Origin of the sequence: Collinsella sp. TF12-2AT, from assembly GCF_003436735.1 — a bacterium.
Classification (GTDB): domain Bacteria; phylum Actinomycetota; class Coriobacteriia; order Coriobacteriales; family Coriobacteriaceae; genus Collinsella.
In genome coordinates this window covers 344,172-401,842 of the sequence record NZ_QSQK01000001.1, presented here as the reverse complement: position 1 = coordinate 401,842, position 57,671 = coordinate 344,172, and the positions used below count along the sequence as shown (strand labels likewise).

The following is a 57,671-nucleotide window of genomic DNA, read 5'->3' as shown; positions in this document are numbered from 1 at the left end:
ACGAGACGTTTGTGAGCGAGGACGATTTTCGCCGCATGGCGCAGATTGGCCTCAATGCCGTGCGTCTGCCGGTGCCCTGGTATGCCTTTGGCTCACAGGGGTCCGATGCGTCCTACATCTCGGTTGTCGACTACATTGACCGTGCAATTGAGTGGGCTGCCAAGTACGACATCCGCGTGCTGCTCGATCTGGCAACCGTGCCCGGTGGCCAGGGCGATTCCAACGATTCGCCCACCACGCCGGAGGCTGTCGCCGAGTGGCATTCGTCCACCAACGGCCGTCATGTCGCACTCGACGTGCTCGAGCGCTTGGCCGATCGCTATGGCGAGGCCGAGAGCCTGCTGGGCATTGAGCTGCTGGACACGCCGCAGATGAGCGTTCGCAAGAGCCTCTTCACCATGACGGATGGCATTCCGGCCCACTACCTGCGCAATTTCTATCGCGATGCCTACGAGCTCGTTCGTTCGTATATGCCCGAGGATAAGATCGTCGTCTTCTCGTCGTCGGGGCATCCCAGCGAGTGGAAGCATTTTATGCGCGGCGCCAAGTACAAGAACGTCTACATGGACCTTCACCTGTACCATTACCGCGACGAGTATGCGCTCGACATCACGAGCCCTCGCGGGCTGACGACGGCGATTTCGCGTAACAAGCGCGAGCTTAAAGAAGCGATTTCGACTGGGTTCCCCGTGCTGGTGGGCGAATGGTCGGGCGCGGCGATCTTTGCCAACTCGTCGGTTACGCCCGAGGGCCGCAATGCCTACGAGCGCGTGTTTATCGCCAACCAGCTGGCTTCGTTTGCGCCGGCTGCCGGTTGGTTCTTCCAAACGTGGAAGACCGAAAAGCGCATTGCAGCATGGGACGCCCGCGCGGCGCTCGGTACGCTCGAGCGCGGCATGATTGAATAGGTTGATATGACGCAAAACAGCGCCCATACGGGCAAACTCTATGTGGTCGGCACGCCCATCGGCAACCTGGGTGACCTGTCCCCGCGCGTTGGCGAGGCCTTTGCCGCTGCCGATGTCATCTGCTGCGAAGACACGCGTGTGACGTCAAAGCTGCTGATGCACCTGGGCATTTCCAAGCCGCTTGTCCGTTGCGACGAGAATGTGATCGCTAGCCGCGCTGCCGGCCTGGTCGACCGTCTGCTGGCGGGGGAGACCCTCGCCTTTGCCTCGGACGCCGGCATGCCGAGCGTGTCCGATCCCGGCCAGGCGCTGATCGAGGCGGCGCGTGAGGCCGATGTGCCCGTCGAAGTTATTCCTGGGCCCTCTGCTTGCGTCACGGCGCTTGTTTCGTCCGGCATTCCCTGCGAGCATTTTTTCTTCGAGGGCTTTTTGGGCCGAAAGCACGGCGACCGTGTGCGCCGTTTGCAGCGCCTTGCCGTGGTGCCCGGCGCACTCATCTTCTACGAGTCTCCACATCGCATCGTGGCGACGCTCGAGGCCGTGGCGGAGGTCTTTCCCCAGCGTGAGGTTGCCGTCTGCCGCGAGCTCACCAAGCTGCACGAGGAGGTCTTGCGCGGGCCCGCTGACCAGCTTGCCGAGGAGCTGCGTGCTCGCGGCGAGGTAAAGGGCGAGATTGCGCTGGTCATCGCGCCACCGAGCGAGGATGAGGAGGCCGGTATCGCGCCGGTTGGCGCCGCGGTAGCGGATCCCGACGAGGCCCTGCGCGAGGATATCCGCGCCGCGCTCGAGGAGGGGGAGCCCGCGTCTGCGGTGGCCAAGCGCCTGTCTCAGAAGTATTCGCGCCGCAAGCGCGATGTCTATGCCATGGTGCTCGATATGCAATAGATGGAGGATATCCAGCCCTTGCGCTAGAATCATCCTCTGTATGCAACGTTTTTCTGGAGGACAAACCCCATGGATCAAAGCAAGCCTTCGTTCTTTATCACGACGCCCATCTACTACGTCAACGCCGATCCGCACCTGGGCACGGCTTATTCCACCATCATCGCCGACGTTCAGGCTCGCTATCGCCGTTCCGCCGGCTATAACGTCAAGTTCCTGACCGGCATGGACGAGCACGGCGAGAAGGTCGCCGAGGCCGCAGCCAAGCATGGCATGACGCCGCAGGAGTGGACCGATAGCCAGGCCCCGCACTTCAAGGAGCTTTGGAGCAAGCTCGAGATTTCCAACGACGACTTCATCCGCACCACCGAGCCGCGCCAGCATCATGCCGTGCAGTATCTGTGGGAGCGCATGAAGGAGTCCGGTTACCTGTATAAGGGCAGCTACGACGGTTGGTATTGCGTGCCTGACGAGACCTACTTCACTGATACGCAGGTCCAGAAGGGCGACGAGGAGTACGGCAGCGTCGGCCAGCATCTATGCCCCGACTGCCACCGTCCGCTTGAGCGCGTGCAGGAGGAGTCCTACTTCTTTAAGCTTTCCGCCTTCCAGGACAAGCTTCTCAAGCTCTATGACGAGCACCCCGACTTTGTCGAGCCTGCGTTCCGCATGAACGAGGTACGTAGCTTTGTCGAGGGCGGCCTTAACGACCTTTCCGTGAGCCGCACGAGCTTTGACTGGGGCATTCAGGTCCCGTTTGACGAGGGTCACGTGACCTACGTGTGGTTCGATGCGCTGCTCAACTATATGACGGCCGTCGGCTACGGTGTCGACACCGACGAGGCGCGTGCCGAGCTGGCCTATCGCTGGCCCGCGCAGTTCCACATCGTGGGTAAGGACATCATCCGCTTCCACTGCGTCATTTGGCCCGCCATGCTCATGGCCATCGGCGAGGCCCTGCCCGAGCACGTCTTTGCCCACGGCTTCCTGACCGTGCGCAATGCCGAGACCGGCAAGGCCGAGAAGATGTCCAAGAGCCGCGGTAACGCCATCGCTCCGCAGGACGTTATCGACATGCTGGGCGTTGAGGGCTATCGCTATTACTTTATGACCGACGTGGTCCCCGGCACCGACGGCGCCATCAGCTTCGATCGCATGGAGCAGGTCTACAACGCCGATCTGGCCAACAGCTGGGGCAACCTCATTTCGCGCTCGCTCAACATGAGCGCAAAGTACTTTGACGGCTGCGCCCCGGCTAAACCGGCGTCTGCCGACGCGTTCGATAACCCGCTGGCAAAGATTGCCGACGGTTTGGTCGAGCGCTACATGGCCAAGATGGACATGCTCGATTACGGCGGAGCCAAGGATGAGGTCATGGAGCTCATCCATGCCGCCAACCACTACATCGAGGACTCCGAGCCCTGGGCGCTTGCCAAGGACGAGGCCAAGGCTGACGAGCTGGCATTTGTGATTTACAACCTGCTCGAGGCCATCCGCATCGCCGCCCACCTGCTGATGCCGCTCATGCCTCAGACTTCTGTCGAGGCTCTGCGCCGCCTGTCCTGTGAGGGCGAGGCCGCGAGCGACGACCTCAAGGGCATTTGCGCTTGGGGCCTGCTTGCTGGTGGTCAGCCCGTCGAGAAGGGCGATCCGCTGTTCCCGCGTCTGGCGTAGAGACCGCGCGAGCGCCATATCGGCAATTTGCTGTTTAGCTGTAAGGGCATGGCCGCCACGGTCCATGCCCTTTTGTTTCAAGACGCCGCCATCATGCTAAGGAGGCAACCATGACAACTTCGCCTTTGGCAAACCCCACGGCCACCAGGGAGCTGCTGGAGGAGTTTGGCCTTGCGACCAAGCATCGCCTGGGCCAGAACTTTCTAATCGACAATCATGTGATCGAGCGTATCTGCGAGCTTGCCGAGCTTGCAGGTGACGAGCGCGTACTCGAGGTGGGTCCGGGTTGTGGAACGTTGACACTTGCGTTACTGCAGGAAGCGGCGTGCGTTACGTCCATTGAGGCCGATCCCGAGCTTGAGCCGGTGCTCGATGCCCACGCCGCCGACTATGCCAACTTCCGCTTTATCATGGGCGATGCGCTCAAGGTGACGCCGGAGCAGATTGAGCAGGCCGCCGGTGGTGAACCCACGGTGTTTGTCGCGAATCTGCCCTATAACGTGGCGGCGACGATCATTCTTCAGTTCTTCCAGACGATGCCCGCGCTTAAGCGCGCTGTCGTCATGGTGCAAAAGGAGGTTGCCGATCGCATTGCCGCAGTGCCGGGCAACAAGACCTATGGCGGCTATACGGCAAAGCTCGGCCTGTATGCGCAGGTGACGGGTCGCTTTGAGGTGCCGCCGCGTTGCTTTATGCCGGCGCCGCACGTGGACTCGGCCGTCGTGCGTATCGACCGTGTTGACGGTGTGGTGCCCGAAGAACTCGATCGCGAATTTGTGGCCTGCGTGATTGACGCTGCATTTGCTCAGCGTCGCAAGACCATCCGCAATTCCATGAGCGCCAACGGTTTTGCCAAGGACGTGCTCGATGCCGCCTTTGAGGCTTGCGGTATCGCACCAACCACGCGCGCCGAGACGCTTGATGTTGCCGACTTTGTCCGTCTGGCCCAGGAGCTAATCCATGATGCCTAATGCCGAACGCGTGACGTTTACCAAGAAAAAGAAGACAGTTGCTTGTCCCGTGCCCTTGGCACCGCTTGCTGACACGCATGCGCATCTGCTTTCGTTTTGGGGCAAAGAAGTGCCCGAGACACTCGTGCGCGCCAAAGCCGCGGGCATCGACCTGTTGGTGACGGTCTTCGATCCCATTGCCGATAAGCGCAGCGTGACGGACTATAGCGACTGGCTGACGCGCGAGATTCTGCCGATGCAGGATATCCCGCAGATCAAGTATCTTGCCGGCGTGCATCCGTATGGCGCGCCGGACTATACCGACGACGTTCACGCACAGGTCGTTGCCGCACTCGATGACCCCTTATGCGCCGGTATTGGCGAAATCGGCCTGGACTACCACATGGACTATGATGACGATATCGCGCCGGCACCTCATAACGTGCAGATTGACTGCATGGCGCGCCAGCTCGAGCTTGCCGCGTGCCGTAACGTGCCGGTGGAGTTGCACCTGCGGCACGAGGACTCGGATGGGGAGCGCACCTCGCATATGGATGCGTACAACGTGCTTCGTGAGGTGGGCGTGCCCCAGGCCGGTTGTGTGCTGCACTGCTTTGGCGAGGACCGCGCCACGATGGAGCGCTTTGTGAAGCTGGGCTGCTATATCGCCTATGGTGGTGCGGCCACCTTTAAGCGCAACGACGACGTGCGCGAGGCATTTGCGGCGACCCCGCTCGACCGCATTTTGTTCGAGACGGATTGCCCGTATATGGCTCCGGAGCCCATCCGCGGTCTTGAATGCGAGCCCGCAATGATCTCCATTACGGCAAACGCGCTGGTTAACGACCGTGTCGATCGCACTGGTGAGGACGCCGAAACAATCGCGCAAGCCGCTTGGGAAAATGCCTGCAAACTTTTTCAAAAATAGTTCTTGCGTTCGCGATGGCGCTCCGTTATTCTAATTCCTGCACGCGGGCGTGGCGGAATTGGCAGACGCGTACGGTTCAGGTCCGTATGGGGGCAACCCCATGAAGGTTCAAGTCCTTTCGCCCGCACCATTGATTGAAAGAGCTCCCAGCAATGGGGGCTTTTTTTGTTATGTGCCCATCGCAGGGACTTGAACCTGTGAAGGAGCGAGCGTCAAGAAAACGCGGAGCGTTTTTAGCGAGCTGGCGAGTCCGCCGGCAGGCGGGCGAAGCCGGTGCGGATCCGCGCAGCGGATAGGCGGACGTCCTTTCGCCCGCACCATGGATTGAAAGAGCTCCCAGCAATGGGAGCTCTTTTTGTTGTGCACGATCTCCTTGGACGGGTATCCTAGTACCAACGTGTGCCTATCAGAGGAGAGACCATGCTGTTTTCCGGTATCATCGCCGCCCTTACCAGCCTTTTGATTCCCATCATCATCCTGTTGCTGCTGCTCCCCAACGCCTGTTATGTCGTTGAACAGCAGCACGCCGTAATCATCGAGCGCTTGGGTAAGTTCAACCGTATCGTCAACGCGGGCTTCCACGTGAAGGTGCCCGTGATCGACCGCAAGGCCGCCACGGTGAGCCTGCGCACCATGAAAAACGGTTTTGGCATCGACGTTAAGACCCAGGACAACGTGACCATCGGTCTTGAGGTCTCCGCTCAGTACCACGTGAGCTACGACATGGGCGCCGGCCCGGCAGATTCGGGCATCTACAAGAGCTACTACATGCTGCAGGAGCCCGTCGACCAGATGCGCGACTTCATCACCGACGCCCTGCGCTCCTCCATCCCCGTCTACACACTCGATGAGGTCTTTGCCAAGAAGGATGACATCGCCAAGGATGTCAACGCTACCGTTTCCGAGCAGATGGCCGCCTACGGCTTCACCCTCGTGTCGACGCTCATCACCAAAATCGCACTGCCGACCGAGGTTGAGAACTCCATGAACGACATCAACGCTGCCCAGCGCAAGCGCGCTGCCGCGCAGGAGCTCGCCGAGGCCGACCGCATCAAGCGCGTCACCGAGGCGACCGCCGAGGCCGAGGCTATGGAAAAGGCGGGCGAGGGCATCGCCAACCAGCGCAAGGCCATCGCGCTGGGTATCAAAGATTCGCTCGAGATCATCCAGGAGACGGGTGTCGGCAATGACGAGGCCAACCAACTGTTCATGTTTACGCAGTGGTCCGAGATGATGACGGAGTTCGCTCGCACGGGTAAAACCTCGACGGTCGTGCTGCCGAGCGACTTTTCGCAGTCGGCCTCGATGTTCGAGCAGATGCTGGCCGCCGGCAAAGTTCAAAACGATTCGAAGGAGTAGACGCGCGTGAAATACACCGTCGTTTGCGTCGGTAAGCTCAAGGAGCGCTTTTGGAAGGACGCGTGCGCTGAGTACACCAAGCGCCTAGGTGCCTATGCCAAGGTGGATATCCGCGAGGTGGCCGATATCGACCCGGCTAAGGCGGGCGGCGTGGATGCCGCGCGCGACAAGGAGGGGGCGGCGATTCTTGCCGCCTTGCCATCTCGAGCGCATGTGATCCTGCTGGCTATCGAGGGCAAGGAGCGCTCGAGCGAGGAGTTTTCGGCGAGGCTCGACGATCTTATGCTGCGAGGCAGCAGCGACATTGCCTTTGTAATCGGCGGTTCGGACGGCGTGAGCGATGACGTGCGCGCACGAGCCGACGAGATGCTCAGCTTTGGACGCATTACCTTGCCGCATAACCTGGCGCGTGTGGTGCTGCTGGAGCAGATTTACCGTGCCTGCAAGATCAGTCGTGGCGAGCCGTATCACAAATAGGTCGGCAATACGAAACAATGGCGTGGGACAATACCTTTCGTTTTGAGGAATGTGTCTGAAAGGACTATGCGATATGAAGATTGGATTTGTCGGTTTTGGCAATATGGCGAGCGCTATGGCCGATGGCTGGATCGCTGCCGGTGTAGCTGCGAGCGACATGTGCGCCTGCGCGGGTCGCTACGACGCACTGGTTGAGCGCTGCGAGGCGCGCGGCATGGTCGCCTGCCACGATGCCGCCGAGGTTGTCGCCGCATCCGATATCGTGGTCGCTGCGGTCAAACCGTACATGATCGAGAAGGTATTCGCCCCGCTCAAGGATGCTCTTGCCAAAAAGGTCGTTCTGTCGGTTGCCTGGACCTGGGACAGTGCCAAGTGGGAGCAGGTCCTGCCGGGCGTCGCGCATATCTCGACGGTGCCCAACACGCCGGTTTCGGTGGGCGAGGGCGTCATCGCCTGCGAGAAGGCTTCGACGCTTAACGACGAGCAGCGTGCTGTGGTGCTCGACCTGCTCGGTAAGCTTGGCGCTGTCGTCGAGCTCGACACAAGCCTGCTGTTTGTGGGCGGCACGGTGGGTGGTTGCGCTCCGGCGTTTGTCGCCATGGCAATCGAGGCCCTGGGCGATGCGGCGGTCAAGCACGGTATCCCGCGTGCGGATGCTTATCGCATTGTGAGCCAGATGGTGCTGGGTACGGCAAAGCTGCAGCTTGCAACTGGCCAGCATCCTGCGGCGATGAAGGATGCCGTATGCTCGCCCGGTGGTGCCACCATCAAGGGCGTCGTTGCGCTCGAGGACGCCGGCATGCGCAGCGCCCTGGTCAAGGCAATCGACGCAACCCTCCAGTAAAACCGACCAAAAAAGGGACAGGTTTATGTTGGCAGGTTTTTCCTGCGGTTTTGTCCTTTTAGCGAAAAGTGCCCCGCAACTGGCTCAATTCCAGTTGCGAGGCACTTGCGTTTGCCCAGATAAAACCGACCAAAATAAACCTGTCCCTTTTTGGCAGGTTAGTCCCAGAAGCTGTCTTCTTCGTCCTCGGACTTGGGGCCGCGGTCGACATACATCTTATGGGTGCGCTTCTCCATTACAAAGGCAATAATCGCAAACAGCAGGATGCCGCCGGCGAAAAGGATGGCAAAACCGGTGCGGGTGCCAAACAAAAAGGAAAAAACTGCGTCCATTGGGTGCCTTCTTGCGTAGTTGAGTTGGGTCGTAAACGCTCATAAGTATATACTTGCCCATACATGTACAAGGTTGCAACCTAAATGGAATGTATATCGCCGGAGGATCTAATGCTTGATATCAAGTTTGTTCGCGAGAACCCCGATGCCATCGATGTCGCCATGGCTAACCGCCAGACGTCTTGGGATCGCGAGAAGTTCTTTGAGCTCGACGACGAGCGTCGTGCCGTCATCACCGAGGTCGAGGAACTTCAAGCCACGCGCAATGCCGAGTCCAAGAAGATCGGCGCCCTGATGAAGGAGGGCAAGAAGGACGAGGCCGAGGCCGCCAAAGAGGCCGTGCGCGCCGTCAACGAGAAAATTGACGGTCTGGCCGAGCGCCGCACCGCCCTCGAGCAGGAGCAGTACGACTTCATGGCTCACCTGCCCAACATTCCTTGCGAGGCCACGCCGTACGGCAAGGACGAGGACGAGAACATCGAACGCCGTCGTTGGGGCACCCCGCGCGAGTTCGACTTCGACTTTAAGCCGCACTGGGATCTGGGCACCGATCTCGACATCCTTGACTTCGAGCGCGGCAACAAGCTCTCCGGCAGCCGCTTCACCGTTCTCGGTGGCGCCGGCGCCCGTCTTGAGCGCGCCCTCATCAACTTCTTCCTCGATACGCACACCAGCCGTGGTTTTAAGGAGTGGTGGCCGCCCATCGTCGTCAAGCGTCAGACCATGTTCGGCACGGGCCAGCTGCCCAAGTTCGAGGACGACGCCTATCACGTCTCGGGCGACAACTTCCTGATCCCCACCGCCGAGGTCGTGCTCACCAACCTGCACGCCGGTGAGGTCCTCGACGCCGATACCCTGCCGCGCCGCTACACCGCCTTCACCCCCTGCTTCCGCGAGGAGGCCGGCTCCGCTGGTCGCGATACCCGCGGCATCATTCGCCAGCACGAGTTCGACAAGGTCGAGATGGTCAAGTTTGCCAAGCCGGAGGAGTCCGACAAGGAGCTCGAGAGCATGACCGCCGAGGCCGAGTTCCTGCTGCAGCAGCTGGGTCTTCCGTATCGCGTGATTAGCCTGTGCACCGGCGACCTGGGCTTCTCTGCCCGTCAGACCTACGACGTCGAGGTCTGGCTGCCGAGCTACAACGCCTACAAGGAGATCAGCTCCTGCTCCAACTGCGGTGACTTCCAGGCCCGTCGCGCCAACATCAAGTATCGCGACCCCGAGAACTTCAAGGGTTCGCGCTATCTGCACACCCTCAACGGTTCCGGTCTGCCGGCTGGCCGTACCATGGCAGCCATTCTGGAGAACTACCAGAACGCTGACGGCACCATCACGATCCCCGAGGTTCTGCGTCCCTACATGGGCGGCCTCGAGAAGATCGAGCCGGTCGCGTAGATTGGCTGCATAAGCGATTTGCTAGGGCACTCCTTTTTGGGGTGCCCTTTTTGTGTGCGGCCATACCATGCTGTGCGGACAGCTCAATAGAAAACACACGAACAACTGTTCTGTATACAGCCATCTACCTGCTATGCTTTTGCTAAATAAGAGCGAGAGAAAGGGGACGCGATGGAGCTGTTTGATGATCGGGTGGTTTTGTTTGAGAGCGACGAGGGCGGGGAGTACCTGCTTGTGACGTGTGAGCCGTCTGGCATGGGTGGCCTGGTGGTTCGACAGACGAGCGAGGGGCCGTTGACGCAATGGTGCTACGAGGAGTCGCCTCATGTGGTTGAGACGTTTGTGGCGCACGAGGGACTTGTGGCCCTAGAGCATTTCTATGGGGTCCAGACATCTAATCAGGTTGCTCGCATGTTGAGCATCTCGTTTGCCGATTATGATTGTGCCCAGCGGGTGAGATCGCTCCTGAGGGAACTTGATGCTAAGTTTGACGTGATCGAAAAGCCAATCGATCGTACGGGGAATGGCGGTATATGCGGAGCAGCATGACAAGACTGCGTTCCACAAAAAAGTTTGAAATTGTGCTTGACTCCAATAAGCTAAAGTGGTTTTATATGTCTTGCGCTGCGGCGTTACCTCAGCTGGATAGAGGGTCTGACTACGAATCAGAACGTCATAGGTTCGAATCCTATACGCCGCACCAATTGAAATTGAAAGCCTCCGGCAACGGGGGCTTTTCTTTTATGCCGCCACCGCATGGATTCGAACCTCGGTCGAGGCGCGAGCGTCAAGAAAACGCGGAGCGTTTTTAGCGAGCGGGCGAGTCCGCCGGCAGGCGGGCGAAGCCGGTGCGGATCCGCGCAGCGGATGCGCGGAATCCTATACGCCGCACCAACCGAAATTGAAAGCCTCCGGCAACGGGGGCTTTTCTTTTAGGTGGACGCCGCATGGATTCGAACCTCGGTCGAGGCACGAACAACTTAATTATCACTCCATAAAATTTTTTCTAATTGTCGCTTGACCCATCGGGGGCTCGCGTGCATAATAATCCGTGCGTTGCGGCGTTACCTCAGCTGGATAGAGGGTCTGACTACGAATCAGAACGTCATAGGTTCGAATCCTATACGCCGCACCAATTGAAATTGAAAGCCTCCGGCAACGGGGGCTTTTCTTTTATGCCGCCACCGCATGGATTCGAACCTCGGTCGAGGCGCGAGCGTCAAGAAAACGCGGAGCGTTTTTAGCGAGCGGGCGAGTCCGCCGGCAGGCGGGCGAAGCCGGTGCGGATCCGCGCAGCGGATGCGCGGAATCCTATACGCCGCACCAACCGAAATTGAAAGCCTCCGGCAACGGGGGCTTTTCTTTTAGGTGGACGCCGCATGGATTCGAACCTCGGTCGAGGCACGAACAACTTAATTATCACTCCATAAAATTTTTTCTAATTGTCGCTTGACCCATCGGGGGCTCGCGTGCATAATAATCCGTGCGTTGCGGCGTTACCTCAGCTGGATAGAGGGTCTGACTACGAATCAGAACGTCATAGGTTCGAATCCTATACGCCGCACCAACTGAACTTTAAAGCCTCCGGTAACGGAGGCTTTTCTTATATGTCGACATACTTGAGGAGTTGCTTTCGCCGTGTTTGAAAGTATCGAGTCGATCGACTGCATCAAATGAGTAAAAATCAAATTCGATAACTTTTTTTGAAAAAATGCTTGACCATTATTCAGTCCCTGTGCATAATAATCAACAAGTCGCGGCGTTACCTCAGCTGGATAGAGGGTCTGACTACGAATCAGAACGTCATAGGTTCGAATCCTATACGCCGCACCATTTGAGATTAAAGCTCCCGGCAACGGGGGCTTTTCTTTTACGTAAACACCGCATGGATTCGAACCTCGGTCGAGGCGCGGGCGTAAAGAAAACGCGGAGCGTTTTTAGCCCGCGGGCGAGCACGCCGGCAGGCGGGCGAAGCCGGTGCGGATCCGCGCAGCGGATGCGCGGAATCCTATACGCCGCACCATTTGAGATTAAAGCTCCCGGCAACGGGGGCTTTTCTTTTGCGCCAGCTTGAGTGCTTTCGTCCAAAGGGACGATTTCCTGTCGACTCGTGTAAGATTCCGAGTAGATGTCGCGACTTATTCGCGACCACTCCTTCTTCAAGCGACCGATCAGGGTGATATTCCGTGGCAGAGCGTCCGACATACAAGCTCAGGTTTCTCGATCCCAAGAAGCGCTTTCCGGCGATGCCCGAGCAGCCTGCGGGACGCTCATATGGCGTGGTCTGGAAACTCTTTGGCGAGGATCAGCATGAATCTTGTTATGTCGTCGAATTCGTTGGCAAAAGCCATGTGTCGCTTTTGGGCTACGTAAGCGTTTCGGGTGAGGTGTACAAGGTGGACCGCCCCGTCAGCGAGGCTCCGCTGCCCAACGATCCCGACATGGAACTGGTCCTTGACGAGTCGGACTCCGGTATTGGTGAGATTATGGTGAGGGGAGCAAACGGCACGATGCGCGCGTGCGCGCGAACCGTCGGCTCTCCCGAAGGTCCCATGCGCGAACAGTCCGATCACGAGACATGGAATTCGACCCGCTCCCTTCCTTACGGTGAGTTCATGGCATCGATGTTCCTGCGCTACGTGATATTCGCTGACTCCGAAAATACCATTGCGAGCACGGCGGACGCCGACGGACTCGACGAGGGTATGCAAAACGTTGTCGACAAGATCAAGCTCGTAAAGTTGCCCGAGCCGGTCGAGGTGTTTTTGGGCTTTAACACGACACCGCTACCTGACGCTATCGAGACGCTGCTCTACCGCGTTGACCATGCCGAGAATCCGAGCGGTATCGAGCGCTATGCCGCCGCCCTTATGAGTGAAATTGACTTGCCTCGCTTGCGCACCATCGCCGCTAAGTCCGAGATGAGCCTGGCTCGCATCGATCGCTCAAAGCTTTTCTATCTCAATTTTGATCGCAGCCTGCTGGACCGGGACGAGATTGACATGCTGCTTGCCATCGAGTGCCGTCTTAACCGTCTCTCCGGCATCCTTGAGCACATCGGGGCCGGATTGGTCCCTGCGGCATCCTCGCCGAGCCTTGAGGGCTGCGCGCTCTTTGATGCGTGGCATATCGCCAAGACGACCAACGATGTTCCCCGACTGCTTGATACGGCCTCGAGCGATAACCCGTGGGGCAAACCGGGTACGGTGGCTTGCCAGCCGGGCGGTGAGTGGGATGTGCGTACCCGCTTCGCGCGTATTGTCGAGGCACTTAACGTGGTCACGCGGCTCGACTATACCTATCGGGCCAACGTTGCCGAAGGGATCATGCTCGTTCGGTTTGGGCAGTCTGTCGTTGATGCCATGCCGCAACGTGAATACGACGCTCAAGATGACGCCTGGCGCGAGTTGGACGAGGACGCGCGTGCGATCTGGGCCGCGGAGCACGATGCGCGCGTGGCACTCACGCTTGCGGCAGCGTGTTTTGCCGCGGGCACCTGCATCACGCGCTGCTATGTGCAGATTGCTGCTCCCGACAGTGAGCAGGGCGAGCGCGTTGTTGCAACGTATTTCTTTGGGCGCGCGGCCTATCTGGCCGATTGCGTGCCTGTCGCCAAGGATCTTGAGAGCATGGACATGGACGATATGCCGTGCAAGCGTGTGCTTGAGGCATATGAGTCAACCGCTCCGGAGACGATTGAACCTGCGGAGGTTCATGCTCGTCCGCGTGATGACCATCGCATGCTGCCGCCGGCGCTGCGCGATCTGCTGCTTGCCGATACGGCTGACGAGCTGGAGGTCATGGAAGAGGACGACGACCCATACGTGGCCCGTGTTGTTGAATTGCGCGAGCAGGCAAAAGTCGACCGTACAGGTGCTTTTGAAGGCTTTTCCCGTCTTGTTGAGGAGTTGGAGGCTAAGTGCGCCGTCGCCGAGCTTTTGGCGACAGGTCCGGTTCAAACGCAGTTTTGCGATAACCAGCTGGTGCGCATGGTGCTACCGGTGTTGGAAGAAGACCGCTCTGTGCGAATCCTTCGTGCGCCCGATGCGCTGTACTTTGCCCAGCACGAGATCTGCAGCTTTTACGCCGAGCAAGAGGACTTTGAACGAGCACTGCCCGAGGTGCGCCATCTTTACGATCTGGCGCGCTCGTCCATGCAGTCGCACTTTGCGCTCATCAACGTGCTTGCGCGTCTGGAGCGCTTTGACGAGATTATCGAGGTGGCGCGCCACGGCCTACGTATTGCCAGCGATCGTTCTGCAATCGGCTACCTGTTCTATCGCTTGGCGTTTGCCTATTGGAATTGCGATCAGCTCGACCTGGCGCTGGCTTGTTACCGTCTGGTGCCGCGCGGCGAGGAGTCGGGCAGCAGCGCGCTGGAAGAAATGCAGGGCCTTATGAACGAGATGGGCGTCAGCGGGCCTCCGACGTTCGAGGAAGCGGTCGAGACCATCCACAAGGCTGGACTAGAGCTGCCGCCAGTGTCCGCCGTGACGAATCAGCTGGCAGATGCCGCTGTGCAACTGGTCGACAACGGTTTCTTTTTCCTGGCGCGCGGTTGTATCTTCCAAATGTGGCGCACCATGGGCAACGACGAGCTCGGCTCCCTCAACCGCTCGCTGGGGTAGGCGAAGCTTTCAAGAAGGAAAGGCTGCTAGGCAATTAGAAAATTTCCTCTTGCTCATCCTTGGCTGTTTGGTTACTATAGAACGGCTGTTACGGAGAGCTGACCGAGAGGCCGAAGGTGCTCGCCTGCTAAGCGAGTATGCCCCAAAAGGGCATCTGGGGTTCGAATCCCCAGCTCTCCGCCAGTACGAATTTGAAGAAGGGTCCCATTTGGGGCCCTTTTTATTATCAAGAATGGCGGCTGGGGATTCGAACCCTCAAAAAAGGAGGCATCCTTTCGGACGCCTCCTTTCAGTGGACTTATTATTCTTGCGCCCTACACCTCGGGCGCCTTGGCGACGGTCTCGCTTTCTGCCGTGAGTGGGCGGTTGTCGATGCGACGGCCCAAGCGATCGAGCTTCACGAGCAGCCATTCAATGGGATTCGGCCCTGCGCCTTCCTCGTCGGCAACCAGGTCCATGACGGCGATCTTGGTGCCATCCTGCTTGAGCGTAACGCTGCCCACCTTGTCGCCCACATGCACCGTGCCCGAAAGATCGTCGTAGCTAACCTTTTCGGTCACCTCGCCGGCAAGGGAAAACACGGTCGCTTGCGCCGTAGGATCGGCGAGCGTGGCGTCGATCGTCTTATCCGTCCAGTCGGTTTGGCCAATGCGCGCCATAAGCGGGTTGCCGTTGGCGGTCTTTTCCTGCGTGTTGGCGATTGCGACCGTCACCTTGTGACCGTAGTACCAATTGGCAAGGGTTGCGGTATCGGTAAAGCGCTGGTCGGTGGTGGTGGAGTTCAAAACGACGGTGTAGATCTCGTCGCCATCGCGGTTGTAGGCACCCGTAAAGCAATAGCCTGCATCATCGGTGGTGCCGGTCTTGCCACCGATGTTGCCATCTTGGCCTAGCAAATAGTTATGCGTGTCCATGGAATGCGAATGGTCGGTGCCGTCGGCGCCCGTGACCTCGATCCAGGAATCCTCGCTCGCTACGACCTCGCGGATCGTGTCGTTTTTCATGGCATCTTGCATCATCAGCGCTACGTCGTGTGCGGTTGAGTGCATATCGCCAGCCCACTCATCAAAGTCCAGACCATGCGGGTTTTCAAAAAGCGTGCCGGTGCAACCGAGCTTCTTAGCGCGCTCGTTCATGGCTTTCACAAATGTTGCCTCGGCGTCTTTGGTCTTAGGGTCGATCTTCTTGCCCACATATTCGGCGAGCACGATGGCGGCGTCGTTGCCCGAGGGAATCATCAGGCCGCGCAGTGCCTGCTCCACGGTGAGCTCGTCGCCTTCGAGTAGGCCGGCTGTTGAATTGCCCACGGTGGCTGCGGCGTTGCTCACCGTGACCTTCTCGTCCATCTTGCAATTCTCGACGGTTAGGATTGCGGTCATGACCTTGGTGATCGAGGCAATCTTGACCTGCTCATCGGCGCCGCGGGCATAGTAGACGGTGCCGTCTTTGCCCATGACGAGGGCATTGGTCGCATCGATATCGGGCAGGTTTTCGGCCGTGATGCCGCGCGCATCGGCGGTTTTGCCGCAAACATTGTCGGTCGTGAGCACTTGGGCGCCGGCGACGGTGGGCGCGCCAGCGGCAAGGGCGATAGCGCAGACAAAGCCGGCGGCAAGCTGGGCTGAGCGCTTTGCAAAAGAGGTGAGGGACTTCACGGATTTCGCTTTCGACGGGATGGTCTCTTCTGGAACTAGAGTATATCGTTTGCCGGCGTCGGCGATCATCGCGTGCGTGCGTGGCCCACATCCGCGCCCGAACGGGCACAAGGGTGCTTAAGGCCGACTTAATCACCCACGCTTGTTGTGTGTGGCGTGCGTCGCCTCGGGCATAATGGAGCGCGAGAGGAGCACGCATGAACGAGCGCATTTTGGTAGTTGATGACGAGAAGGCCATCGCCGACTTGGTTGGTATCTACCTTACAAAAGAGGGCTTTGATGTCCAGATTGCCTATAGCGGGGCCGATGCTGCCAAGGCAATCCTGGAGCAGGAGTTCGATCTGGCACTGTTGGATGTCATGCTGCCCGATATCGATGGCTTTGAGCTACTGCGTACGATCCGTTCCAGCCATACCTATCCCGTGATCATGCTGACGGCGCGCGATGCCCAGCAAGACAAGATCGAGGGCCTTTCGCTTGGCGCGGACGATTACGTGGTTAAGCCGTTCCGTCCGCTGGAGCTCATCGCGCGCGTGCATGCTCAGCTTCGTCGCTACACCAGCTACGGTAGCCGCGCGCAGGTGGCCGAGTCGCCGACCATCCAGCTCGACGGCCTGGAGATCAACCGCGATGCTCGTTCCGTAATGGTGGACGGTGCGCCGGTGCGCCTCACGCCCATCGAGTATTCCATCTTGCTGTATCTGGTCGAGCATCGCGGCAGTGTGGTGGCCGTGGAGGATCTGTTCCGCGCGGTGTGGAACGAGGATTTTATGCCCGGCTCCAACAATACGGTGATGGTGCACATTCGCCACCTGCGCGAAAAGATCGGTGACGACGCTCAAAAGCCGCGCTTTATCAAAAACGTCTGGGGCGTCGGCTACATAATCGAATAACGCCTTTAATGGTGGGGAAGTGGATATGACAAAAGACGATAGGCAGGCATTCGAGGTGCCCGATCGACTCTTTGAATACGTGAGGTCGGTCGTCGACAACCGCGCGCTTGCAACGGTGCTGCTCTTTTTGCTGAGCCTGCTGCTGATTGGCATCGATAACATCGCTGGAATCTTGGCGGTGCTGCTTGTCGGCTTTTTGCTGATCGATCGATTCGAAATCGTGCGCCGTTGCGTGGTGATTGGCGGTGCCGCGTGGGCCATGACGTTGGCGATTGGCGCCATGGCGCTCGGCGGCATCGAAGGGCCGGTGCTGTTCGATGCCGGCTTTGTATTCAACATGCTTGGCTTTGTGCTGGCGCTTGCCGTGTGCGTGCTGTTCTTTTGCGGCCGCGCCCTGTACTACCATGGCTACGAGCAGGGCGAGCAGCATGCCGATTGTGTGCTGGCCGCTCGTATTCAAGATCGCCTGATCGATCACCCCGACACCTGGGATAACATCGACGGCGACTTCTTGGAGGTCGAGGGCGCCCTTAACCGCGTGCGTGACCGTGAGCGCAAGGTGCAGCAAGCTCTGCGTGACGAGTCGCATCGCAAGGACGATTTGGTCACGTACTTGGCACATGACCTACGCACCCCGCTTGCCAGTGTGGTGGGCTATCTTTCGCTGCTGCAAGAGGCTCCTGAGCTGCCGGTTGAGCAGCGCACACGTTTTACGGGCGTGGCGCTCGACAAGGCGCACCGGCTCGATGCGCTCATCGAAGAGTTCTTCGATATCACGCGCTTTGACTTCCACGATATCGTGCTCACGCGCGGCTATGTTGATCTGGGGTTGCTGCTGGCTCAGGTGGCTGACGAGTTCTATCCCATCCTCAACGAGCAGCATAAGGAAGCCCAAGTTGATATTCGCGAGGACCTGACGGTGCTCGTGGATGGCGACAAGATGGCCCGCGTGTTCAACAACATCATGAAAAACGCCGTCGCCTATAGCTATGAGGGTTCGACTATCACGATTGAGGCCAGGCGCCAAGACGATGGCGGCGTGCGCGTGCGCTTTATCAATCAGGGCGATCCTATCCCTGCGGCTAAGCTCAAGGTGATCTTTGAGAAGTTCTATCGCCTGGATGCGGCGCGTGCGACCAATCGCGGTGGTGCCGGTTTGGGCCTTGCTATTGCCAAGGAGATCATCGCGGCACACGGCGGTACCGTTGCATGTGAATCGACGCCCGAACACACGATATTCACCATCGGGCTGCCCGCCGCATAGCCTGCGTGCCCTTACAAACACTTGACAATGTGCTCACGTGCGTATGAGCCGCGATTCCTACTATCGATACTGCTGAATTGATATCGATATGGAGGTGTGCGGTATGAAGGCTGCTGCGGCTGTGGAGCCCACGGAGCTTGAAGAACTCATGGAAGCGCAGGCCGAGGCCGCGCATGAGCGCGAGGTTGGGGATGCGACTCGCCCCACGGCAGAGGATCTTGCCGCCTCGCCGACGCGCATCGATGTCGAGGGCCTCGACCTGTTCTATGGCGACCACCATGCGCTCAAGGACGTGAATATCAAGATCCGCGACAAGCAGATCACCTCGTTCATCGGGCCTTCGGGCTGCGGAAAGTCCACGTTGCTGCGCTGCTTTAACCGCATGAACGACGGCATCAAGGATTGCCGCATCGAGGGCAAGATCGCGCTCGATGGTCAAGATATCCTGGGCGATTACGACATCTGCCGTTTGCGCCAGCGCGTGGGCATGGTGTTCCAGCGCCCCAACCCGTTTCCCATGAGCATCTACGACAACGTCGCCTACGGTCCGCGCGGTATGGGTGTGCGCGACCGCGTCATGCTCGATGAGCTGGTCGAGGACTCCCTTCGTCGCGCTGCGCTATGGGATGAGGTCAAGGACAAGCTCATGGAGTCGGGCCTGGGTCTTTCGGGTGGACAGCAGCAGCGCCTGTGCATCGCCCGCGCACTTGCCGTGCAGCCCGACATTCTGCTGATGGACGAGCCGACCTCGGCACTCGACCCTGTGTCGACGTTGGTGGTGGAGCAGCTGGCCTGCGAGCTCAAGGAGACCTGCACGCTGGTGGTCGTGACGCACAACATGCAGCAGGCCGCGCGTATTTCCGATTCGGTTGCGTTCTTTTTGCTGGGTGAGCTGGTGGAGCACGCGCCCACCGCGCAACTCTTCAAGAATCCGTCCGATCCGCGCACCGCGGATTATTTGACGGGGCGTTTTGGCTGACGCTGTCTTTTGCAGGTGCCTTTAGGGTTAAGATGCGGTCATATCGGCCGCAAAGGGGTTCAACATGATCTATTACGTCGAGGACGATGACAACATCAGGGATTTGACAGTCTACGCGCTGCGCAAGCAGGGAATCGAGGCCGAGGGCTTTTCGTGCGATGGCGAGTTTAAAGCTGCCGTGGCGCGACGGGTGCCCGATGCTGTGCTGCTCGATATCATGCTGCCCGACACCGATGGCTTGGCGATTATGCGTCGCCTGCGTGCCGATCGCCTGACGGCGACGGTGCCCATCATGATGCTTACCGCCAAGGACACCGAACTCGACAAGGTGATGGCGCTCGATGGCGGTGCCGACGATTACCTGACTAAGCCGTTTTCGCTCATGGAGCTTGCGAGCCGTTGCCGCGCACTGCTGCGTCGCGGCGGCATGGTCAAGCAGGCGAGCGATGTGCTCAGCGTGGGCGATATCGTACTTTCGCCCAGCCACCGCGAAGTGACCGTTGCCGGTGAACCGCTCAAGCTCACGCTGCGCGAATTCGACCTGCTCGAGTACCTCATGCGCAAACCTGGCGTGGTCTTTACCCGCGAGTCGCTGCTGCAGAGCGTATGGGGCTGGGACTTCGACGGCGGTTCGCGCACCGTCGACGTACATGTGCAGACGCTCCGCCAAAAGCTCGGCGAGCATGCGAGCGCCATCGAGACCGTGCGCGGCGTGGGCTATCGTCTGGCCGAGCCTTCGGCCGGTGATGGTGCCGAAGGTGACGACACCGCGTCCACTGCATCGGAGGAGTAACCCGTGGTCTTCGCCCCCCAGGGAAAACAAACGTTGTCGCACCGCGTTTTTGTGACGATCTTTGTTTGCGCCATGGCGGTTATCGTGGCGTTTACGGTGCTGGGTGCGTTCTTTGTGCAAAACACCTTGGCGGATGCCACGAGTGCCAATCTGGCGCAGGAAACCGAGCTCATTGCTGCCGCCCTCGACGAGCAGCAGGAGCCCATCCCGTTCTTGCGTAGCCTCGATCGCGAGGACTTACGCATCACGCTGATTAACAAGGATGGATCGGTTGCCTACGACAACGAGGCGTCGCCTTCCGCACTGCCCAACCATGGTGATCGCCCCGAGGTCATCGAGGCCTTTGAGAGTGGTTTGGGTTCCGCGGAGCGCGCAAGCTCTACGCTCGACGAGATTATGCTGTATCGCGCCGTCACCCTTGATAACGGCCAGGTCGTTCGCTTGGCGCAGGCCCAGCCTGGCGTTGCGGCGATTTTGCTGTCGATGCTGGCGCCGATGCTGCTTATCGCAGCAGCGGGTGCAGTACTCTCGTTTTTTATGGCGCGCCGTGAGTCCCGTGCCATCATCGCGCCGTTACAAGAGGTGGATTTGGATCACCCACGCCGTAGCTATGAGCACGCCTATGCCGAGATGGTTCCCATGCTTGAGCGCATCGAGTCGCAGCGCCAGGAACTCAAGCGCCAAATGGCGGTGCTAGCGGACAACGACCGTATGCGCCGCGAGTTCACGGCGAATATCACCCATGAGCTCAAGACGCCGCTTACGGCGATTTCGGGCTATGCCGAGCTCATCGCAAATGGCATGGTCGAGGGCGAGGACGACCTGCGCAACTTTGGCGGTCGCATCTATCGTGAGGCGGGCCGCTTGGCAGCGCTTGTCAACGACATCCTTACGCTGTCTAACTTGGACGAGGCCGAACGTGCGACTGAAGGCGAGACAGTGCCCATTGGTTCCACGGAGCCTATTGAGCTCTCGCGTGCGATCTACGCGGTTGAGCAGCGTCTTGAACAGGTCGCCCGTCAGGCGAATGTGACGATAAGTCATGAGACCAAGCCTGTGGTCATCGAAGGCGTGTCGCGCTTGATCGACGAGCTCATCTATAATCTGGCAAGCAACGCCATCCGCTACAATCGACCCGGCGGTACGGTTACGTTGCAGTGCGGCACCAACGACGAAGACCATCCGTTCCTCGCTGTCGCCGACACGGGAATCGGTATCGCGCCTGAAGAACAGGGCAAGGTATTTGAGCGGTTCTATCGCGTGGACAAGAGTAGGTCCAAGGCACGCGGCGGAACCGGCCTGGGGCTTGCCATTGTCAAGCATGCGGCCCTGTATCATCACGCCACGCTCGATCTGTCGAGTGAGTTGGGCGTGGGAACCACCATTACGGTGACGTTTCCCATACAGCAGGACGAGCCATTCGCATAGCGATACAACATAGATATTGATGTAGACGCCGCATTTGACTTTCGGGTGCGGCGTTGTTGCGCAATTTTACGATTGCTTCCGACATTTTTACAGGAGAGCCTGTTTCTTATGTATAGAGTTTGGTCTCGGTAAAAAGATGCGATAACATACGGACAGTTTTGTCAATCCGAACTGGGGAAATGAAAGGCAAGCTGCATGACCCTTCTCGAACTGTTCCAGCTGCTGAAGAAGCACCTCAAGCTGGTCATCACCCTTCCGGTGGTCTGCGCGATCGCCATGGGCATCGTGTCCTTCGTTGCGATGGACAACACCTATACCGCGACGACGAGCATGTACATTCTCGCCAAGACCGACGATAGCGGTCAGATGAGCTACAACGATCTCTCGGCGAGCCAGATGCTTTCCAACGATATCGCCACGCTGCTGGATAGCGATAGCGTTAAGAGCGGCGCCGCCAAAGAACTGGGCCTTACCGATCTGGATGACTACAAGGTGTCTGTTTCCTCCGAGACCACCACGCGTGTCATTACGCTTTCGGTTACCGGCACCGATGCCAAGGAGACGGCTGAGGTCGCAAAGGCCATTGCCAGCTCGGTGAGTACGGTCGCTCAGAACGTCGGCGCTGCCCAGAGCATCAACGTTATCGACGAGGCTAAGACCCCCGAAGCCCCCAGCGGCCCCAAGCGCACGCTGTATATTGCCGTCGCGTTCCTCGCCGGTATCTTTATCGCAGTTGCCTATGTCGTTTTGGCAGACATGCTCAATACCCGCATCCGCGGTGCCGAAGAGGCAGAAGAGCTCCTGGGTATTCCCGTTGTTGGCCGAATTCCGGCTATGAAAGGTGGTAAATAGGCATGGCTAAGGCAAAGAACACCGATAAGCTCGTTGTGCAGAATGCCGCCAAGACCCTTCTGGCCAACATCCGCTTTGCGAGCGTGGATGACCCCATTCGCACCATCACCGTTACCTCCTCGATTCCCAACGAGGGCAAGTCTACGGTTTCCATTAACCTTGCTCAGGCAATCGCCACGAGCGGCAAGAGTGTCCTGCTGGTCGAGGCTGATATGCGTCGCAGGTCCCTTGCCGATATGCTCGGCGTCCGCTCCCGCGGCGGACTCTATGCAGTCCTGTCCGAGCAGGTTTCTATCGACCAGGCGATTGTCGAGACGGGTCAGAAGAACTTCTACTTCCTCGATGCCGAGCCGCACATTCCCAATCCTGCCGACATCATCGTCTCCCATCGCTTTGCCAAGCTGGTAAAGGCACTGTCCGCCAAGTTCCAGTACGTCATCTTCGATGCTCCCCCGGTCGGCACCTTCATCGATGCTGCCGAGATTGCCAGCCTGACCGACGGCGCGCTGTTCGTGGTGCGCGAGAACTTTACCAAGCGCGAAGAGGCGCTCAACGCCATCGGTCAGCTTAAGAAGTCCGAGAAGGTCAAGCTCATCGGTACCGTCATGAATTACTGTGAGACCGAGACCAGCGAGTACTACTATTCTTACTACACCAAGGACGGTAAGAAGGTTAAGAAGGGCTCCGACAATCAGGGGACTTCCAAAAAGGGCATCTTCACCAACCGAGCAAACGTTTAGTTGATTAAGGCTGACCTATGCGTGACATTCATTGCCATATCTTGCCGGGTGTAGACGACGGCGCCGCCGATCTCGATGAGAGCTTGGCGATGCTCGAGGCTGCCAAGCGGGCCGGTGTAACCAGAATCGTTTGCACTCCTCACTGCCGTGATCCCTATTTTGATTACGACAAGATGTGGGATGCCTTTGAGCTGCTGCGTGATAACGCTGACGGTTTTCCGCTCCAGATGGGCTTCGAGGTCAACCATCGAAAGCTCGTTGAGCTTGGTATCGATGCCGCGGAGCACCTGCATTTCGATGGGACCAACGAGTTTCTGCTCGAGCTTTCGACGCATGCCGATGCGTATGCGTTTAGAGAGTACGAGAACACGATTTACGATTTGCAGTGCCGTGGCTACCAGGTGATCATCGCTCATCCTGAGCGCTATCGTGCGGTTCAAAAGGATGTAAGCGTGGCGGAGCGCCTGGTCGATATGGGCTGCAAGCTGCAAGCTTCGGCGGACTTTATTGCCGGCGGTCGCTTTGGTCGCGAGAAAAAGCCGGCACAGCGCCTGTTCGATCAGAACCTGTACAGCTTCATCGCGAGCGATGCCCATAACGTGGGTCATTACGATTGCCTGGCGAAGGCTCGCGCGAAGTTTAGCGTGCGCGGAGCTCATTTTCGCTAAAATCTGTCCCTAACGTTCGCATTGAATGAAAGGGCAGCATGGATATCCAACTTAAGACGGGATGCTTTGATGACGCGGCGTTGGTGCGCCGCGTCGTTTTTATGGACGAGCAGGGCTACGAGAATGAGTTCGACGCTATCGACGAGGATCCGAACTGCATTCATGTGACGCTCTATGTAGACGGCGAGCTTGCTGGTTGCTCGCGCGTGTTTCCCGAAGAGCTTGAGCGCGCGGCTGACGCAGGGGCTCCGGTGTCGCCGGCGTGCGACTTGGACGAAGGCGTCGCGGCGGGGGAGACCTACATTATGGGGCGCGTGGCTGTGCTGCCGAGCATGCGCCGTCGCGGTCTGGCGAGCAAGATTGTCGAGGCCAGTGATACGTGCGCGCGTGATGCCGGCGCCAAGCTCATTAAGCTGCATGCGCAGGAATACGTGCTGCCGCTCTATGCCAAGGCGGGCTACACGCAGATTGCCCCGGTGGACTACGAAGACGAGGGCCAGCCCCATGCTTGGATGGCCAAGCGCGTAGATGGCAGATAGGGACGTTCCTTTCCTGCCGGCAGTCGGGGACACTCCTTGGCAATTGGCGTATCAGAGCGTTTGGACATACAGTTTTTCGATTCCGTATGTATATATGCGCGCTAATGGGTTATAAAATCTAAGTCTGGACATAGCAGGTCTGCGATGCGGCTCGGGCAACCGGGCCGTTTTTGCGGACGGGGGTAGCGCGAAAGGACTGCACATGCGTCAATTTAAGACCGAGAGCAAAAAACTGCTCGACCTCATGATCAACTCCATCTACACCAATAAGGAAATCTTCCTGCGCGAGCTTATCTCTAATGCGAGTGACGCCGTCGACAAGCTCAACTTTAAGAGCCTGCAGGACCCGAGTGTCAAGCTCGACCAGGGCGACCTGGCTATTCGCGTCTCTTTTGATAAAGACGCCCGCACCATTACCATCTCGGATAACGGCATTGGCATGACCGCCGAGGAGCTCGAGCGCAATCTGGGCACCATCGCCCATTCCGGCTCCGAGGAGTTTAAGACCGAGAACGCCGAGCAACAGGGCTCCGATGTCGACATCATCGGCCAGTTTGGCGTGGGCTTCTACTCCGCCTTTATGGTCGCCAGCCACGTGAAGGTCGTCAGCCGCGCTTATGGCGAGGACACCGCCCACGTTTGGGAGTCCGACGGTCTTGAGGGCTACACCATCGAGGATGGCGAGCGTGCTGAGCACGGTACCGATGTCATCCTGACGCTGCGCGAGAACGAGAAGCTCGACGCCGACGGCGAGGCCGAGACCTACGATCGCTTCCTGACCGAGTGGGGCCTCAAGAGCCTGATTCAGCAGTACAGCAACTATGTGCGCTACCCGATTCAGATGATGGTGAGCAAGAGCCGCCAGAAACCCAAGCCCGAGGACGCCGGCGACGACTACAAGCCCGAGTACGAGGACTACCAGGAGCTCGAGACCATCAACTCCATGACGCCGATTTGGAAAAAGCGCAGCTCCGACGTTGAGCGGAAGGATTACAACGAGTTCTACAAGTCCACGTTCCACGACTTTGACGATCCCGCGCGCACTATCAGCTTCCATGCCGAGGGTACGCTTGAGTACGATGCGCTGCTGTTTGTGCCGGGCCGCGCCCCGTTCGATCTGTACAGCAAGGACTACGAGAAGGGCCTGGCGCTCTACAGCTCCAACGTGCTGATTATGGAGAAGTGCGACGACCTGCTGCCCGACTACTACAACTTTGTCCGCGGCGTCGTGGATTCTGCCGACGTGTCGCTCAACATCTCGCGTGAGACGCTGCAGCAGAACCGTCAGCTCAAGGCCATCGCCAAGCGCGTGGAGAAGAAGATTACCGCCGATCTTGAGGATATGCGCGACAACGACCGCGAGGCCTACGAGAAGTTCTTTGAGAACTTTGGCCGCGGTCTTAAGTACGGCATCTACTCGAGCTATGGCATGAAGGCCGATGAGCTCGCCGACCTGCTACTGTTCTGGTCTGCCAAGGAGCAGAAGATGATTACCCTGGCCGAGTATGCCAAGGGCATGCCCGGGGATCAGAAGGCCATCTACTACGCCGCCGGCGACTCGCGTGAGCGCTTGGCCAAGATGCCCGTGGTAAAGGGTGTGCTCGACCGCGGCTATGACGTGCTGTTGCTGACGCAGGATGTGGATGAGTTCACGTTCCAGGCTATGCGTGAGTACGTTGCCGCCGATATGCCTAAGATCTACGAGGACGACGCCGCCCGCGAGGCTGCCGAGAAGGCCGTTGCCGACGGTGCCGAGCCCGAGGTCGAGGATCGTCACCTGGAGCTCAAGAACGTCGCGACTGGCGATCTTGATCTGGCGACCGAGGACGAGAAGAAGGAGGCCGAGGACGCCACCAAGGAAAACGAGGACCTCTTTAGCGCTATGAAGGAGGCGCTCGGTGACAAGGTCGAGAAAGTTGCCGTCTCCGCGCGCCTGACCGATGCCCCCGCTTGCATCACCACCGAGGGTCCGCTTTCGCTCGAGATGGAGAAGGTGCTCCAGAAGGGGCCCGAGGGCGCGCCCGACGGCATGCCCAAGAGCCAGCGCGTGCTCGAGCTCAACGCCAAGCACCCGGTCTTTGACAAGCTTGTCGCTGCCCAGAAGGCAGGTGACGCCGACAAGATCAAGCAGTACTCCGGCCTGCTCTACGATCAGGCCCTGCTGGTCGAGGGTATCCTCCCCGAGGACCCCGTTGCCTTCGCGGCGGCTGTTTGCAACTTGATGTAGTTAAGTAGTTACGCCTTTGGGTCCGCCGTTCTAACGAACCTATTGGTTCCGTCGTTCTAACGAACGACGGACCGGTCGACGCTGCAAACGCCCCTAAGCGGCAATCTGACGTTCAATCGTCGGTCGCGTACCAAAGTACGCTTCCCTCCTCTTTCACGTCACCTTGCTCGCTCAGGGGCGTTTTCGCTGACTTATGCTCAACCTGCGACGCTTTCGTGGCCCTAAGTAGTCATCGGGGACGTTCTTGTTTGACTAGTCGTTTAAGAACGTTCCCAATGACTATTCGGATTGCTAATTTGTGCGGGCTGTGGTTTTGTGACCTGCTGAAATTAAAGATACTGTACAACTGTACACTAACTCATCTTCGTAGTATATTGCTACCCGCAAAACTCAGCACCATTGTGCCGCGAGGCACTAAAGCGCCTACGTACAATGGTTGTCGATAGTACGATTCGATTCAACGACAGGATGGATGGTCCAAGCGTGAGTCTCGGCAGCAAACTATCCAACGCAAAGGTCTCCTTTGCGATATTCAAGCGCGACATTAAGCGACTGCTTGTGAACCCCGTCGCCTTGGTGGTTACCCTGGGCGTGTGCGTTATCCCCTCGCTGTATGCCTGGTACAACATCGTGGCAAACTGGGATCCGTACGGAAACACCCAAGGTATCAAGATTGCCATCGCCAACAACGATCAGGGCATTCAGAATGACTTGGTGGGCGAGCTCAACGCGGGCGACCAGGTCGTCGATCAGCTCAAGGAGAACGATCAGCTGGGCTGGACCTTCGTCGATTCGGCCGCCGATGCCAAAGAGGGCGTCGAGAGTGGTGAGTACTATGCGGCCATCGTAATCCCCAAGAACTTCTCCGACAATCTTGTTTCGATGCTCGATGGCAATTACCATCAGCCGAAGCTCACCTATTACGTCAACGAGAAGAAGAGCGCTATTGCGCCCAAGGTCACCGACACTGGTGCCAATACCATCGAGGAGCAGATCAACTCGGAGTTTGTCTCCACGGTGGGCGAGACCGTCGCAGGCATTGCCAAAGATGCTGGCATCGACCTTAAAGACAAGGCGACCCAGACCCGGGATTCGCTGGCGGGCTCGGTGTCCGAGGCGTCTGATACCCTGGGCGAAGTACGCGATTCCATCGGCGACATGAACACCGCCATCGACAAGACGAGCAGCTCGATTGCTTCGGCCGATGCTGCGCTGGCGGGCCTGCAGGGGCAGGCGCCCTCTCTAACGCAGGCAATCTCCCAGGGCAACGACCTGCTGGGCGAGGCTCGCGCCACGGCGGGCAACTCTATCACCTCGCTCTCCAAGGCACTCTCGGAAGGTAGCCTTGCACTCACCAAGACGTCAGCCTCCGCGAACGCTGCGATTGGCAAGCTAACGGGTACGGTCACATCTACGACCACCCGCATCGACAACTCGCTCGAGTCTCTCCAGGCGACGATCGATCACAATAAGGCCGTTATCGGGCACTTGGAGATTCTCGTTAATGACACGTCGACAGGTTCCGAGGAAATTGACGCGCGCATTGTATCGACCATCGATTCGCTTCGCGAGCAAAACCAGAAGCTGCAGAGCATCAAGGATGGCCTTTCTGCACAGTCGAGCGCCATGGCAAACGACGCTACGGCAATCTCGAACGCGAGCAACGCACTCAACGCGGCAATTCAGACCGGTACGGCTAACCTCGGTCAGGCTCAGACCGATCTGGGTCAGAACGCACTTCCGAAGGCTTCGAGCGCGCTTGACTCCTTTGCCGCCGTTTCGGGCGATTTGACCGGCATTGTGTCGGGTATGACCCCCACGATAGCGAGCGCGCGCGGCACGCTGGCGCAGCTCGACGCCACGCTCAAGCAGGCAAAGACCACGCTGTCCCAAACCGACGCCTCCCTTGCCAAGGTTCAGGACAAGCTCGCGACCGCCGCCAATGACATTGCGGCGCTGCAGACCTCTGAGTCTATGGGCGAGTTAGCCGACCTCATGGACGTCGACGTCAATGACGTGGCAGATTTCATGGCATCTCCGGTTGAGCTGACGTCCAAGTCAATCTATCCGGTCAAGAGCTTTGGCTCGGGCATCGCGCCCTTCTACACCAATCTGGCGCTGTGGGTAGGCGGCTATGTGCTCATCGCTATCTATAAACTCGAGGTCGACCGCGAGGGCATCGGTAGCTTTACGGCGCGTCAGGGCTACTTTGGCCGCTGGCTGCTGCTGGTGATCCTGGGTGCGTTGCAGGCCATCATCGTTACGGTGGGAGATCTGGTCATTGGCGTTCAGTGCGTCAATCCGCTGCTCTTTGTACTGGGCGGCATCGCTATTTCGTTCACCTACGTCAACATCATCTATGCGCTGTCCACCACGTTTAAGCATATCGGTAAAGCCATTGGCGTCATCCTCGTCATTGTGCAGATCCCCGGCTCGTCGGGCATGTATCCCATCGAGATGATGCCCGGCTTCTTCCAATGGCTGCATCCGCTGCTGCCCTTCACCTACGGCATCAACCTGCTGCGCGAGACCGTTGGTGGCATGTATTCGTTCAACTACCTGTTCAACCTGTGCATCCTGGGCGTGTTCCTTGCCATCGCGCTCTTTATCGGTCTGCAGCTGCGCCCGTTGCTGCTCAACCTCAATCTGCTCTTCGATAAGCAGCTTTCCACGACGGGTTTGATGATCTGCGAGTCTAATGACCTGCCGCGCCAGCGCTATTCGCTGCGCACGGCCATGCGCGTCATGCTCGATTCGGATTCGTACCGTCGCGAGCTGCTCGATCATGCCGTGGCGTTTGAGCATCGCTACCCGTACTACATCAAGGGCGGTTTTGCCGCTGTAGTCGGCGTGCAGGTGCTGCTCTTCGTTCTGTCGACGGTTCTCGATATCGACAACAATGGCAAGATCATTCTGCTGGTCATCTGGATTATCTCGGTCATTGCCATCTGCGGCTGGCTCATCAACATCGAGTACATTCGCTCGAGCCTCAACACCCAGATGCGGATCTCGGCGCTTTCGGATGAGGACCTGCGCCGCGAGATGCGCGAGCATACGGCTGCCATTCCGGCCGCTCGTCGTATGTTCGGCTTGAATGCGAGCGAGCGGGGGTCTGAACCCAAGACTCAGACTGTCAGCCAATGTGGTCATCGCGATGCGGTCCATGTGCCCGAGAACGGGGATGACACGTTTGTGATGAATGAAAATAACGCCCCGATCGGCAAGCACTCCAAAGGAGGTGAGGCATAAATGAAAAACATCCTGCACCTGTTTAAGCGCGATGTCCAAAATGTGTCTCGCTCCGTGATCGGCATGGTCGTCGTGATGGGCCTGATCATCGTGCCATGTCTGTACGCGTGGTTTAACATCGCCGGCAGCTGGGATCCGTACGGCAACACCGGCAATCTTAAGATCGCCGTGGTCAACACCGACGAGGGTTACGAGAGCGATCTGATTCCCGTCGAGATCAACGTGGGCGAAAACGTGACGGCGACCCTGCGCGGTAACGAGAACTTTGACTGGGTTGTCCTCAACGACCGCGATAAGGCGATTGAGGGCGTTAAGTCGGGCGCGTACTACGCTGCCGTCGTTATCCCTAAAACGTTTAGCGCCGACATGATGACGCTTTTCTCGACCGAGGTGAAGCACGCCGATATCGAGTTCTACGAGAACCAGAAGGCTAACGCCATCGCCCAGATCGTGACCGAAAAGGGTTCGAGCGCCGTCCAGAGCCAGGTGAATGAGACCTTTACCAAGACCATCACGACCATCGGTCTAAAGACGGTGTCCAGCCTGCTCGATTACATGAGCACCGATCAGGTCAGCAACTTTATCGCCAACCTGTCCTCGACACTGGGCGATTCGGTCGAGGACCTGCAGGACGTTCAAGCCAACGCGACTTCGCTTGCGGGCATTTTGAGCTCGACCTCCGATTCGTTGACGTCGGCGAGCGGTATGCTCCAGCAGACGGGTAAGGTCGATGAATCTACCAAGCAGTTGATGGAGCACGCCGAGAGCGGCATTAGTGATTCCAAGGAAGCACTCAAGGCCGCCAACGACGCTATCAACGCCGCGATTGACGGAAGTGCGGGCTCGTTTGACAACGTGTCCGCCGAGCTCGCGAAGGCTTTCGACGCCGCAAACCAGCATGTTTACCTCACGGTGTCCCAGCTCAACGATGCCGCGGCGGCGCTCGATACGCGTGCCAAGGAAATCGACGACACGGCCGACCAGCTTCGCAGCTTTGCCGATCAGGTGAGTGACGAAAAGCTCCAGGACAGCCTCAAGTCTGTGGCTACATCGCTGGGCAGGATCGCGACGGAGTATCGTAACAATGCCAACGACCTGAGGGCAACCGCAAAGTCCCTTTCCGACAGCATGGCAGAGGTCAACAGCACGCGTGCCGAGGTCGACCAGGCCATCGCCGATGCCAAGGCGGGCATCTCGGGCGCTAAGTCCGACTACGATTCCACGTTCTCGGTCAAGGCCAAGGAGCTCAAGAAGACCATCTCGGGCGTTTTGGATTCGCTGAACGGTATTTCGAGCAATCTGGATAGTGCCGTGAGCGGCCTCACCGATGCATCCGGTTCGCTGGCAAAGGGTCTCTCCAAGGCCGCAAAGCTGGTCAACAAGGCTTCCGATCAGCTGGGCGAGGCGTCGGACAAGATCAGCGCGTTCAAGGACGAGCTCGACGGCGCCCTGATGTCGGGTGACCTGGCGACGATCAAGACGATGATCGGCAACGACCCCGAGGGCCTGGCCGTGTCGCTTTCCGGCCCCGTTGCGCTCGACCGCAAGCCGGTCTATCCGATCCGCAACTACGGTTCGGCCATGGCGCCGTTCTATACGATTCTGTCGCTCTGGGTCGGCTCGATCGTACTGGCGGCCATGATGAAGGTCTCGGTCGACGACGAGCTCATCAACGAGCTCATCCCCGTACGCCTGCACGAGATCTATCTGGGCCGTTACCTGTTCTTTGGCGGTTTGGCCCTGCTGCAGGCAACGCTCGTGTGCGCGGGCGACATTCTGTTCTTTGGCATTCAGTGCGACAACCCGCTGCAGTTTGTGCTGGCGGGCTGGGTCGCGAGTCTCGTGTTCTCCAATATCGTCTACACGCTTACGGTTTCGTTTGGCGATATCGGCAAGGCGCTCGCCGTCGTGCTGTTGGTTATGCAGGTCGGCGGTTCGGGCGGTACGTTCCCCATCGAGATGACCGGCCCTGTGTTCCAGGCGATCTATCCGTTCCTGCCGTTCACCCACGGCATCAACGCCATGCATGCCGCCATGGCTGGCGCCTACCATATGGAGTACTGGATTGAGCTAGGCATTCTGGCGAGCTATCTGATTCCGTCGCTGGCACTGGGCGTCGTCTTCCGCCGCCCGGTCATCAAAGCCAACGACTGGATCATCGAAAAGCTGGAATCAACAAAGCTTATCTAGTACAGCAACGTTAACGCCGATGCAGCGCTAATGCCAGCGAGCGAGCCGCATTTGCGCCAAGGTGACGTGAAATGAAAGGGCGCTGACCTTCTGGTCGCGCCCTTGAAATTGAACGTCAGATTGGCGTGAATGCGGCTCGCGCAGCGTCGGCCGGTCCGCCGTTCGGTAGAACGGCGGAACAAAATGCTTTAGTGGGCTGGATTGCGGTGCAACGCTGGTTGTTGCTACAGTAGCGGGGCGTGCCGGGGGTCCGGTGCGCCCCGTTTTATTTGACCATGAGGCGGCACGCGGCCATGCACGTGCGGACACCACGCCCAGACTGAGCGCGAGGATGCCCTATGGCTCAGAATGCCGTTGATGAAATCGAAAACATGCCCGATAGCCCTGTAGCGCGCGAAGACCTGGGTGCCGGCGGCACCTCCCGCGGCGCCGGCGCGCGTTCTCCGTTCTTCTGGAAGGTCTTGCTGCTTTCGGTGGCGGTCATCTGGGGCTATTCCTTTACCACCATGAAAGATGCGCTCGATACCATTCCGGTGTTCGAGCTGGTCTACGTTCGCTTTCTCCCGGCGTCACTGGTTATGTTTGCTATTTTCCATAAGCGCATCATCGCTCATTTCAATGCCCGCAACCTGATCGTCGGGCTGGGCATGGGTGCGCTCATGTGGGGAGCATACGGACTGCAAACGATTGGCCTGGCGCAGACCACGGCAGGCAAGAGTGCATTTTTGACGGGCACGTACTGTATCCTTGTGCCGTTTGCCAGCTATGTCCTGAGCGGCGAAAAGCTCACCCGCTATAACCTGGGTGCGGCACTGCTGTGCCTGGCGGGCATTGGCCTGGTGGCACTCGATAGCGTCGAGTTCAATGCCGGCGATGTTATTACCTTGGGCGGCGCGATCTTCTTCGCCATCCAGATGGCGGTGACTGCCAAGTACGGTCGCAAGATGGACATCAACGTCATCACGTTTTGGATGTTTGTGGGCAATGGCGTGCTGAGCCTGATCTCGTCGCTGCTATTCGAGACCCAGGCGCCTCTGTCCGTGTGGACGCCGAATTTTATCTGTGTGATGGCGTTTCTCTCGGTGGGCTGCACATGCGTGGCTCTGCTCATCCAAAACGTCGGCCTGGCGCATGTCCCGGCTTCGACGGGCTCGCTGCTCCTTTCGATGGAGTCGCCTTCGGGCGTGTTGTTTTCGGTGCTGCTGATGGGGGAGGCGCTCACCTCGCGCCTGCTCGCCGGCTTTGTGCTTATCTTCCTGTCGATTATCTTGAGCGAGACTCACTTCGATTTTTTGCGTCGAAAGCCGCGCCCGCAATTGTAAACAACTTGTTGCGCCGCCCTCCTGGGGCGGCATTTTTTATGCCTCGCCCTTAAAGTTGTACCTTGCGCTTTACGCTATCAAAGTGCTTACTGCAAAAACGTTACTGGAGGGCATTTATGGCACCAGCTCAGTCCGATCTTCAACCGCAATCAGCGCCCAAGGCCACCGCGGCGGCGCAGGCCGCTATCGGTGACGGTCTTGTTGCAGAAGCTCAGGCGTTTGCCAACGAGCTTGCCGCATGGCGCCATGATCTCCATCAAACGCCTGAGCTCGGTAACAACCTTCCGCAGACGTCCGCCTTTATCCAGGCGCGTCTGGACGAGATGGATATTCCCTATGCCGTGCTTGTTGACGGCACCTGTGTCGTTGGCCTAATCGGTGCCGGCGCGGCAGCTGCTGCTCGGGGTAACGGTACGTGCACGGACAAACAGGCCGGTACGGTCATCATGCTCCGTGGCGACATGGATGCCCTGCCTGTTGCTGAAGAGTCAGGCGAGCCTTTCGCCTCTACGAACGGCTGCATGCACGCATGCGGACACGATATGCACGCGACGGCGCTGCTTGGTGCGGCGCGCCTGCTCAAGGCCCGCGAGTCCGAGCTTGTCGACGCCAACGCCACGATTAAGTTGCTGTTCCAACCGGGCGAGGAAACTTTTGAGGGTGCCCGCGCCGCCATCGCCGACGGTCTGCTGCAGAACCCGCGTCCCCAGGCCGCCTTCGCCATGCACGTTAACAGCCAATCGCCGCTTGGCCTGGTGCTCTACGGCAGCCCGGCGCTCTCGGGCGTGTACGGTTTTCGCATCACGCTTCAGGGCAAGGGCGGCCATGGCTCGAGCCCCGAGATCTGCATCGACCCCATCACGGCCGGCGTGCATGTGCACCTGGCGCTTCAGGAGCTTATCTCCCGTGAGGTGCCGGCGGCCAAGGAGGTCGCGCTTACCGTGGGTAAGTTCGCTGGCGGCTTGGCGGCCAACGTCATCCCCGACACCTGCGTGCTCGAGGGAACGTTGCGCGGCTTCGACGTCGAGCTCATGGAGCACCTCAAGACCCGCATCGCCGAGGTCGTCAACGGTGTGGCCGCAACGTATCGCACGCCGGCGACTATCGAGACGCTTTCGGATGTTCCGCCGCTGGTACTCGACGACGGCATGACGCAGGCGTCGCTTGGCTACGTGGGCGCGGTGCTGCCCAAGTCCGCCTTCCTGCCGCTGTTCCACGCCATGGCGAGCGAGGACTTCGCGTTGATCTCGAGCGAGATCCCGAGTGCGTACTTTACCGTGGGCGCTGCCGTGACTGATACGGACGAGCATTTTGCTCAGCATCATCCCAAGGCACGTTTTAGCGATGCCGAGCTTCCCCTTGGCGCCGCGGCCTATACCGCCGTCGCTTTGGGCTATATCGCCGACCACCGGTAGCACCCAACCTTGCCTTTCAAGCCTGCGGGCATGGCCGTAAGGCCTATGCCCTTGTCTTTCAAGGCAATCTTGGGTGCTACCGGCGCCCGGCGCCGGCTATTCGTTTGTTAAATAAGGAGCAGTATGTCCCAGCAGCGTAAGTTCTTCCCCGGCTGGCTCGTGGTGGCCTCCGGCTTTGTGATCATGGCCACGTGCTACATCATTTTCGTCAACTGCATGAGCCTGTTCCAGCCGTTGATCGTCAGCGACCTGGGCATTTCCCTTGCGCAGTACACCATCTCCAACGCCCACTAGCGCTGCGTCTAAGCAGTTTGGCATGGCCGACTTGGGTAAGGTCACGGGCACCATTACCTCGTTCGAGATGGTTGGCGGCACGGTGGGCGCCATCGTCTCGGGAATACTGTTCGATGCCACGGGCTCCTTTACGAGCACATGGATCGTGTGCCTGGCGTGCTCGGTGGCAATGCTGGTGTTCCTGCTGGCGTCTGAGCCCATCGCGGCTAAGCTGCGCGCGAGCGTGGCGGGGGAGTAGGGACGACGTCGCTCGTAGCTCTTTGCCCCGTTTTGTCCGTGGCTGCCTTGGAAGCCGAATGGATGCTCGTACCGTCATTCGGTTTCCCATGCAGCCACGGGCTCAAGAGATGACCCGAAGTCTTTCCGTCCAACGGATTTTGTGATCCGAAGAGGCGGAAGGATTGCAGATTGCACACTGCGGCGGTGCATCTGGCCGAACGAGTCCCCATACCCTCGTTCGGTCAGATGCACCGCCGCTGTTTGTGTTTGTGCCGTATAATGACCACTACCTATGACGCGATACAAAAGAAAGGTGTTTGCCCATGCAGGCACAGAAGGCGGAGGGAACCCGCGACCTTATCGGCGCTGAGATGCGCGCCTGGCAAAAGATGCAGCAGATCGCTGCCGGCGTGTTCGAGCCGTTTGGCTTTAAGCCCATCGAGACGCCCGCCATCGAGCAGGTGGACGTGTTTGTCCACGGCATCGGCCAGTCGACCGACGTCGTGCGCAAGGAGATGTTCCGCGTCTTTAGCGGCGCCAACCTGGAGCGCGTCTTTGCTGAGGGCACCGATAGCAAGCTCAAGCCCAAGCAGCGCCTGGCGCTTCGTCCCGAGGGCACGGCCGGTGTGGTGCGCGCCGTCGTGGAGAACAACCTGGTGCCCCAGGGCTCCACGCCGTTTAAGGCGTACTACGCCGAGGCCATGTTCCGTGGCGAGCGTCCCCAGAAGGGTCGCCTGCGCCAGTTCCACCAGGTGGGCATCGAGTGGCTCGGCGCTCCCGATCCGGCAGCAGACGCCGAGTGCATCATCATGCTCATGGAGTTCTACAAGCGCCTTGGTTTCGATCTTTCCAAGCTCCGTCTGCTCATTAACTCGATGGGCGATGCCCAATGCCGTCCGGCCTATCGCGAGCAGGTCAAGCAGTTTATCCTCGATCACGCCGACGAGATGTGCGACGAGTGCCGCGAGCGCGCCGAGCTCAATCCGCTGCGTGCCTTCGACTGCAAGAACGACCACTGCCGCGAGATCATGGCCGACGCACCGCTGATGGGCGACAACTTGTGCGATGAGTGCCGCGAGCACTACGAGCAGGTCAAGCGCTATTTGGATGCGGCGGGTATCGAGTATGTCGAGGATCCCACCTTGGTGCGTGGCTTGGACTACTACACCCGTACCGTCTTTGAGGTCGAGGCTCCCGGCGCCGGCGTCGGTTCCATCGGTGGCGGCGGTCGCTATGACGGCTTGGTCGAGCTCGAGGGTGGCAAGCCCACGGCAGGCGTCGGCTTTGCCGTCGGTTTTGAGCGTGCGCTGCTGGCCCTGCAGGCCTTTGGCAGCGACCTGGGTGCCGAGGAGGCCCCGTGCGTCTACGTCGCCAATGCCGGCAAGGAGCTGCGCCAGAACGTCTTTGCCATCACGCAGGAGCTTCGTGCCGCTGGCATCGTGACCGAGGCCGACTACCAGGGTCGTTCGCTCAAAGCTCAGTTTAAGCAGGCCGACAAGGTTGGCGCCAAGCTCATTTTGGTCCTGGGTGGCGACGAGCTTGCCGCCGGCAAGGTCAAGGTGCGCGACATGGAGAGCCATGACGAGGCCCTCGTCGATCTGGCCAACGTGGTCGAGGCGGTTCGCGAGCGCCTGTAGCGCATGATTTTTGAGCTGTAGTGCCGCTGAGGTGCCCAGCTCATTGCGAGCGATTGTTACGGGGGTGTTTCGCTTTTATGCGGAATGCCCCCATTTACGTATGCCGCCCACCGAGAAATACGACCATTTAGGGCAAAAACCCTTGCAATGCAGAAAATACTTTTGTGTGGTAAAGCGCAATCAGTGTCGAAAGTATTTCGCAAGCGCCTATAATGAATACCGCATGTTACGTGCATAGAAGGAGGAATGGGAGGAAACGTGGCTGAGAACCTAAGCAACCAGTCTGTACCCGAAGCCGCGGCGCGCGTCGCTGCCGTGGTCAACCGCCTCGTTAACCGAATCGGCTCGAATGCCGAGTCCAGGGAGCGTCTCGCCGAGATCGAGATCCCCGAGGAGCTGCGCGACAACTTGGCGCTGTTCCTGCGCCTGGAGCGCCGTGTGCTTAGCGAGTATGATCCCGAGATCGCGGACCTGTTCGACAAGATTTTGACAGCCGAGATTGTGGCCAATGCCGGAAATCCCGGCGCCCGTGCTGCCGACGAGTCCGTCGACGAGCAGGGCGTGCCCACCGCCGACGAGCCTACTGCTGTGGCGTTTCGTGAGGTCGTCGATCTGATTGACAGCCTGCCGCTCGATAAGCAGCAGGTTATTGTCCGCGCCTTTACGAGCTTCTTCCATCTGGCAAACCTGTCGGAGGAGAACTACCGCGTGGCGCAGCTGCGCGAGCGCGAGGCAGGTGCGTCGACCGATACCGAGGTCGATCCCGCCAACGAACTCACCGTCGCCTATCACCAGTTGGTAAATGAGATGGGTGTCGAGGGCGCCAACGAGCTGCTCGACAAGCTCGAGTTCCACCCTGTCTTTACCGCACATCCCACCGAGGCCCGTCGTAAGGCCGTCGAGGGCAAGATTCGCCGTATCTCCAACCTGCTGGAGGAGCGTCCGCGCCTGGGCGGCTCCGACCTGGTGGAGAACGAGCGCCATATGCTGCAGGAGATTGACGCTCTGGTGCGCACGAGCCCCATCGCGCTCAAGAAGCCCACGCCGGTCGAGGAAGCCGATACCATCATCGACATCTTCGATAACACACTGTTCGATGTGATCCCCGTCATCTACCGTCGTTTTGACGACTGGGTGCTGGGCGACAAGGCCGGCACCGTGCCGCCGCTGTGCCCGGCGTTCTTCCATCCCGGCAGCTGGATCGGTTCCGACCGCGACGGTAACCCCAACGTTACCGCCAAGGTGAGCCGCGAGGTCGCCGCCAAGTACTTCACGCACATGGTGCTCAAGCTCGAGGACAAGTGCCGCCGCATCGGCCGCAACCTTACGCTCGAGGCCGCCTACAGCAAGCCGTCGGCAGAGCTCATGAACCTGTGGAACCATCAGGTCGAGATGAGCGCTCAGTACACGGCTCGCGCCGAGCTGATTTCCGAGCACGAGCCGCATCGCGCCGTCATGCTCGTCATGGCCGACCGTCTGAACGCCACCGTGCGCCGTATCACCGATACCATGTACCACAGCGCCGATGAGTTCCTGGAGGACCTGCGTGTCGTCCAGCGCTCGCTGGCCGCTTGCGGTGCCGTCCGTGCTGCCTACGGCCCGGTCCAGACCATCATCTGGCAGGTCGAGTCCTTCGGCTTCCATATGGTCGAGATGGAGTTCCGTCAGCACTCCGTGGTGCATGCCCGCGCCCTCAAGGATATCCACGAGAACGGTATCCATGGCGACCTGCAGCCCATGACGCGTGAGGTCATCGATACCTTCCGTGCTATCGGTTCCATCCAAAAGCGCTACGGCAAGAAGATGGCGCACCGCTACATCATCTCGTTCACCAAGAGCGCCCAGCATGTGGCCGACGTCTTTGAGCTTGCCCACCTGTCCTTTGCACACGAGGAGGATGTCCCCGAGCTCGACGTGATCCCGCTGTTTGAGCAGCTCGAGGACCTCGAGGGCTGCGTCGACGTGCTCGACCAGATGCTTACGCTGCCCGTGGTGCAAAAGCGCCTTGCCCAGACCAACCGCCGCATGGAGGTCATGCTGGGCTACTCCGACTCCTCCAAGGATGCCGGTCCTACCACGGCCATGCTCGCGCTGCACTCCGCGCAGGAGCGCATTGCCAAGTGGGCCGAGAAAAACGATATCGATCTGGTGCTCATGCACGGTCGCGGCGGTGCCGTGGGCCGTGGCGGCGGTCCGGCCAACAAGGCCGTGCTGGCGCAGCCCAAGGGTTCGGTCAACTGCTTCTTTAAGCTCACCGAGCAGGGCGAGGTCATCTTTGCCCGTTACGGCAACCGCACGCTGGCTCAGCGCCATGTTGAGTCCGTTGCCGCCGCAACGCTTTTGCAGTCGGCTCCGAGTGTCGAGAAGACCAACACCGAGACCACGCAGAAGTTCTGGGATATGGCCGAGAAGCTCAACGCCGCAAGCCACGAGCGCTATCTGGACCTGCTGAACACCGAGGACTTTACACCGTGGTTCTCGACCGTGACGCCGTTGACCGAGGTCGGTCTGCTGCCGATCGGCTCGCGTCCCGCCAAGCGCGGCCTGGGCGCCAAGTCGCTCGACGACCTGCGTACCATTCCGTGGATCTTCAGCTGGAGCCAGGCTCGCATTAACCTGGCCGCTTGGTACGGTCTGGGTACCGCCTGCGAGCAGCTGGGCGATCTTGACCAGCTCAAGGCTGCCTACCAGGAGTGGCCGTTCTTCCGCACGTTCATCGACAACATCGAGATGTCGATCGCTAAGACCGATCAGCGCATCGCCAAGATGTATCTGCACCTGGGTGATCGCCAGGATCTGTCCGAGAAGGTCTTCACCGAGATGCAGCTCACACGTAAGTGGGTCCTTGCCATCGTCGGTGACGAGTGGCCGCTGCAGCGCCGCCGCGTGCTCGGCTGCGCCGTCCGCGTCCGTAACCCCTATGTCGACGCTCTGTCCATTGCCCAGGTCCGCGCCCTTCGCGAGGTGCGTATGAACCAGGACGAGATGGCCGAGGAGAAGAAGGCCGAGTACATGAGCCTGATTCTTTCGACTGTGACCGGCGTCTCGGCAGGATTGCAGAACACGGGGTAATCGATAGCCCTGTAGTCGTCCGGGCCCGCCATAGGTTTACTTTTAGGCACGTCCTCGGACATGCAAGAAGCCCTCGCTGCACACTTCGTGCGGCGAGGGCTTCTTGCGTCCTGCGGAGTGTGCCTAAAAGTAAACCTATGGCGGGCCCTGCGATGTCCGGTCTTCGGCGGATTACTGGCTGGGGGAATAATGGCGCGCTTCGCGCGTTTTGGATGGGGTCTATCTCGGTGGCGCATTTGGCGCTTCTCGTCTTACGACTGTTGCGGCTGCGGTCCCGTTTGGGATCACGGCCGTTTTGTTGTGGGTCAAATATGAACGTTGTGTTAATGAGTCGGTGGACGGTGGAGTTTTTCGGTGAGCGGCGTATCCTTCCAACGGTTTATCTAGTGTGTCAGTTGAAAGGAAGAGGGCGCTCGTCATTGTTTGAATGTGAACTGCCGTTTGACCACAAGACGTTACATCTGGAGCTCGAGGATAAGAACTTCGCGGGTGTGATGGAAGGTCATCAAAACGAGTTTAAGACTACAAAATCGCAGGAAGAGCTGGTAGAGGAGTCGCTTGCCAACCCTTATGGCTCGCCTTCGCTCGAGGAGCTTTGTGCTGGCAAGAAGGATATCGTCATCATTAGCTCCGATCATACGCGTCCCGTTCCCTCGCGTGTGACGATGCCTATTCTGCTGCATCACATCCACTCCGCTGCGCCCGAGGCTCGCGTGCGTATTCTGGTTGCTACGGGTATGCATCGTCCGTCGACGCACGAGGAGCTCGTCAACAAGTACGGCGAGGAGATCGTTGCCAACGAGGAAATCGTTATGCACGTCGCGACTGACGACAGCATGATGAAGAAGATCGGCACTCTGCCCTCTGGCGGCGAGTGCATTATCAACAAGATTGCCGCCGATTGCGATCTGCTGCTTGCCGAGGGCTTCATTGAGCCGCACTTCTTTGCCGGTTTCTCTGGTAGCCGCAAGTCCGTCCTGCCTGGCATCGCCAGCTACAAGACCATCATGTACAACCACAACGGTCAGTTTGTGAACGATTCCCATTCGCGTGCCGGCAACCTGTGCCACAACCACGTGAACGAGGATATGTTTGCCGCTGCCGAGATGGCTCACCTTGCCTTTGTGCTTAACGTGGTGCTCAACGGCAAGCACGAGGTCATCGGCTCCTTTGCCGGCGACATCCACAAGGCGCACGAGGCCGGCTGCGAGTTCGTGAAGAGCCTTGCCGGCGTTGAGCCCGTCGAGTGCGAGATTGCCATCACCACCAACGGCGGCTACCCGCTCGACCAGAACATCTACCAGGCCGTGAAGGGCATGTGCGCTGCCGAGGCCACACTTCCCGAGGGCGGCGTGATCATCGATGTCGCCGGTTGTGCCGACGGTCACGGTGGCGAGGGCTTCTATCACAACATCGCCGACAACGATCCGGCGGAGTTTGAGCGCGCCTGCATCGACCGTCCTAAGGACGAGACCCTGCCTGACCAGTGGACGAGCCAGATCTTTGCCCGCATCCTGGCGCATCACCCTGTGATCATGGTCACCGATCTGTGCGATCACCAGATGCTCAAGGATATGCACATGACGCCGGTCAACACCCTCGAGGAGGCGCTCAAGCTCGCCTTTGAGATGAAGGGCGCCGACGCCAAGGTCGCCGTCATCCCCGATGGCCTGGGTGTTGTCGTCGCACAGCACTAGTGCGCGGCTTAAACGAATCGTTTATAACCGACAAGAAAGATAAGGTTTTATGCTTACCAAACTCCTCTGCGAATTCGGCGCGACGGCCCTCATGATCGTCTTTGGCGTGGGCGTGCACTGCGATACCGTGCTCAAAGGCACCAAGTATCAGGGCTCTGGCCATATGTTTGCCATCACCACCTGGTCTTTTGGCATCTCGGTCTGCCTGTTTGTCTTTGGCGGTGCCGTGTGCATGAACCCCGCTATGGTGCTTGCCCAGTGCATCGTCGGTCTGGTGCCGTGGGGCAACTGCATCCCCTTCATGCTTGCCGATATGCTCGGCGGCTTTGTGGGTGCTGTGATCGCTTGGTTTATGTATGCCGATGAGTTCAAGGCTTCCGAGGGTGTCGTCGATCCCATTGCTCAGCGCAACATCTTCTCGACCAACCCCACCACCGAGGGCACGAACTATGCCCGCAACTTCTTCTGCGAGGCTATCTGCACCTTCGTGTTCATCAGCGCCATCCTTGCTGCTGCTAGCCGTGCTGGTGAGAACGTTCTGTTGCTCGCCATCTGCGTCGGCCTGATTGTCTGGGCCGTTGGCATGGGCATGGGCGGCATCACCGGCTTCGCCATGAACCAGGCGCGTGACCTTGGTCCTCGCATAGCCTATCAGGTGCTGCCGATCAAGAACAAGGCTGACAACAACTGGAAGTATGGTCTGCTTGTTCCTGGCATCGCGCCGTTTGTCGGTGCTATTGTCGCCGCGCTGTTTGTGCATGGTTTCTTGGGCATGTTCTAGTCTGAGGCTACATAGTTGTCCGCTGGCCGCATGGGGTAACTTCCCAGCGCGTCCTCGGACATGCAAAAAGGCTCGCCGCGCACTTCGTGCGGCGAGCCTTTTTGCGTCCTGCGGAATGCGCTGGGAAGTTACCCCATGCGGCCAGCTGCGGGATCTTAGTCGCGTTGGAACAAGCAACCCAACATATATATCTGAATTTGGATGGGAGGGGCGCTTTGTTTTTGGGTGCCCTTACAAGAAAACGTGACTTGGGGAAGGGATGGGCGCTTTGTTGGGATGGCGCACTACGTGCGGCGGGGGTTCTTTCGTCCTGCGGAATGCGCTGGGAAGTTACCCCATGCGGCCAGCTGCGGGATCTTAGTCGCGTTGGAACAAGCAACCCAACATATATATCTGAATTTGGATGGGAGGGGCGCTTTGTTTTTGGGTGCCCTTACAAGAAAACGTGACTTGGGGAAGGGATGGGCGCTTTGTTGGGATGGCGCACTACGTGCGGCGGGGGTTCTTTCGTCCTGCGGAATGCGCTGGGAAGTTACCCCATGCGGCCAGCTGCGGGATCTTAGTCGCGTTGGAACAAGCAACCCAACATATATATCTGAATTTGGATGGGAGGGGCGCTTTGTTTTTGGGTGCCCTTACAAGAAAACGTGACTTGGGGAAGGGATGGGCGCTTTGTTGGGATGGCGCACTACGTGCGGCGGGGGTTCTTTCGTCCTGCGGAATGCGCTGGGAAGTTACCCCATGCGGCCAGCTGCGGGATCTTAGTCGCGTTGGAACAAGCAACCCAACATATATATCTGAATATGGATGGGAGGGGCGCTTTGTTTTTGGGTGCCCTTACAAGAAAACGTGACTTGGGGAAGGGATGGGCGCTTTGCTGGGATGGCGCTTTGGGATGGGGGCTTACTTAGCTGAAGAGGGGCTGTATGGCTGATAGGTAGTCTTTGGCTACTTCGGCCCTATCTGCTTGGAAGTTGTGCCAGGCCCACCATTGGACCATTCCTACGAAGCTTGAGGCTATGTGGTGTAGTAGGAAGCTTCGGTCCATGGTGGCGGCGGGGCCGTTTGGGTCGGTGGGGACGGTTTCGGCTGCTCGTGACATGATGGTCTTGCGTAAGCAGTCGGCGAAGACGCGTGAGCCGGCGCCGGCTACCAGCGCTCGGACACCCTGGCGACGTTCCCATAGATTGTTGAGGATATGCTCGACCTGCACGAGTGGGTCGTCGAGCGGTGTGCCATCGTCATCGAGGGCGTGGGTGCAGATGTCGCTCACGAGCTCGGACAATAGGTCATCTTTGCTCTTGAAGAGGCCGTAGAACGTGGCCCGACCCACATGGGCGCGAGCGATGATGTCGCCGACGGTAATCTTGCCGTAGTCCTCTTCGCGCAGCAGCTCGGAGAACGCCGCAACGATGGCAGCGCGGCTTTTTGCCTTGCGGGCATCCATGGCTATGCGTCCGCGTGAACGAGCAGGCAGCGAAGCGTACCGGAGCAACCCTCGTAGGGGCGCTTACCGGCGCCGTAGCCGACGGCCTCGATGCGGTAGCGGGCCGGCAGGTGCTCGGACGTGCGCAGTGCGGCGACGGTGGCGGCGCCCGTGGGCGTCACGAGCTCACCAGCGACCGGTGCAGGCGTGAGGGCGATATTGCCCGCCTGACACAGGTTGACGACAGCGGGGACGGGAATGGGCATAAGGCCGTGGGCACAGTGGATGGTGCCGTGACCCTCGGAGAGCGACTCGACCACTATGTCTTCGATGCCCAGGTTGTCGAGGCAGATGGCGACGGAGCAGACGTCGACGATGGAGTCGACGGTGCCCACCTCGTGGAACATGACGGTCTCGGGCGTTTTGCCGTGGGCCTTGGCCTCGGCGGCGGCGAGCGCGGTAAAGATGGCGAGCGCGCGACGCTTGGCGCCATCGCTTAACTGCGAGCCATCGATGATGGCGGTGACGTCTGCTAAAGAACGGTGGTGATGGTGGTGGGCGTGATGATGACTCTCGTGGTCGTGGTCATGCTCGTGGCAGTGCTCGTGTTCGTGCTCGCCATGGTCATGATGGTGGTGCTCATGCTCGTGTGTGTGCTCGGCAGCTGCTTCGTTGCCGTAGAGCCAGGCCATATCGTGGTCGTGGTTCTCGAGTTCCTCTGCAAGCTGGACGTCGAAATCGCAGGCGTCGATGCCATGCTTGCTTACGCGTGTGACGGCGATCGTAAAGCCGTCGACCGGCAGCGTGGCGAGCTGCTCGCGCAGGTGCTCCTCGCTGGCGCCTAGGTCGAGCAGGGCCGCGACGGTCATATCGCCGCTGATGCCCGAGGTGCCGTCGATGATAAGCGTGTGCTGATGATTGGACATGGAATGCTCCTTAACGGGCGCAGGGCGTGCCGGCGCTCAGATGATTGATAAGACTTGCCTGGTAGGCGGCACCAAAGCCGTTGTCGATGTTGACGACCGAAACGCCGCTGGCGCAGGAGTTGAGCATGGCGAGCAGCGCGGCTACGCCACCAAAGCTCGCGCCGTAACCCACGCTGGTGGGAACGGCTATGACCGGACAGCTTACCAGGCCGCCGACAACGCTCGCCAGTGCGCCCTCCATGCCGGCAATGGCGATGACCACCTGTGCCTGGGCAAGTTCCTCGGCATGCGCGAGCAGACGGTGCAGGCCGGCGACACCCACGTCGTAGAGGCGGTCGACCTCGTTGCCATAGAACTCGGCCGTCAATGCGGCTTCCTCGGCGACGGGCAGGTCGCTCGTACCGGCGCAGGCGACGACGATGCGTCCGTTGCCGGTAGGGGAGGGCTTGCCGCCCACGAGGGCGAGCTGTGCGTCCGGGACATATCCCAGGTCGATGCCGTTGCCAAGAAGCTCGGCGGTGCGCGCGGCTTTTTCGGCATCCAGGCGCGTGACCAGGATGCGCTCCTGGCCGGCATCGCGCAGCGCTTTGATAATGGCGGCAATCTGATCGGCGGTTTTACCGGCCCCGTAGACAACCTCGCCGGCTCCCTGGCGCACCCCGCGCGAAAGATCGAGCTGCGCAAAGCCCAAATCGGCGGTCGGAGCCGTCTGGATGCGCGTGAGGGCGTCGGCAGGGGTGACTGCTCCGCCGGCAACATCGCTCAGCAATTGCTCAAGATCTCGCTTATCCATATATGTTCCCTTCGACGGCGCAAAGTCTAGCACTCAAAGGGTATGTTTCCGAACACTAAGACAAAATTGTTCGGAAACTATAGGACAGACTGATTCACTTGTTAGATGGATTGACTAGTCGCGCAGGATGATGTCCATGGCGAGCATCAGGTTGCGTTCGTCGATGGCAAACGGGGCCGCCTCGCGCGTCTTGGGCTTGGCGCAAAACGCGATGCCCGTGCCCGCGGCCTGAATCATGGGGATGTCGTTGGCGCCGTCGCCGATCGCGACCGTGTGGGCCATATCGACGCCGCACTCAACTGCCCAATCTAGCAGCTGGATGAGCTTGGACTCCTTGGTCACGATGTCGGCCGCCAGCTTGCCGGTGAGCTTGCCGTCCACGACTTCCAGGCGGTTGGCCAGGCAAAAATCGATGCCCGCGGCGGCCACGATCTTGTCGGCGACCTCGTGAAAGCCGCCGCTTACCACGCCGACCTTCCAGCCCTTGCTGTGCGCTGAGCGCACAAGCTCCAACGCGCCGGGGGTAAATGTCACGCGCTCAAAGGTGCGCTCGAACACGCTCTCGTCCAGGCCGGCGAGCAGCCCCACGCGCTCCTCGAGCGCCTGCTTAAAGTCAAGCTCGCCGCGCATGGCGCGTTCGGTGATCTGTGCCACCTGCTCGCCCACGCCGGCCTCTTCGCCCAACAGGTCGATGACCTCCTGGTTGATGAGCGTGGAGTCGATATCCATAACGATGAGGCGTGCAGTCATGGCGGGCCTTTCCGAGTGCTGTTTTATTGGGCATATTGTCGCACGTGACGAGCGCGGGCGGGTGCCGCGGTGCGTCAATTGTTTCGTCTCCGTCAAGTCTTTGGGCAGGAGCCACTTTTTCGCGGCACATCAGCACAGGTGCGATAAGATAGAACGCCATGTCTGGCTGCGCGGTTTACGCAGGCCGGGCAAATCTGTACGACGCCGCCCGGAACGACACGGGGCGGCACAGATCCATAAAGGAGGATCACTGGTATGAGCCAGACCCGTCCCATCGACGAGCATTCCATGCACACCCGTACCTGCGGCGAGCTTCGCCGCGAGAACGTGGGCGAAGAGGTCACCCTCACCGGTTGGGTGAGCCGTCGCCGCGACCACGGCGGCCTTATCTTCTGCGACCTTCGCGACCGCGAGGGCATTACGCAGCTCACCTTCGACCCCGAGCACTCCGACGGCGACGCCTTTAAGATTGCCGAGACTATGCGTCCCGAGTGGCCCATCAAGATCCATGGCGTCGTGCGCGCCCGTGGCGAGGAGACCACCAACACCAAGCTCGCGACCGGCGAGATCGAGGTCCTGACCGATCATGCCGAGGTGCTCAACACTTCCGTCACCCCGCCGTTCCAGATCGAGGACGGCATCGAGACCAGCGAGGACACCCGCCTGCGCTATCGCTATCTGGACCTCCGTCGTCCCGAGATGATGGCCAACCTCAAGCTGCGCTCCGACTTTACCTTTGCCATTCGCGAGGCGCTGCACAACCGTGAGTTCATGGAGGTCGAGACGCCCTCCCTGTTCAAGTCCACGCCCGAGGGCGCCCGCGACTTCATCGTCCCCAGCCGTATCCAGCCGGGCAACTTCTACGCCCTGCCGCAGTCCCCGCAGCTCCTGAAGCAGCTGCTTATGGTCGGTGGCGTCGAGCGCTACTACCAGGTTGCCAAGTGCTTCCGCGACGAGGACCTGCGTGCCGACCGTCAGCCCGAGTTCACCCAGGTCGATATCGAGATGTCCTTCGTGGACCAGAACGACGTCATGAGCGCGCTCGAGGAGGTCCTGGCCGATGCCTTCGGCCGCATGGGCGTCGAGATGCCCACGCCGCTGCGTCGCATGAACTACTGGGAGGCCATGGACACCTATGGCTCCGATAAGCCCGATACCCGCTATGGCATGCACCTGGTCGACCTGACCGACATCTTTGCCAACTCCAAGTTCAAGGTCTTTGCGACTGCCGCAAACGAGGAGGGCTCTGTCGTCAAGGCCATCAACGCCAAGGGTGCCGGTGCCTGGGCTCGCGCCAAGATCGACAAGCTCGCCGGCGTGGCCTCCACGTTTGGCGCCAAGGGCCTTGCCTGGATCGCCTTCCGCGAGGACGGCTCCATTAACAGCCCCATCGTCAAGTTCTTCTCGGACGAGGAGATGGCTGCCCTGCGCGAGCGCATGGACGTCGAGCCCGGCGACCTTGTGATGTTCGCCGCCGGCCCGCGCCTGCTCTCCGACGAGATCCTGGGCGGCATGCGTTCCCACATGGCCAATGCGCTCGAGGTCAAGCGCGAGGGCCACGACTTCCTGTGGGTCGTCAACTTCCCGCTGTTCCACTGGGACGAGGATCGCAAGGCCTATGCTGCCGAGCACCAGCCCTTCACCCTGCCGACCGAGACCGACATCGCCAAGATCGAGGCCGACCCGCTGGCAGCCGGTTCCTGCACCTACGACTTTGTCATGGACGGCTTTGAGGCCGGCGGCGGCGGTATGCGTATCCACAACGCCGAAATGCAGATGTCCATGCTCAAGCTCCTAGGCTTTACCGAGGAGCGCGCCGAGTCGCAGTTCGGCTTCCTCATGGAGGCTCTCAAGTTTGGTGCGCCCCCGATGGGCGGCTTTGCCCTGGGCCTGGACCGCGTGTGCATGCTGCTCACCGGCTCCGACTCTATCCGCGACGTCATGGCGTTCCCCAAGACGGCCAGCGGCTCCGACCTCATGTCGGGCGCTCCGAGTGCCGTTTCCGGCGCCCAGCTCAAGGACGTCAGCCTGCGCTTGATGTAGGCAAGCGGCTACCTATTGCCTGTAACGAGGGAAGGACGTGTGCCTTCCCTCGTTTTTTATGCGTCGATGTTTCGAGGGCATGGGGAGACCGGGCATCGCGGAAACTGCGACCCAGAATTCGGCAAAATAATGGGGCACAGTTTCCGGTTGAGCTGTCTAACGGAAACTGTGCCCCAGAATGAGCGCTCAAAACGGGACAGGCTTTCCGCAACAACTGTTTGGCGGAAAGCCTGTCCCAGTTTCTTATAGTGAGTCTCTCTGAACGAGCTGCATGTGCATGACGGTGGTGGTTGGCTCGGCACCCTTGATCATGTCGAGCGCAATGTTGGCGGCCATGTGGCCTTCTTCGCGCAGGGGCTGGCGGACGGTCGTGAGCGCGGGGACGCAGCGCGTCGCAATCTCGTGATCGTCGAAGCCGACGACAGAAGCGTCCGCCGGAACGGATAGGCCTGCCTCGTTGAGTGCGGTGATGGCGCCAGCCGCGATACGGTCCGATCCGCAGAGCACGCCATCGAAAGCAATCTCGCGCGCGAGGATCTGGTGCATGGCCTGATAGCCGTCTCCGCTGTTCCAGCCGGTATAGATAACGTTTGCGTCTGGGAGGTCTTCGCCCAAGACGGCGCGGTAGCCGCGCAGGCGGTCGACAACAGCGGGGTTGTCTTGCGATCCCAACACGGCGACGATATCTTTGCGCCCGCGCTCCTTCATGGCGAGTGCCGCAAAGCGTCCGCCCTCTTCGTCGTCAGAGTAGACCGTCGAGAACACATCGCGATAGGGGTGACCCTCGAGCTGGCCGCACAACACGGTGGGCACGCCCAGCTCGCGCAGTACCTCGAGCAGTTCGCTGCCCTTGTAGGGGGAGACGTTGATTACGGCGTCGAACGAGCGGCGCTCAAAGTGCTCGCGTGCGCGGTTGCGCTCATGCGTAGAAGACGCCTGCAAGATAACGGGCAGATAGGATGACTCCGACAGTTCTTCGGTAATGCCGCTCAAAAACTCGCTATAGGTGGGGTCGCTGAAGAGTTCACTCAGGGGCTCGGTCACGAGCACGGCGATGATTTCCGTGCGTCCGACAGCGAGCGCTCGGCCACGAGCGTTGGGGACAAAATTGACTTTCTTGGCCGCTGCGCGGACGCGCTTTTTGGTTTCCTCGCTAATGCGGGGCGAATCGTTGAGGGCGCGCGATGCCGTGGAGCGCGACACGCCGGCAGCTGCGGCAACCTCGGCAAGCGTAGGTGCGGTGCGAACTGGTTGGGTCATGGCGTCTCCTGGAAAATGCGGTCGATGTTGTCACTGATACGGGCTGGTGCGGATAAAGCTTACTATAGTGCGCCTGAACAGCGTTCATGATATCCGGCCACTGGTGGCATTTCACGTTCAAGCTGCTGTTGAACATGGCTTGCACGGGTGGGGCATAGATGGGCGCGGCCGTTGTCAGCCGCCTGGGAATGCTGTTTTGCGCTGAGTTTCGATACTCAGGGTGACATAAGTGTCGTGGTTGTACAACCGGTTGCACCGTTAACCCGACCAAATCGACCGTTCAGCGGACAACCGGTTGCACAGTTTTTTGCATCGCCCGTAAGATAAGGACAACCGGTTGCACAAGAATCACTAAGATGACGAAGGAGCATCACCATGGACGCCATTAACGATTGGGAAAACCAGGCGCTCACCCACAGGAACCGCCTGGCACCCCATGCGTACTTTATGGGTTACGAGACCGCCGATCTCGCTGCAACGTACAGCCGCGAGCTGTCGCGCGGGTTTGTCCAGCTGTCCGGCTCGTGGCAGTTCCGCCTTTTTGAGGGCCCCGCTGCCGTCTCCAATGAGAACCTCTCCACGTATAAGCCCGAGTGGGATCACGTGGAGGTTCCACACCTGTGGCAGGTAGATGGCTATGGCAATCTTGCCTATACCGACGAGGGCTTCCCGTTCCCGGTGGATCAGCCGTTTGTTCCCTCCGATGACCCCACGGGCGTTTACCAGCGCATCGTCAACCTTCCCGCCGTTCCCGCCGGCGCTCGCGAGATTATTCGCTTCGACGGCATCGAGAGCTATGGCGAGCTGTACGTCAACGGCCAGTTTATCGGTATGACCAAGGGTTCGCGCCTGTCCGCTGAGTTTGACGTGACCGACGCGCTCGTCGAAGGCGGCAACCTGTTTGCGGTCAAGGTCCTGCAGTACAGCGACGGCAGCTATATCGAAGATCAGGACATGTGGTGGGCCTCGGGCATCTTCCGCGATGTGTACCTTATGCAGCGTCCCGCAGCGCACCTGGTCGACTTTAGGTTCCGCACGCACCGCGAGGGCGATACCGCTCTGATCACGCTCGATACGATGGCCGAGGGCGCTACCCGCGTCGTGTATACGCTCAGCGATGGCCAGAATGTGGTCGCTACGGGCGAGTGCGTCGACGGCCATGCCGAGTGCAGCGTGACCGATGCCCACTTCTGGAATCCCGAGGACCCCTTCCTTTATGACCTGACGTTTGAGGTCTACGACGGTGACGAGGTCAGCGAGTTCGTTCCGCATCGCCAGGGTCTTGCCGAGGTGACGGTCGAGGGCAATCATATCTACCTCAACGGCACCTACTTTAAGATGCATGGCGTCAACCGCCACGATCACGACGATCATAAGGGCCGCGCCGTGGGCCTCGATCGCATGCGCCGCGACCTGGAGCTCATGAAGCAGCACAACATCAACGCGGTGCGTACGTCCCACTACGCCAACGATCCGCGCTTCTACGAGCTGTGCGACGAGTACGGCATCATGCTGGTCGCCGAGACCGATATGGAGAGCCACGGCTTCGAGAATATCGGCAATATCGCCCTGGTCACCGACGACCCTGCCTGGGAGCCGGCTTACGTTGACCGTGTTGAGCGCCTGGTGATGCAGGAACGCAACCACGCGTGCATCATCATGTGGTCGATGGGCAACGAGAGCGGTTATGGCTGCAACATCCGCGCGATGTACGCCAAAGCTCACGAGCTCGACGGTCGTCCGGTCCACTACGAGGAGGATCGCAACGCCGATACCGTCGACGTCATTTCCACCATGTACTCCCGCGTGTCGCAGATGAACGACTTTGGCGAGCATCCGTTCCCCAAGCCGCGCATCAACTGCGAGTACGGCCACTCCATGGGTAATGGTCCCGGAGGCCTGTCCGAGTACCAGGAGGTCTTCGATCGCTGGGATTGCATCCAAGGCCAGTTTATTTGGGAATGGTGCGACCACGGTTTGGCTGCTGTGACCGAGGACGGCGTTGCCTACGACATGTATGGCGGCGACAACGGCGATTACCCCAACAACAGCAACTTCTGCATCGACGGCATGGTGTTCCCCTGGCAGCAGCCGAGCCCGGGCCTTACCGAGTACGGCCAGGTCATCTGCCCGGTTCGCATGGCCTACGATGCCGAGGCGGGCGAGCTGACCGTCACCAACAAGCGTTGGTTTACCACCCTCGAGGATGTCTGCCTGTCGGCGGAGACCCTGGTGGACGGCGACGTGGTCTGCCGCAAGACGCTCATGCCCGGTGCGGTTGCCCCCGGCGAGTCCGTCCAGCTTCCGCTGGTGATTCGCGAGGCCGCAGTGGGCGAGACCCTGCTGACCGTGCACGCCTACACCATGGCGGCTCACGCCTGGTGCGAGCCGATGTTCCAACTGGGTGCAAGCCAGTTTGCCATCGCAAACCATCCGGCGCCGGCAATTGCCGCCCCCACTCGTCCTGAGCTTACGGTCGAGGAGACCGAGCAGGAGATTCGTATTCGCTCCCTCAACGGCGAGCTGACCTTCAGCAAGGTCAACGGTACCGTGAGCGAGTGGAAGGCATCCGGTCGCGACGTCATGACCTCCGGTCCCCAGGTTGGTTTTTGGCATCCGCTCGTCGATAACCACGCCCAGGAGTACGACTCCCTGTGGAAGGATAACTTCATCGATGTGATGCAGACGTCTACCCGCAATGTTTCTTGGAAGCAGGACGACAATGCGGTCGTCGTTACCGTGAGCCAGCGTATCGCTCCTCCCGTCCGCGCGTTCGGCATGCGCGTCGAGCTCGTCTATACCGTGCTTCCGAGTGGCCGCGTCGACCTCAAGGTTTCCGGCGAGCCCTACGGCGACTATTCGGACATTATCCCGCGCATCGGCATCTCCTTCGAGGTTCCCGGTTGTGATCGTGCCGTCGAGTGGTATGGCCACGGCCCGGGCGAGAACTATCCGGACTCGCTGCGCGCCAACCCGGTCGGTCATTACCGCACTACGGTCGACGACATGTTCACGCCCTACGTTATGCCCCAGGACTGCGCCAACCGCGAGGGTACCCGCTGGGTCGCCCTGCGCTCCAGCCACGGTGACGGTCTGGTCGTGACGCGTCCGAGCGACGCCGCTTCCAATCCGTTCTCGTTCTCCGCATGGCCCTATAGCTGCGAGGCTATCGATAATGCCAAGCATGTCTACGATCTTGTCCCGGGCGACACGGTTACGGTCAACATCAACGACCAGCTGCTCGGCCTTGGCTCGAACTCTTGGGGTTCCGAGGTGCTCGATTCCTATCGCACCCGTTTTGAGAGCTTCAGCTTTGAGGTGTCCCTGCGACCGCTGACGTCTGCCGATCTGGCTCAGGCGCTGGCACCCATTAAGGAGGCATAAGTCATGCATATCTTTAACTCGCGTGCCGATTTCGACGCCCAGATGAAGTCCGTCAAGAAGTGGATGCGTACCGGTCAGGCACTCGACGGCGTTTCTGAACTGCAGCACGATGTGGCGTACTCTATCGGCGACTCGCTGGTGTATTGGTGGGTGAACGCCCACGAGGCGGCTACTGCCGATCTGGTCGGTCACCGTCGCTACCATGCCGTGCTCGCCCCGCTCGACGGCAATCTGACCGTTGAGGTGGCTTCCAAGGCCGATCTTACCTGTACGCGCGCCTACAGCGATATCGATGATCGCGAGCGCTTTGAGGGTACGGGGGAGACCGTGACGATTCCCACCGGCGGCGTTGCCGTCGTCGAAATTGACGAGGCCTACCGTGTCGTGGCCGATGCCGCGGATCCCCGCGTCGTGGTACTGCACGTGACAGTCGAAGGTTATTCCTTCCCCAACAAGTAGTATTCGTCCGCCTGGACGTTTGCTTCGCGCCGTTAAGGGGGATGGATTTGTTGACTCCCTTTTCCCCATTCCCCTTAGCAGGTGCGCCGTCCGTGTTTGCACTTGCAGCTCGGACGGTTTTAGATGACATTTAACAGATGATTGGGAGGGCTTATGAGCTCTGAAAAACGAGGAACGATTGGTTCGTTCGCTCTGCTGGGCATGACGGTCGCCGCCGTGTTCGGTATCAAGAACATCATCAACAACAACGCGGCCATCGGCTTGGCAGCTGCGCCGTCGTTCTTCTTCGCCACGCTTTTGTACTTTGTCCCCTATACCCTGGTTACCGCCGAGTTCGTCGGCCTCAACAAGGACTCCGAGTCTGGCGTGTACGCATGGGTTAAGACCTCGATGGGTGGTCGCTGGGCGTTCCTGACGGCATTTAGCTACTGGTTCGTTAACCTGTTCTTCTTTGCGTCCGTCCTGCCCAACGTCATCATCTACGCGAGCTACGTGTTCTTTGGTGCCAACGCCGAGCTTTCGCAGCTGTGGATCACCATTATCGAGATCGTCGTCTTTGCTATCGCCACGTGGGTTTCGACCAAGGGCGCTAAGTGGATCGGCTCCATTTCCTCCTTCGGTTCGACCGCGGCTCTCGGCCTGACCGCCGTGTTCATCCTGCTGTCCCTGGCTGCTGCCTTTGGCGGCGTTGAGTTCGCTACGGCTCCTACTCCCGCTAACATGGCTCCCGACATGAGCAACTTCGCAACTGCGTGGGGCTTCTTCGGTACGCTTGCCTGGATCATCCAGGGCGTTGGCGGCGCTGAGTCTGTCGGCGTGTTCCTTAACGACCTTAAGGGCGGCGTCAAGGCCTTCGTGCGCACCGTCGTTATCGCCGGCCTGACCATCGGCCTTCTGTATGCAGGCGCTTCGCTGCTGGTTAACCTGTTCATCCCCGAGGGCGGCGTTGCCATCTCCACCGGTATCTTCGACGTATTCGGTGCTGTCTTTGCCCACTTTGGCATTCCCATGGAAGTGTCTACGCGCGCCATCGGCTTGATCCTTCTCGCCGCCACGCTGGGCTCCCTCATGATGTGGACCTCCGCTCCCATCAAGGTCTTCTTCACCGAGATCCCCAAGGGCGTCTTTGGTAGCAAGATCGTCGAGCTCAACGAGCATGGCATTCCTGCCCGCGCTGCTTGGCTGCAGTTCGCCATCGTCGTCCCCATCCTGATCATTCCGGCCCTGGGCTCCGGTAACCTCGACGACCTGCTCATGATCGTCACCAACATGACTGCTGCCACCGCTCTGCTCCCACCGCTGCTGATTTTGCTTGCCTACTTTATGCTGCGCAAGAACTTTGACGCCGCTCCCCGTGGCTTCCGCATGGGTTCGCGCAGCTTTGGCCTGGTCGTTGCCGCATTCCTGCTTGTGGTCTTCTGCTTCGTGCTTATCTGCGGCACCATTCCGCTCGATCAGCCGCTGTGGCTGACGCTGGTCTACAACGTTGGCGGCGTGGTTGTCTTCTTGGGCCTTGCCGTGATGTGGTACAACCGCTACATCAACCGCCTGCGCGAGACCGATCCCGAGGCCGCCGAGAACGAGCTTCGCCCTTCCGTCCTCGATATGATGGAGTAGCGGCTAGGATTAATCTACGGCTGTGGAATAAATCGATTCCCTTTCCTAAGGAGGGGCCTTACGAGGCCCCTCCTTTTGTGTTTTGGGGCATGGTCTTGGCTCCCGTGGTCAAAAAATGCCAAATATGAGTACTGTTGCAAAAGAAGTGCCATATTTTTCGGCCTGCTCTGAGCGAAAATGGGCTCAAAATCGATTTATCTAACTCCCTTTAAAGGGCGTTTGACGGCTTTCAACCTCTTCGAATCGCTCAAGCTAGGCAATTTGCTCTCGATTTTGCTGCTACTAAATTTGTAACAGTACTCATATTTGCCACTTTTTGACCACGGGGTATCCGGAGGGGCCCTCGATAAGCATCTAACGCTACAATAACTACCACGTGGCTGGGTTTGCCGGCCGAATGTGTGATGTCGTGGGAGGGGACATGGTCGAGTTTACAAAGACGATTAAAGATCCGTTGGGACTACACGCCCGCCCGGTTGCGCTGCTCTATGACATCATTGCCAAGCATCGTAGCGACGTGTCGGTCAGCATTGGCGACCGCCACACCGACGGCCGTGACGTGATGGGCCTCATGGCGCTTTACGGCGAATGTGGCGAGGACATCGTCTTTCGCGTTTCGGGCGTAGACGAGGCTTCGTGTGTCACGTCGATCAGAAACCTCTCGCTCTAAGCATGACAGGGCGCGGCAAAGGACAGCTCTTTGCCGCGCCTTTTTGTTTCGTATGGGAAACTTTTTCGAAAACTGAATAGGGACCCTTTTCAAAAAGTTAACCACGTGTTAGTTTACTATAGCGAACATAGACGTGGTTAACTTTTGCTGCGTCGATGTTGAGGACGAACTGACGTTAGGAGCGCACTCATGTCTTGCGGACCGCAGATGCCGGCTTTGCCGCTCTCGATGGTAAAGGCGGGCGAAACCGTGCACGTGTCTCGTGTAAAGGGCAATCAGGACATGAAGCACCACCTCAAGGACCTCGGCTTTGTCGAGGGCAGCGAGATTCACGTGGTGAGCTCGAGTGGTGCCAATATCATCGTCACCGTGCTGGGCGCACGTTTTGGCATCGATTCCAAGGTTGCCATGCACATCATGACCGTCGGTTAGTCCGCAGCATTTCATTAAAACCGAAAGGGGGACAAGAGGATGAAGACGTTGGGTGACGTTAAGGTAGGCGAGAGCTCTACTATCGTCAAGCTTCACGGTGAGGGCGCGCTGCGCCGCCACCTTATGGACCTGGGGCTCATCAAGGGCACTTCATTCAAGGTCGTAAAGGTTGCGCCGCTCGGTGATCCGGTCGAGATCAACGTACGCGGCTACGAGCTTTCCATCCGCAAGGAAGAGGCTGCCGTCGTAGAGGTCCAGTAAGGGCTTGCGGCGTATATTTCTGCAGGTAAAGTTAGGTATTTCTAACTTAATGCAGCAACTTTAAAGCACATTATCCAGCCTGCGCGGAGAAAGCAGCGCAGGCACACAAGGAAGAAGGATTGAATGGCGGATTCTCAGATCCATGTCGCGCTGGCGGGTAACCCCAACTGTGGCAAGACCACGCTTTTCAACCTGATCACGGGCGCCAACGGCTACGTTGGCAACTGGCCCGGCGTCACGGTTGAGAAAAAGGAGGCCAAGCTCCTAAGCGACAAGAACGTTACCATCACAGACCTCCCTGGCATCTACTCGCTTTCCCCCTACAGCCCCGAGGAGCAATGCTCGCGCGATTACCTCATGAGCGGCGAGCCCGATGTCGTCGTCCAGGTGGTCGACGCCACCAACCTCGAGCGCAACCTGTACCTGGCGCTTCAGGTTATCGAGACCGGCCTGCCCGTGGTCGTCGCCCTCAACATGGCCGACTTGGTCGAGAAGAACGGCGACAAGGTCGACACGGACAAGCTCTCCAAGAAGCTCGGCTGCCCGGTCATGATGATCTCGGCCCTTAAGAACAAGGGCATCAACGAGCTGTTCGAGCAGGTCAAGAAGTCCGCTGCTTCCAAGGGCCAGGTGCCGGAGCACAAGTTCGATTCCTCCATCGAGGACGTTCTGGACCACATCGAGAACAATCTGCCGGCGAGCGTTCCCGCCAACAAGCGTCGCTACTACGCCGTCAAGCTGTTCGAGCGCGACGCGGACGCCTGCAAGCTCATCAACCTCACTAAGGAGAAGGCCGCTCGCGTGGAGCAGCTGGTCGCCCAGTGCGAGCAGGATTGCGACGACGACGCCGAGTCCATCATCACCGGCGAGCGCTATGGCGTGATTGCCCACATTATCGACGAGTGCATGACCAAGGCTCCGGCCAAGATGAGCACCTCCGAGAAGATCGACCGCGTGGTTACCAACCGTATCCTGGGCCTGCCGATCTTTGTGGTCATCATGTTCTGCGTGTACTACATCGCCGTTTCCACCCTGGGCGGCACGGTGACCGACTTCACCAACGACCAGCTCTTCGGCACCGACGGCTGGTACGTGCTCGGTCAGGGTCGCGACGCCTATGACGCGGCTGTTGAGGCTGCGGGCGACAACGCCGACTCGGTCGACCCGGCACAGTACGGCCCCTATGTCCCGGGTATCACCACCGCGGTGCATGACGCTCTCGTGGCGGGCGGTACCGAGGACGGTGGCCTCGTCGATTCGCTGGTCTGCGACGGCATCGTGGCTGGCATCGGCGCCATCATGGGCTTCGTCCCGCAGATGTTCCTGCTCTTTGTGATGCTGTCTTTCTTGGAGGACTGC

At 59.4% G+C, this 57,671-nt stretch carries 46 protein-coding genes and 6 tRNA genes (2 of these 52 cut by a window edge); 45 read left to right on the top strand and 7 right to left on the bottom strand.

Going from position 1 to position 57,671, the window contains the following annotated elements:
• The 9 genes from DXD24_RS01645 to proC form a co-directional block, all read left to right on the top strand.
• Window positions 1-908: the 3' portion of a glycoside hydrolase family 5 protein gene (locus tag DXD24_RS01645; protein WP_117563699.1), read on the top strand. Its footprint begins 154 nt before the window's first position; the window shows 908 of its 1,062 coding nt (coding positions 155-1,062); the start codon falls outside the window, past its left edge; it ends in the stop codon at window positions 906-908.
• A gap of 6 nt (window positions 909-914) precedes the next feature.
• Complete coding sequence (gene rsmI / locus DXD24_RS01640) at window positions 915-1,793, top strand: 16S rRNA (cytidine(1402)-2'-O)-methyltransferase (protein ID WP_117563698.1); 879 nt, start codon at window positions 915-917, stop codon at window positions 1,791-1,793.
• Between the two features lie 69 nt (window positions 1,794-1,862).
• Window positions 1,863-3,464, top strand: coding sequence for a methionine--tRNA ligase (gene metG / locus DXD24_RS01635; protein ID WP_117563697.1), 1,602 nt, complete (start codon window positions 1,863-1,865; stop codon window positions 3,462-3,464).
• Between the two features lie 110 nt (window positions 3,465-3,574).
• Window positions 3,575-4,435: a 16S rRNA (adenine(1518)-N(6)/adenine(1519)-N(6))-dimethyltransferase RsmA gene (gene rsmA / locus DXD24_RS01630; RefSeq protein WP_117563696.1), complete on the top strand. Its 861-nt coding sequence runs from the start codon at window positions 3,575-3,577 to the stop codon at window positions 4,433-4,435.
• The gene (locus DXD24_RS01625; protein WP_117563695.1) at window positions 4,425-5,342 is read left to right on the top strand and encodes a TatD family hydrolase; all 918 of its coding nucleotides are present in this window, start codon (window positions 4,425-4,427) and stop codon (window positions 5,340-5,342) included. The genes rsmA and DXD24_RS01625 overlap by 11 nt, the downstream gene beginning before the upstream one ends.
• 43 nt (window positions 5,343-5,385) lie before the next feature.
• Window positions 5,386-5,472 (top strand) — tRNA-Leu (locus DXD24_RS01620).
• Between the two features lie 290 nt (window positions 5,473-5,762).
• Window positions 5,763-6,701 carry an SPFH domain-containing protein gene (locus tag DXD24_RS01615; protein ID WP_055250521.1) on the top strand — a complete coding sequence of 313 codons (939 nt, stop codon included), beginning with the start codon at window positions 5,763-5,765 and terminating at the stop codon, window positions 6,699-6,701.
• Window positions 6,702-6,707: 6 nt separating this feature from the next.
• Window positions 6,708-7,178 carry a 23S rRNA (pseudouridine(1915)-N(3))-methyltransferase RlmH gene (rlmH, locus tag DXD24_RS01610; protein WP_117563694.1) on the top strand — a complete coding sequence of 157 codons (471 nt, stop codon included), beginning with the start codon at window positions 6,708-6,710 and terminating at the stop codon, window positions 7,176-7,178.
• A gap of 73 nt (window positions 7,179-7,251) precedes the next feature.
• Window positions 7,252-8,022, top strand: a complete 771-nt coding sequence (gene proC / locus DXD24_RS01605; protein WP_089572672.1) for a pyrroline-5-carboxylate reductase — start codon at window positions 7,252-7,254, stop codon at window positions 8,020-8,022.
• Between the two features lie 158 nt (window positions 8,023-8,180).
• On the opposite strand, the gene DXD24_RS10150 is transcribed toward proC, so the two are convergent.
• Complete coding sequence (locus tag DXD24_RS10150) at window positions 8,181-8,354, bottom strand: DUF6724 family protein (protein WP_168170424.1); 174 nt, start codon at window positions 8,352-8,354, stop codon at window positions 8,181-8,183.
• A 111-nt stretch (window positions 8,355-8,465) separates the two neighbouring features.
• On the opposite strand from DXD24_RS10150, the gene serS reads away from it, so the two are divergent.
• The 8 genes from serS (at window position 8,466) to DXD24_RS01565 (ending at window position 14,560) form a co-directional block, all read left to right on the top strand.
• Complete coding sequence (serS, locus tag DXD24_RS01600) at window positions 8,466-9,749, top strand: serine--tRNA ligase (protein ID WP_117563693.1); 1,284 nt, start codon at window positions 8,466-8,468, stop codon at window positions 9,747-9,749.
• Window positions 9,750-9,920: 171 nt separating this feature from the next.
• Window positions 9,921-10,298 carry a hypothetical protein gene (locus DXD24_RS01595; RefSeq protein ID WP_117645937.1) on the top strand — a complete coding sequence of 126 codons (378 nt, stop codon included), beginning with the start codon at window positions 9,921-9,923 and terminating at the stop codon, window positions 10,296-10,298.
• 77 nt (window positions 10,299-10,375) lie between these two features.
• Window positions 10,376-10,452 (top strand) — tRNA-Arg (locus DXD24_RS01590).
• A gap of 355 nt (window positions 10,453-10,807) precedes the next feature.
• Window positions 10,808-10,884 (top strand) — tRNA-Arg (locus DXD24_RS01585).
• 355 nt (window positions 10,885-11,239) lie between these two features.
• Window positions 11,240-11,316, top strand: a tRNA-Arg gene (locus tag DXD24_RS01580).
• 189 nt (window positions 11,317-11,505) lie between these two features.
• A tRNA-Arg gene (locus DXD24_RS01575) sits at window positions 11,506-11,582 on the top strand.
• A gap of 353 nt (window positions 11,583-11,935) precedes the next feature.
• A complete protein-coding gene (locus tag DXD24_RS01570; RefSeq protein WP_117563691.1) occupies window positions 11,936-14,377 on the top strand; it encodes a lipopolysaccharide assembly protein LapB in 2,442 nt (813 codons plus the stop codon).
• Window positions 14,378-14,469: 92 nt separating this feature from the next.
• Window positions 14,470-14,560, top strand: a tRNA-Ser gene (locus tag DXD24_RS01565).
• A gap of 131 nt (window positions 14,561-14,691) precedes the next feature.
• Here the strand turns inward: DXD24_RS01565 and DXD24_RS01560 are convergent.
• Complete coding sequence (locus DXD24_RS01560) at window positions 14,692-16,032, bottom strand: D-alanyl-D-alanine carboxypeptidase family protein (protein ID WP_158550117.1); 1,341 nt, start codon at window positions 16,030-16,032, stop codon at window positions 14,692-14,694.
• A 197-nt stretch (window positions 16,033-16,229) separates the two neighbouring features.
• Between DXD24_RS01560 and DXD24_RS01555 the strand changes: the two genes are divergently transcribed.
• The 20 genes from DXD24_RS01555 to larD all read left to right on the top strand — a co-directional run bounded on the left by DXD24_RS01555 (window position 16,230) and on the right by larD (window position 42,291).
• On the top strand, window positions 16,230-16,925 hold the full coding sequence (locus tag DXD24_RS01555) for a response regulator transcription factor (RefSeq protein WP_117563689.1): 696 nt from the start codon (window positions 16,230-16,232) through the stop codon (window positions 16,923-16,925).
• A gap of 25 nt (window positions 16,926-16,950) precedes the next feature.
• Window positions 16,951-18,189, top strand: a complete 1,239-nt coding sequence (locus DXD24_RS01550; RefSeq protein ID WP_117563688.1) for a sensor histidine kinase KdpD — start codon at window positions 16,951-16,953, stop codon at window positions 18,187-18,189.
• A gap of 103 nt (window positions 18,190-18,292) precedes the next feature.
• Window positions 18,293-19,168 carry a phosphate ABC transporter ATP-binding protein PstB gene (pstB, locus tag DXD24_RS01545; protein ID WP_199407866.1) on the top strand — a complete coding sequence of 292 codons (876 nt, stop codon included), beginning with the start codon at window positions 18,293-18,295 and terminating at the stop codon, window positions 19,166-19,168.
• A 64-nt stretch (window positions 19,169-19,232) separates the two neighbouring features.
• Window positions 19,233-19,961 (top strand): response regulator transcription factor, encoded by a 729-nt coding sequence (locus DXD24_RS01540; RefSeq protein WP_055250507.1) that lies wholly within the window; start codon window positions 19,233-19,235, stop codon window positions 19,959-19,961.
• Window positions 19,962-19,994: 33 nt separating this feature from the next.
• Window positions 19,995-21,389 carry a cell wall metabolism sensor histidine kinase WalK gene (locus DXD24_RS01535; protein WP_233502291.1) on the top strand — a complete coding sequence of 465 codons (1,395 nt, stop codon included), beginning with the start codon at window positions 19,995-19,997 and terminating at the stop codon, window positions 21,387-21,389.
• Window positions 21,390-21,584: 195 nt separating this feature from the next.
• A complete protein-coding gene (locus DXD24_RS01530) occupies window positions 21,585-22,241 on the top strand; it encodes a YveK family protein (protein ID WP_055250503.1) in 657 nt (218 codons plus the stop codon).
• Between the two features lie 2 nt (window positions 22,242-22,243).
• Complete coding sequence (locus DXD24_RS01525; protein ID WP_117583801.1) at window positions 22,244-22,981, top strand: CpsD/CapB family tyrosine-protein kinase; 738 nt, start codon at window positions 22,244-22,246, stop codon at window positions 22,979-22,981.
• A gap of 17 nt (window positions 22,982-22,998) precedes the next feature.
• On the top strand, window positions 22,999-23,649 hold the full coding sequence (locus tag DXD24_RS01520) for a tyrosine-protein phosphatase (protein ID WP_022094060.1): 651 nt from the start codon (window positions 22,999-23,001) through the stop codon (window positions 23,647-23,649).
• 38 nt (window positions 23,650-23,687) lie between these two features.
• Window positions 23,688-24,188 carry a GNAT family N-acetyltransferase gene (locus DXD24_RS01515; RefSeq protein WP_117563685.1) on the top strand — a complete coding sequence of 167 codons (501 nt, stop codon included), beginning with the start codon at window positions 23,688-23,690 and terminating at the stop codon, window positions 24,186-24,188.
• A gap of 202 nt (window positions 24,189-24,390) precedes the next feature.
• Window positions 24,391-26,415, top strand: a complete 2,025-nt coding sequence (gene htpG / locus DXD24_RS01510; RefSeq protein WP_117563684.1) for a molecular chaperone HtpG — start codon at window positions 24,391-24,393, stop codon at window positions 26,413-26,415.
• Window positions 26,416-26,898: 483 nt separating this feature from the next.
• Window positions 26,899-29,664: a YhgE/Pip domain-containing protein gene (locus tag DXD24_RS01505; protein ID WP_233502290.1), complete on the top strand. Its 2,766-nt coding sequence runs from the start codon at window positions 26,899-26,901 to the stop codon at window positions 29,662-29,664.
• Window positions 29,665-31,854: a YhgE/Pip domain-containing protein gene (locus DXD24_RS01500; RefSeq protein ID WP_117563683.1), complete on the top strand. Its 2,190-nt coding sequence runs from the start codon at window positions 29,665-29,667 to the stop codon at window positions 31,852-31,854.
• 338 nt (window positions 31,855-32,192) lie between these two features.
• A complete protein-coding gene (locus tag DXD24_RS01495; RefSeq protein WP_117563682.1) occupies window positions 32,193-33,176 on the top strand; it encodes a DMT family transporter in 984 nt (327 codons plus the stop codon).
• 116 nt (window positions 33,177-33,292) lie between these two features.
• Window positions 33,293-34,591, top strand: a complete 1,299-nt coding sequence (locus tag DXD24_RS01490) for a M20 family metallopeptidase (protein ID WP_117645933.1) — start codon at window positions 33,293-33,295, stop codon at window positions 34,589-34,591.
• A 123-nt stretch (window positions 34,592-34,714) separates the two neighbouring features.
• Window positions 34,715-34,885 carry a hypothetical protein gene (locus tag DXD24_RS10070; RefSeq protein ID WP_158548904.1) on the top strand — a complete coding sequence of 57 codons (171 nt, stop codon included), beginning with the start codon at window positions 34,715-34,717 and terminating at the stop codon, window positions 34,883-34,885.
• 22 nt (window positions 34,886-34,907) lie between these two features.
• Window positions 34,908-35,123 carry a hypothetical protein gene (locus tag DXD24_RS01485; RefSeq protein ID WP_117563680.1) on the top strand — a complete coding sequence of 72 codons (216 nt, stop codon included), beginning with the start codon at window positions 34,908-34,910 and terminating at the stop codon, window positions 35,121-35,123.
• A gap of 304 nt (window positions 35,124-35,427) precedes the next feature.
• A complete protein-coding gene (gene hisS / locus DXD24_RS01480; RefSeq protein ID WP_117645931.1) occupies window positions 35,428-36,741 on the top strand; it encodes a histidine--tRNA ligase in 1,314 nt (437 codons plus the stop codon).
• A 258-nt stretch (window positions 36,742-36,999) separates the two neighbouring features.
• Window positions 37,000-39,813, top strand: a complete 2,814-nt coding sequence (locus DXD24_RS01475; RefSeq protein WP_370446223.1) for a phosphoenolpyruvate carboxylase — start codon at window positions 37,000-37,002, stop codon at window positions 39,811-39,813.
• Between the two features lie 419 nt (window positions 39,814-40,232).
• Window positions 40,233-41,510 (top strand): nickel-dependent lactate racemase, encoded by a 1,278-nt coding sequence (gene larA, locus DXD24_RS01470; RefSeq protein WP_233502289.1) that lies wholly within the window; start codon window positions 40,233-40,235, stop codon window positions 41,508-41,510.
• Window positions 41,511-41,559: 49 nt separating this feature from the next.
• The gene (gene larD / locus DXD24_RS01465; RefSeq protein WP_117563676.1) at window positions 41,560-42,291 is read left to right on the top strand and encodes a D/L-lactic acid transporter LarD; all 732 of its coding nucleotides are present in this window, start codon (window positions 41,560-41,562) and stop codon (window positions 42,289-42,291) included.
• Between the two features lie 907 nt (window positions 42,292-43,198).
• Here the strand turns inward: larD and DXD24_RS01460 are convergent.
• From DXD24_RS01460 to serB, 4 genes are all read right to left on the bottom strand, one after another.
• Complete coding sequence (locus DXD24_RS01460; protein ID WP_089572652.1) at window positions 43,199-43,738, bottom strand: TetR/AcrR family transcriptional regulator; 540 nt, start codon at window positions 43,736-43,738, stop codon at window positions 43,199-43,201.
• Window positions 43,739-43,740: 2 nt separating this feature from the next.
• A complete protein-coding gene (locus DXD24_RS01455; protein WP_117563675.1) occupies window positions 43,741-44,643 on the bottom strand; it encodes a LarC family nickel insertion protein in 903 nt (300 codons plus the stop codon).
• A gap of 10 nt (window positions 44,644-44,653) precedes the next feature.
• A complete protein-coding gene (larB, locus tag DXD24_RS01450; protein WP_117563674.1) occupies window positions 44,654-45,436 on the bottom strand; it encodes a nickel pincer cofactor biosynthesis protein LarB in 783 nt (260 codons plus the stop codon).
• Window positions 45,437-45,550: 114 nt separating this feature from the next.
• Window positions 45,551-46,186, bottom strand: a complete 636-nt coding sequence (gene serB, locus DXD24_RS01445; RefSeq protein WP_117563673.1) for a phosphoserine phosphatase SerB — start codon at window positions 46,184-46,186, stop codon at window positions 45,551-45,553.
• Window positions 46,187-46,441: 255 nt separating this feature from the next.
• On the opposite strand from serB, the gene aspS reads away from it, so the two are divergent.
• Entirely contained in the window at window positions 46,442-48,229 is a 1,788-nt protein-coding gene (gene aspS / locus DXD24_RS01440; protein ID WP_117563672.1) for an aspartate--tRNA ligase, read from the top strand.
• Between the two features lie 243 nt (window positions 48,230-48,472).
• On the opposite strand, the gene DXD24_RS01435 is transcribed toward aspS, so the two are convergent.
• Window positions 48,473-49,489 (bottom strand): LacI family DNA-binding transcriptional regulator, encoded by a 1,017-nt coding sequence (locus DXD24_RS01435; protein WP_117645925.1) that lies wholly within the window; start codon window positions 49,487-49,489, stop codon window positions 48,473-48,475.
• A 375-nt stretch (window positions 49,490-49,864) separates the two neighbouring features.
• On the opposite strand from DXD24_RS01435, the gene DXD24_RS01430 reads away from it, so the two are divergent.
• From DXD24_RS01430 to DXD24_RS01400, 7 genes are all read left to right on the top strand, one after another.
• Window positions 49,865-52,873, top strand: coding sequence for a glycoside hydrolase family 2 TIM barrel-domain containing protein (locus DXD24_RS01430; RefSeq protein WP_117563670.1), 3,009 nt, complete (start codon window positions 49,865-49,867; stop codon window positions 52,871-52,873).
• 3 nt (window positions 52,874-52,876) lie between these two features.
• On the top strand, window positions 52,877-53,332 hold the full coding sequence (locus DXD24_RS01425; RefSeq protein ID WP_117563669.1) for a hypothetical protein: 456 nt from the start codon (window positions 52,877-52,879) through the stop codon (window positions 53,330-53,332).
• A gap of 153 nt (window positions 53,333-53,485) precedes the next feature.
• On the top strand, window positions 53,486-54,949 hold the full coding sequence (locus DXD24_RS01420) for an amino acid permease (protein ID WP_117563668.1): 1,464 nt from the start codon (window positions 53,486-53,488) through the stop codon (window positions 54,947-54,949).
• 421 nt (window positions 54,950-55,370) lie between these two features.
• The gene (locus tag DXD24_RS01415) at window positions 55,371-55,619 is read left to right on the top strand and encodes an HPr family phosphocarrier protein (protein ID WP_035136856.1); all 249 of its coding nucleotides are present in this window, start codon (window positions 55,371-55,373) and stop codon (window positions 55,617-55,619) included.
• A gap of 189 nt (window positions 55,620-55,808) precedes the next feature.
• On the top strand, window positions 55,809-56,051 hold the full coding sequence (locus tag DXD24_RS01410; RefSeq protein ID WP_233502288.1) for a FeoA family protein: 243 nt from the start codon (window positions 55,809-55,811) through the stop codon (window positions 56,049-56,051).
• Window positions 56,052-56,090: 39 nt separating this feature from the next.
• Window positions 56,091-56,312, top strand: a complete 222-nt coding sequence (locus DXD24_RS01405; RefSeq protein ID WP_006234774.1) for a FeoA family protein — start codon at window positions 56,091-56,093, stop codon at window positions 56,310-56,312.
• Between the two features lie 123 nt (window positions 56,313-56,435).
• Window positions 56,436-57,671: the 5' portion of a ferrous iron transporter B gene (locus DXD24_RS01400; RefSeq protein WP_117645923.1), read on the top strand. Its footprint extends 1,092 nt past the window's final position; the window shows 1,236 of its 2,328 coding nt (coding positions 1-1,236); it begins with the start codon at window positions 56,436-56,438; its stop codon lies beyond the right edge, outside the window.

Excerpts from the sequence above, each read along its gene's own strand:
- DXD24_RS01500 (WP_117563683.1), top strand. The coding sequence starts at position 29,665 with ATGAAAAACATCCTGCACCTGTTTAAGCGCGATGTCCAAAATGTGTCT.
- rsmA (WP_117563696.1), top strand. The coding sequence starts at position 3,575 with ATGACAACTTCGCCTTTGGCAAACCCCACGGCCACCAGGGAGCTGCTG.
- DXD24_RS01615 (WP_055250521.1), top strand. The coding sequence starts at position 5,763 with ATGCTGTTTTCCGGTATCATCGCCGCCCTTACCAGCCTTTTGATTCCC.
- DXD24_RS01430 (WP_117563670.1), top strand. The coding sequence starts at position 49,865 with ATGGACGCCATTAACGATTGGGAAAACCAGGCGCTCACCCACAGGAAC.
- larD (WP_117563676.1), top strand. The coding sequence starts at position 41,560 with ATGCTTACCAAACTCCTCTGCGAATTCGGCGCGACGGCCCTCATGATC.
- DXD24_RS01405 (WP_006234774.1), top strand. The coding sequence starts at position 56,091 with ATGAAGACGTTGGGTGACGTTAAGGTAGGCGAGAGCTCTACTATCGTC.
- larB (WP_117563674.1), bottom strand. The coding sequence starts at position 45,436 with ATGGATAAGCGAGATCTTGAGCAATTGCTGAGCGATGTTGCCGGCGGA.
- DXD24_RS01435 (WP_117645925.1), bottom strand. The coding sequence starts at position 49,489 with ATGACCCAACCAGTTCGCACCGCACCTACGCTTGCCGAGGTTGCCGCA.
- DXD24_RS01455 (WP_117563675.1), bottom strand. The coding sequence starts at position 44,643 with ATGTCCAATCATCAGCACACGCTTATCATCGACGGCACCTCGGGCATC.
- DXD24_RS01625 (WP_117563695.1), top strand. The coding sequence starts at position 4,425 with ATGATGCCTAATGCCGAACGCGTGACGTTTACCAAGAAAAAGAAGACA.
- DXD24_RS01595 (WP_117645937.1), top strand. The coding sequence starts at position 9,921 with ATGGAGCTGTTTGATGATCGGGTGGTTTTGTTTGAGAGCGACGAGGGC.
- DXD24_RS01485 (WP_117563680.1), top strand. The coding sequence starts at position 34,908 with ATGGCCGACTTGGGTAAGGTCACGGGCACCATTACCTCGTTCGAGATG.
- DXD24_RS01520 (WP_022094060.1), top strand. The coding sequence starts at position 22,999 with ATGCGTGACATTCATTGCCATATCTTGCCGGGTGTAGACGACGGCGCC.
- DXD24_RS01540 (WP_055250507.1), top strand. The coding sequence starts at position 19,233 with ATGATCTATTACGTCGAGGACGATGACAACATCAGGGATTTGACAGTC.
- DXD24_RS01525 (WP_117583801.1), top strand. The coding sequence starts at position 22,244 with ATGGCTAAGGCAAAGAACACCGATAAGCTCGTTGTGCAGAATGCCGCC.
- proC (WP_089572672.1), top strand. The coding sequence starts at position 7,252 with ATGAAGATTGGATTTGTCGGTTTTGGCAATATGGCGAGCGCTATGGCC.
- serS (WP_117563693.1), top strand. The coding sequence starts at position 8,466 with ATGCTTGATATCAAGTTTGTTCGCGAGAACCCCGATGCCATCGATGTC.
- DXD24_RS10150 (WP_168170424.1), bottom strand. The coding sequence starts at position 8,354 with ATGGACGCAGTTTTTTCCTTTTTGTTTGGCACCCGCACCGGTTTTGCC.
- DXD24_RS01530 (WP_055250503.1), top strand. The coding sequence starts at position 21,585 with ATGACCCTTCTCGAACTGTTCCAGCTGCTGAAGAAGCACCTCAAGCTG.
- DXD24_RS01515 (WP_117563685.1), top strand. The coding sequence starts at position 23,688 with ATGGATATCCAACTTAAGACGGGATGCTTTGATGACGCGGCGTTGGTG.
- htpG (WP_117563684.1), top strand. The coding sequence starts at position 24,391 with ATGCGTCAATTTAAGACCGAGAGCAAAAAACTGCTCGACCTCATGATC.
- DXD24_RS01410 (WP_233502288.1), top strand. The coding sequence starts at position 55,809 with ATGTCTTGCGGACCGCAGATGCCGGCTTTGCCGCTCTCGATGGTAAAG.
- DXD24_RS01495 (WP_117563682.1), top strand. The coding sequence starts at position 32,193 with ATGGCTCAGAATGCCGTTGATGAAATCGAAAACATGCCCGATAGCCCT.
- aspS (WP_117563672.1), top strand. The coding sequence starts at position 46,442 with ATGAGCCAGACCCGTCCCATCGACGAGCATTCCATGCACACCCGTACC.
- metG (WP_117563697.1), top strand. The coding sequence starts at position 1,863 with ATGGATCAAAGCAAGCCTTCGTTCTTTATCACGACGCCCATCTACTAC.
- rsmI (WP_117563698.1), top strand. The coding sequence starts at position 915 with ATGACGCAAAACAGCGCCCATACGGGCAAACTCTATGTGGTCGGCACG.
- DXD24_RS01415 (WP_035136856.1), top strand. The coding sequence starts at position 55,371 with ATGGTCGAGTTTACAAAGACGATTAAAGATCCGTTGGGACTACACGCC.
- DXD24_RS01490 (WP_117645933.1), top strand. The coding sequence starts at position 33,293 with ATGGCACCAGCTCAGTCCGATCTTCAACCGCAATCAGCGCCCAAGGCC.
- serB (WP_117563673.1), bottom strand. The coding sequence starts at position 46,186 with ATGACTGCACGCCTCATCGTTATGGATATCGACTCCACGCTCATCAAC.
- DXD24_RS10070 (WP_158548904.1), top strand. The coding sequence starts at position 34,715 with ATGTCCCAGCAGCGTAAGTTCTTCCCCGGCTGGCTCGTGGTGGCCTCC.
- DXD24_RS01420 (WP_117563668.1), top strand. The coding sequence starts at position 53,486 with ATGAGCTCTGAAAAACGAGGAACGATTGGTTCGTTCGCTCTGCTGGGC.
- DXD24_RS01555 (WP_117563689.1), top strand. The coding sequence starts at position 16,230 with ATGAACGAGCGCATTTTGGTAGTTGATGACGAGAAGGCCATCGCCGAC.
- hisS (WP_117645931.1), top strand. The coding sequence starts at position 35,428 with ATGCAGGCACAGAAGGCGGAGGGAACCCGCGACCTTATCGGCGCTGAG.
- DXD24_RS01425 (WP_117563669.1), top strand. The coding sequence starts at position 52,877 with ATGCATATCTTTAACTCGCGTGCCGATTTCGACGCCCAGATGAAGTCC.
- DXD24_RS01460 (WP_089572652.1), bottom strand. The coding sequence starts at position 43,738 with ATGGATGCCCGCAAGGCAAAAAGCCGCGCTGCCATCGTTGCGGCGTTC.
- DXD24_RS01550 (WP_117563688.1), top strand. The coding sequence starts at position 16,951 with ATGACAAAAGACGATAGGCAGGCATTCGAGGTGCCCGATCGACTCTTT.
- pstB (WP_199407866.1), top strand. The coding sequence starts at position 18,293 with ATGAAGGCTGCTGCGGCTGTGGAGCCCACGGAGCTTGAAGAACTCATG.